Origin of the sequence: Streptomyces smyrnaeus (genome assembly GCF_017676345.1) — a bacterium.
In the GTDB taxonomy this organism is placed as follows: Bacteria; Actinomycetota; Actinomycetes; order Streptomycetales; family Streptomycetaceae; genus Streptomyces; species Streptomyces smyrnaeus.
In genome coordinates this window covers 1-57,187 of sequence record NZ_JAFFZM010000034.1, presented here as the reverse complement: position 1 = coordinate 57,187, position 57,187 = coordinate 1, and the positions used below count along the sequence as shown (strand labels likewise).

Below are 57,187 nucleotides of genomic sequence, written 5' to 3'. Positions count from 1 at the left end.
CCCGAGGTACCGCTGGTCGTCTCCGAGGTGAACCCGGAAGCGGCCCGGCGCCGGCCCAAGGGCATCATCGCCAACCCGAACTGCACCACCATGGCCGCGATGCCGGTGCTGCGTCCGCTGCACGCGGAGGCGGAGCTGACCGCGCTGGTCGTCGCCACCTATCAGGCGGTCTCCGGCAGCGGTCTGGCGGGCGTCGCCGAGCTGGAGAGCCAGGCCCGCAAGGCGGTGGAGAACGACGCCGCGCAGCTGACCTTCGACGGTGAGGCGGTGGACTTCCCCGAGCCGGACAAGTTCAAGCGTCCGATCGCCTTCAACGTGCTGCCGCTGGCCGGCTCGATCGTCGACGACGGTCTGGCGGAGACGGACGAGGAGCACAAGCTCCGCAACGAGAGCCGCAAGATCCTGGACATCCCCGAGCTGAAGGTCTCCGGCACCTGTGTGCGGGTCCCCGTCTTCACCGGCCACTCGCTCCAGGTCAACGCCCGCTTCGCGCGCCCCCTCAGCCCCGAGCGCGCCGCCGAGCTGCTGGCCGGCGCGCCGGGCGTGGAGCTGTCGCCGATCCCCACTCCGCTGCAGGCGGCGGGCAAGGACGTCAGCTATGTGGGCCGGATCCGCGCCGACGAGACGGTCGAGCACGGTCTGTCGCTCTTCTTGTCCAACGACAATCTGCGCAAGGGCGCCGCGCTCAACGCCGTTCAGATCGCGGAGCTGGTCGCGGCCGAGCTGAGCTGACGTCCGGCAGGCGGCAGGCGAGTACGCGGCACGGCAGCCGCGCGGAAGCACGGAACCCCCCGGACCTGGTCCGGGGGGTTCCGCTGTGGGGGGTGTCGAGCCCCTCCGCGACAGGGGCTCGCCAGGATCCCGTGTGGTGACCGGGTGCTGGATCAGCCGGTGGGGGTCAGCCGATCTTGGCGCCCAGCGCGTCGAGCGCGGCGGGCACCGGCTGGAAGTAGGTCTCGCCGCCGGAGGAGCAGTCACCGCTGCCGCCGGAGGTCAGACCCAGTGCCTTGTCGCCCGCGAAGAGCGAGCCGCCGCTGTCGCCGGGCTCGGCGCACACGTCGGTCTGGATCAGTCCGTCGACGGTGCCCTCCGGGTAGGAGACGGAGGCGTCCAGCGCCTTGACCGTGCCGTCGTGCACCTGGGTGGTGCTGCCGCTGCGGGTGACCTTCTGGCCGACCTGTGCCTCACCGGCGCCGGAGATGGCCTGGGTGCCGCCGTCGTAGAGGTTGACCTCGCTCGGGTGGTCGGTGTCACCGGTGTAAGTGGCGATGCCGTAGTCGGCGCCCGGGAACTTGCCGTCGCCGCTCTCGGCGATGGGCTGGCCGCCCTGGCTGTCGGACCAGGAGGAGATGGCCGTGGTGCAGTGGCCCGCGGTCAGGAAGCCGGGCTTGCCGTCCGCCGTGGTGACGTTGAAGCCGAGCGAGCAGCGGCCGTTGCCGCCCCAGATGGCGTCGCCACCGGCGATCTTGGTGGTGAACTTGCCGTTGGTGCGCTTCAGTTCGGCCTTGCCGTCCTGGGCCTTGATCTGCTTCTTCAGCTCGGCGAGCTCGGCGCCCTTGACCGTGCTGTCGGCGGTGACGACGACCTTGTTGCTCTTGACATCGACGGCGCGGGCCGTGCCCGTGACGTCGTTGCGGGTGAGGGCGTCCTTGGCGGACGTGAGCTGGGAGAGGGTGTGCTCGACGACCCGGGCCTTGGCGCCCGCCGCCTCGACCTTCTCCTTGGCCGCGTCATCGGTGACGTTGACGACCAGTTGCTCGGCCTTGGCGTCGTAGTAGGAGCCCGCGTCACCCTTGATGTCCGAGGTGAGCTTCGAGGCCAGTTCGGCCGCCGAGGCGGAGGAGAAGGTCTTGGCCGTGGGGGCTTCGGGTGCGGCGTTCGCGGTCGTGACCGTGAGCGCGCCGGCCGCGAGGGCCGCGGCGCCCGCGCCGGCGAGCAGCATCCGCCGCTTGGGTACGCGTCGGTGGTTGGACAACGTGATACCTCCAGTGGGGGGTTGGGCCCGCCCGAGGCGTGGGCGGTCCCGGAGGATGTATGAACACGACCCTCTTACCCAAGAGGAAGTCGCGTCCATGCCAACTTGTGGGCCGAGTATTGCGATCCCCCGATCCCCGCACAAGGTTCAGATCACGTCAGCCGACCGGAAGTTCGGTCCGCCTGTCAAGGTGCCGAACGTCCCTTTCTGCCCCTGACGTCCGGTAGAACGAACACGCGGGGCGATGCCGCGTGTTCACGAGGTAAGGCATGGACCTGTCCGATACTCGTCCCCCCGGCGGCCGGAATCCGGCACCGGATCGAAGCACCCCGAAGCCGGCCGCGCCCGCGTGCACGACGCCTCGATCCCGCCCGTGCGAACACACCCGCGCACCGGCACACAAAGACGCGCTCACCCACGCGAGGGCGCCGCACACCAAAGGCGCGCACCGAAGCGCCGCACACAAAACCGCCGCACACGGAAGTGCCCGTGCACGCACCCAGGGGGCGTGCACGGGCACAAGGCCGAGCTGTGTCAGTGCGTGTACCGGTGGCGATACGTCAGTAGACGTTCACACCGTATGCGCTGAGTGCTTCGGTCACCGGCTGGAAGAAGGTCGTCCCGCCGGTACGGCAGTTGCCACTGCCGCCGGAGGTCAGACCGAGCGCGGTGCTGCCCCGGTAGAGGGGGCCGCCGCTGTCGCCGGGTTCCGCGCACACACTGGTGCGGATCATCCCGTAGACCACGTCACCGCCGCCGTAGTTGACCGTGGCGTTGAGCCCGGTCACCTGACCGCTGTGGGTGCCGGTGGTGCTGCCGCGCCGGGTCACCGTCTGACCGACGGAGGGCGTGCCGGCGCTGGTGATGTCCTGGTTGCCGACGGTCCCGGGGTGCGAGACGGACGAGTTGCTGTAGCGCACGATCCCGTAGTCGTTGCCGGGGAAGCTCGATCCGGCGGTGGGGCCGATCAGGGTGGTGCGGCTGGAGTTGGTGTACCAGTTGCCGCCGAGATCGGTGCAGTGCCCGGCGGTCAGCAGGTAGTAGGTGCTGCCGCTGCGGACGTTGAAGCCTGCCGAGCAGCGGGCGGACCCGTTGTAGATGGCGTCCCCGCCCGACAGGTACTTCTTGAACGTGCCCTTGACGCGCTCGATCTCCAGGGCGCCCGCGTTCTTGCCCGCGGTGCGCTGGATGCGCGCGATCTCGGCACCTGAGACGCGGCTGTCGACCGCGACGACGAGTTTGTTGCTCTCCTTGTCGACGTGCCACGCCGTGCCCGCGACATCGGCGTCCAGCACGGCGTCACTTGCCGAGCTGAGCTGACTCGCGGTGAAGGTGTGGGGGGACGGAGCTTCCGCGGAGGCCGTGGCGGGCGCGATGAGCGCCCCTGCCGCTGCCATGCCCGACGCGACGGCGATCATCCCGTTGCGTCTGCGGCGTGCCAAGCCTGCGTTGGCTTTTGTGCGTTTGATCCTCACTTTTCCTCCCGATCAGGGAAACCAAGCGTGCTCCTGACAAACGCTGCATGGAGTATTCGCAGCGGTTTTCCGGCCCCGCAAGGGCATCTTTCGGACTCCCTGAGTCCAGTTCGCGTGCCGTCCACGCCGTTTGGCACCGGAAGGAGTGGGGGAGGAGACGATTCTGGCCTATCCCTGGCCAGCCCCTGGTCAACCTGGGAGCACGACAGGGCAGTCGCTCACTCGGATGGCATCAGCGGCCACTCGTCCGGCCGGAACGGGACAAGGCGGAACATCCTGCCCCCCGTCACCTGCCGCTCGGTACAACAACCTTGATCGAGCGCCACCCGTTGTGCACCAGAACCGTCACGAATGCCGTGCCGGACGGGTAACCGCTTGGCGCATCATCAGCATCATGGACGACCATAGGGGTTGCGGACCCGCGGCGGAGCGCTGAGAACGGTGGGACACCGCGCAAGGAGAGGAGGCGTCCATGGGATCGGTGCGCAAGGCGAGTGCCTGGCTGGGCCTCGTCGACGACAGCGAGATGCGGTACTACGACTATGCCGACGGGGCGGACGGCCCCGCGGAGGGTCCGGAGCCCGCGGACGCCGCACGCGAGCCGTGGGTCACCGACCCCAGAGTGCGCGTCACGGCCGAGACGGCGCAGGACCAGGGCACCAAGATCGCGACGGTCAGTCCGGACTGCTTCCGGGACGCCCGCGGTATCGGGGAACTCTTCCGGGAGGGGGTCCCGGTCATCGTCAACCTCACCGCGATGGAGCCCGCTGACGCCAAGCGGGTCGTCGACTTCGCGGCGGGGCTGACCTTCGGACTGCGCGGCTCCATCGAGCGGGTCGCCAACCGTGTCTTCCTGTTGACGCCGCCCGACTACAGCGTCGTCACCAACGAGGACCGCCGCGACCCGGGCGGCTTCTTCAACCAGAGCTGACCGCCGGAGGGGCTGCGCCGTAGGCAGCCCCTCCGGGGCCGGCGGCCCTAGCCTCGAAACGCGTCGAACCCCGTCAACGCCTTGCCCAGCACCAACTGGTGCATCTCCACGGTCCCCTCGTACGTCAGCACCGACTCCAGGTTCGTGCTGTGCCGCATCACGGGGTACTCCAGCGAGATCCCGTTCGCCCCCAGCACGGTCCGTGCGGCGCGGCAGATCCGGATGGCTTCCCGGGTGTTGTTCAGCTTTCCGAAGCTGATCTGCTCGGGCCGCAGCCGTCCCGCGTCCATCCGCGTCCCCAGATGGTGCGCGAGCAGTACCCCCTTGTGCAGTTCGACCGCCATGTCGGCCAGCTTCGCCTGGGTGAGCTGGAAGGCGGCCAGCGGCTTGCCGAACTGCTCCCGCTGCTTCGCATAGGCCAGCGCCGCCTCGAAGCAGGACCGCGCCGCTCCCATCGAGCCCCACACGATCCCGTACCGGGCGTGGCTCAGACAGCTGAGCGGTCCACGCAGCCCTTCGGCGCCGGGCAGCACCGCGTCCGCGGGCAGCCGCACCTCGTCCAGCACCAGTTCGCTGGTGACCGAGGCACGCAGCGACAACTTGTGCTTGATCTCGGGTGCCGAGAACCCCGGGGCGTCGGTGGGCACGACGAATCCGCGGATGCCCTCGTCGGTACGGGCCCAGACCACGGCGACCCCGGCCACCGAGCCGTTGGTGATCCACATCTTGCGGCCGGTGAGCACCCAGTCCGAGCCGTCGCGCTTGGCGAAGGTCCGCATGCCGCCGGGGTCGGAGCCGTGGTCGGGCTCGGTCAGCCCGAAGCAGCCGATCACCTCGCCGGCGGCCATCGACGGCAGCCAGCGCTGCTTGTGCTCCTCGCTGCCGAACCGGTGGATGGCGTACATCGCCAGCGAGCCCTGGACGGAGACCAGGGAGCGGATGCCCGAGTCGGCGGCCTCCAGCTCCAGGCAGGCCAGGCCGTACTGGACGGCACTGGCGCCCGCGCAGCCGTAGCCGGTCAGCGACATCCCCAGGGCGCCGAGGGAGCCGAGTCCGCGGGCCAGTTCACGGATGCCGGGCAGCTCGCCGCGCTCGTACCAGTCGGCGACCTGTGGCAGTACGCGATCGCCGACCCAGGAGCGCACGGTGTCGCGTACGGCGCGGTCCTCGTCGCTGAGCAGGTCGTCGATCCCCAGCGGATCGTGCGCGTCGAACGCGGGCAGCGAGCTCATGGTGGCGCCTTTCACAGGAGGACGATCGCGGCTACCGAGCTGACGCTACGACTGGGTAACGCCCCGCGACAAGGGGTGCCCGGAGCGTTGCTGCTGCTCCTCGGGGGTGTCGTCCCGTTCCCAGGAGGAGCCCCGCCGGGCGCCGCGGGCGGCTTCGCGCTCCGCCGCTTCGCGCTCCGCGGCTTCGCACCCGGCGCCGCCGGCACTGGTTTCCATCCGGCGTGGCAGCCGCAGCGCCGCCAGAGCGCCGAGCAGCAGCAGACAGGCGCTGACCAGCAGCGTCACATGCAGCCCGGTGACGAAGGAGGAGCGTGCGGCCGACCGCAGTGCCTCTCCCGGTCCGGCACCGAGGTGGCCGGCGACCTCGTACGCCTCCCCCAGCGAGTGGCTGGCGTCGGCGCCGGCACCGCCGGGCAGGCCCAGTCGCTGTGCGGCGTCGCGCACGCCCGGCCCGTAGGCGGCGTTCATCACGCTGCCCAGCAGGGCGATGCCGATACCGGCGCCGAGCTGGTAGGCGGTCTCGCCGACGGCAGCCGCACCGCCGGACCGGCCGGCCGGCGCCTCGCTCAGCATCGACTCGTAGCAGCCGAACAGGGTCGTCTCCAGGCCGAAGCCCAGCAGCACGAAACAGCCGATCAGCAGGCCCGGCCTGTCGTGCTGGTCCACGCCGGTCAGGCACAGCACCGCGACGGCCGTGACGACGAAGCCGAGGGCGACCATGGTGCGCGGCCCCAGCAGCGCCAGCAGCCGGGAGCCCAGCAGCCCGGCGGCGATGGCGGCGAGGGAGAGCGGCAGCAGCCGCAGCCCGGTCTCCAGCGGGGAGAGGCCGAGGACGAGCTGGAGGTACTGGGCCGCGATCAGCGCGAGCCCGACCAGCGCCAGCACGGTCAGCACGATGCAGCCCACCGAGGTGCCGAAGGCGGCGCGGGTGAGAGTGCCGAAGTCGATCAGCGGGTGGGGGCGGCGGCGCTGGCGGCGGACGAACAGCGTGATCAGTACGGCACCGGCCAGCAGCGGGAGCCAGCACAGCGGAGTGAGCACCTCGCCGCCGCCCGCCTGTTTGACGCCGAGTATCACCCCGAAGAGGCCGAGCGCCCCCATCACGGCGCCCAGCACGTCCCAGGGGCCTTCGCTGCCGGTGGCGGACTCCGGCAGCAGCCACCGCCCCACCGGGAGACCGGCGGCCATCAGCGGGATGTTGATCAAAAAGACCGAGCCCCACCAGAAGTGCTCCAGCAGCGCTCCTCCCACCAGCGGCCCGACGGCCGCGCCCACCGCGGCGACGGCGCTCCAGATGCCGACGGCCAGGGCGCGTTCCCGCCGGTCGGGGAAGACCTGGCGGAGGATGGAGAGCGTCGCGGGCATGATCATGGCGCCGCCGACACCGAGCAGTCCCCGGGCGGCGATCAGCACGGCCGGGGTGTCCGCGTACGCGGCGACGGCGGAGGCGGCGGCGAACAGCCCGTAGCCGAACAGCAGCACCCGGCGGGTGCCGATCTTGTCGCCGAGTGTGCCGAAGAGGATGAGCAGCGAGGCACACACCAGCGGGTAGGTGTCCACGATCCACAGCAGCTCGATCGAGCCGGGCCGCAGATCCTCGGAGACGGCGGGCACCGCGACGTGCAGCACCGTGGCGTCGACGGCCACCAGGAGCAGGCTGGCGCACAGCACGACCAGGACGACCCACCGGTTCACTTCCCGGCCGGGCCGCAAGGCTCCCGCTCCGTTCTCGGGGACGTCCGCCGCCTTCCGCGATATGGCCGTGGTCGTCCCGGACATGTACGCACCTCCTGTTGCTCTCGCACCCGCGGGGCGGACCGTGGGGGTGGGGACGGTTGCCCGGGTCGCGACACCTGCCCGCGCGGCCCGTTCGGCGTCGGCGTCCGGCCCCGGTGAAGAGGGGCGAGTGCCGGTTAGCGTACGCGAACCGGCGCGGGCGTCTAGCGCTCCCCCATTCAACCGATGGACCACCGCCGGTGCATCTGCCCGAGGCACGGCTCTCCATGACCGCGATTTTCCAGCGCTTTTCCGGCAGGGGGCGCACAAGCGGCGGTTCCCGTCCCGCTGCCCGGTGCTCCCGCACGGTGGCCAATAATCGTCCGAATGACTGACCTCGCCGATCCCGGCACGCCCTCGACGCCGACCGGGCCCGCCGCCGCCGACCGTACGAAGGCCTGGCGCCGGCCCGCCGCCGCGCTGCTGGCGTACGCGGGGGTGCGCGCGCTGGGGCTGGCCGTACTGGCGATCTGGAGCGCCGCCCGCGGTACGAGCGCCCACACGCTGCTCACGGCCCGCTGGGACTCCCTGTGGTACACCCGGGTCGCCGAGGGCTGGTACGGCTACCGGGTGCGGCTGCCGGACGGCGGGGTCCACTCCGATCTGGCGTTCTTCCCGCTGCTGCCGGCGCTGGAGCGGGGACTGGCCGAGATCTCGCCGCTCGCCGCACCGGACGCCGGGATGGTGGTGAGCTGGCTCTCCTCGCTGGCGGCGGCCTGGGCGCTCTATCTGACCGGCGCCCGGCTGCACGGGCACCGCGCGGGCCTGTGTCTGGCGGTGCTGTGGGCGGCGGTCCCGGTCGGTGTGGTGCAGTCGATGGCCTACAGCGAGTCGCTGTTCACCGCGTTGGCCGCGTGGGCGCTGTGGTCGGTGCTGACCGGCCGCTGGGTGTGGGCGGGCACCCTGGCGGCGCTGGCCGGGCTGACGCGCCCGGTGGGGGCCGCGGTGGTGGCAGCGGTGTGGATCGCGGCCCTGCTGGAGCTGCGGCGGGAGCGGCGCGGACCCGGTGCGCGGATGGCGCTGGGGCTGCTGCTGGCGCCCGCGGGGTGGTTCGGGTACGTCGGGTGGGTGGGCTTCCGCACCGGAAGTGTCACTGGATATCTGGACATTCAAGGCCAGTGGGGCAACGGCTTCGACGGTGGTCTGGCGTTCGCCGGGTTCATCGGGGAACACCTGAGGGGGTCGGTCGTCGGCGGCCTCGGGCTGCTCGCCGGCGTCGCGCTGGTGATCTGGCTGTACGTGCTGTGCGTACGGCAGCGGCAGCCCCCGGCACTGCTGGTGTACGCGGGCGTGGTGGTGGGGCTCGCGCTGTGCGCCAAGGGGTACTTCGGCTCCAAGCCGCGACTGCTGCTGCCCGCCTTTCCGCTGCTGCTTCCGGCGGCGGCCGGGCTGGCGCGGTGGACGCCGGCACGCGCGGCGGCGGCGCTGTGCACGCTGGCGGTGGTGTCGGCCGGTTACGGCGCCTGGTGGCTCAACGGCTCGGGCCCGCCGTGAGGGCAGGGCAGCGCGCGGGTGCATAGCGGGCAGGTGCGTACGGGTCGGGTGCGCCGGGAGGGCGCAGTGAGGCGGGTGCGCACGTGTGCGTCGGGGGCAGCGCGGCGGGTCCGCGGGAAAACGGAGGCCGGGAGTGGGGAATGAAGAGAATTCGCGCCAACCCACCTGTGAGCGAAGTCGCTTCACGGTCCGGTCGGACAATCAATCGGCGCCGGAAACGCGGGAGATAAACAGAACCTAAGCCCGCGCGGGGCGCTTTTGCACATCACATCGGCATCACGAAGGGGCCGCCATCGCCGAAGCGGCTCTTCACGCCCGGTAATCTCGATTAGGTGCGTACCGACCGAATCTTCTCCCGGCTGGAGCAGGAGCCTCATCGCCCCCGCGGGCCCTTCCCGCGGATGAGCCCTGTCCGGCTGGGCCTGTTCAGCGCCACGGTCGCCTTCTATCTGGCGATCGTGGTTGCCGTGCTGGGCACGACGTGGCTGGTGCAGCTCGACTGGCAGGTCATGCTCTTCCGCCCGTACAAGCAGTGGCCCGCCATCCACGGCTTCCTGGACGCCTTCGTGGTGCTGGGCCAACGCGGACCCACGGCGGTGCTGGTCGCCGCCTGGCTGGGCTGGCGCTCCTGGCGGCAGCGCACGCTGCGGCCGCTGCTGGCGCTGGGGTTCGCGCTGCTGCTGCTCAACGCCTCGGTCGGTGCGGTCAAGATCGGTCTGGGCCGGCTGGGGCCGCACTACGCGACCGAGGTCGGTTCGGCCGAACTGTGGGCCGGCGGCGATATATTTCCTTCGGGCCACACCGCCAACGCCGTGGTGACCTGGGGCATTCTCGCCTATCTGGCCACCACCCCGCGGGCTCGCCGATGGCTGTCCGTCGTCGCCGCCGTCTTCGCGCTCGGTGTGGGCGCGACCACCGTCTACCTCGGTACGCACTGGGTGAGCGACGTACTCCTCGGCTGGGCGGCCGGACTGCTGATCCTCCTCGGACTGCCCTGGTGCGAACCGGCCATCGCGCGGGTGGAGGCACTGGTCTTCGCGCTGCGTGAACGGTTCAGCACGGCGGGGTCATGGCTGGCGCCGAACCCGGCCCCGCCCGCCGCACAGCCGGTGCCCGCGCGGCAGTCCCTGGTCGGCGCGCGGGTGCCGACGCAGGACTCCGGGAACGGCACCCGCGCGGCGATGCCGCGCGCCGCCGACGAGGCGCGCGCCCCGGCCTCCTCCCGTTACTGAGACCTGCCCGGCCGGGGTGACCTGCCCGGTCCTCCCACGCCGACGCCGGTCGGCGACGGCGACGAGCGTCAGCCCGGCCAGCAGCGCACCACCTGGCCGTCCTTGACCGCCAGGTTCAGCCGGCCCGTGACGTACTCCATGGTGATGATCGCGTCCGGCGCCAATTGCCGCACAGTGGTCCAGCCGCGCTCCCGGGCGCGCCGTTCAGCCTCCTGGGCGGCGAGGCCGACATACCCGGCCGGGTCGTCGTCGGGGGGTCGGGGTGCGGGGGATTCCGGTGCCATACGACCACCGTATGCGCACCGGCCAGGCAGCCGGAAGTCCCGCCTTCGCAGCGGCGGCGTCACGCTTGCGTCACAACGCTCGGTGCACGCCGACCCGTTGCCCGCTTCACTCGTACGGGGCTTGTGAGCGCCCGCCCCGCCCGCAATTCGAGATTCTCCGTATTCCGTTTGCGGGGCCGTGGACAACGGTGCTGACGACAGTCTTATGAATTTCTGAACTGCCCGCGAAGTACTTCTTAAAACTCTCGGAATTTTTCCGCCGACGAGCGCATTACCGCCCCTCCCGCCCCGTGGCTTCCGGGGCCAGCGAGCGCGACAGCCGGTCCCGCAGCAGCCCGACGTACTCCACCAGTTCCACGGGCTCGCGCACCTGGAAGTCGAAGCCGAGCATGAGCACATGGACGAGCAGCGCATCCGGCGAGACCGCTCCCGTCCGCAGCAGACAGCTGTGCTCGTCCACCGGCTCCAGCGTCCCGGAGGACATCGATATCCGCTCCGCCACCTGTTCCATGGGCGCCAGCAGCAGCACCGTGGCCCGCGCGGGGTAGACCCGGGTGGAGACCCCCTCGGACACCCAGGCGGCCAGGTCCTCGGCCGGCGGTGTACGCGGCTCGAAGCGCGGCCCGTGCGGCGGGGTGAGCGTGATGCGGTCGGCCCGGTAGGTACGCCAGTCGGCCCGGTCCAGGTCCCAGCCGACCAGATACCAGCGGCGGTGGGTGGTCACCAGCCGGTGCGGCTCCACCACACGGCGGGAGGAGGAGCCGTCGTGCGTCTCGTACCGGAAGCGCAGCCGCTCGTGGTCGCGGCAGGCGTGGGCCAGCTCGGCCAGGGTGCCCGCGTCGACCGCGGGGCCGCGACGGGCGGCGACCATCGGCACGGTGAACTCGCTCAGCGCGCTCACCCTGCGGCGCAGCCGGTGCGGAAGGACCTGTTCCAGTTTGACCAGGGCCTGCGCGGAGGCGTCCCGGATGCCGTCGACGCCGCCGTCGGCCGCGCCGCGCAGCCCCACGGCGACGGCGACCGCCTCCTCGTCGTCCAGCAGCAGCGGCGGCAGTTGGGCCCCGGCACCGAGCTGGTAGCCGCCCGCCGTGCCGCTGGTGGAGTGGACGGGGTAGCCCAGTTCGCGCAGCCGGTCGACGTCCCTGCGGACGGTCCGTGGGCTGACGTCGAGCCGCTGGGCGAGGTCGCTGCCCGACCAGTCACGGTGGGTCTGCAGCAGTGAGAGCAGCCGTAGCAGGCGTGCCGAGGTATCCAGCATGGCAGGAGTCTGACACCGCTCGCGGACAGTTCCTGTCCGCGAGGGGCGTGCCGGGTGCCACCGCCGTGCTACTCGGTGCGGTCCACCCGTACGGCCAGGTCGTTGTTGAGCGTGTAGTAGGGCCTCGCGGTGGCGTAGGGCGGCTCGGTGGCCGCCTCCGGGCCGGTGCGGGGCTCGACGGCGTGCTCGGGGTAGGTGAAGATCCGTTTCTTGTCGGGAACGTCGTCGAGGATGCGCGCGACCCGCACCGCCTCGGCGTCCTTCTCGGGGCGCAGCCACAGGTCCCACAGCCGGCAGCCGGTCAGCGGCGGATACGGCAGTTCGGCGGTGAACTCGCGCTGGTCGGGGCCTTCCGCCGCCGCCTCCACGACGACCGGCTCCTGTTCGCCGCGCCGTGGCCACGCCTCCAGCCGCGCTCTGGGGGACACTTCGGCCCCGTACAGCCGTCCGCTCAGCCGCAGCCCGCCGTCGTGCACCCGCAGCGCGCCGGCCTCCGCGTGCGGCCAGCGCATCCAGGCCCGGACGCTGAGGTTGCCGTGCTTGGTGGCGTAGGGGATGCGGACGCCCATCCAGCTGCGGCTCTCGTGCGGGACCCGGTCGACCAGCGAGCGCAGGTCGTTGACGCCGGGGGCCAGTCTGCGCGGGGGGCGGCCGGCGAGCACGAGGAAGACGTTCCAGCGGCCCTCGGTCAGCCGCACGGTGCTGGGCAGCGCGGCGCGCAGCGTGCCGGGTTCCGCCTCCTGCACCGGGGTCAGCGGCAGCCGGACCTCCTCCGTCTCGGCCGAGGGGCCCGGGCGACGGCGCAGCAGCAGACCCACGTCCCCGCCCTGTGCTTCGGCTGCGGAGAGTCTCAGATCGAACGTCAGGCCCCCCGCGCTGTCGGCGGTGCAGTCGACGGCCGGGCCGCGCTGGGCGGACTGTGGGGGCACGGATTCTCCAGCGTTGTGGCGGTTCTTCTCCCCCGCGGCGGTGGGGAGCGGGGCGTGGGCGGTGTCCGTGGCCCCGGGCGTGACGGTCTCGGCGGTGCTGCCGCTCATGCGGTGCGTCCTCCCTGGAACGTTTCCGGTCCGGCGCCGGTGAGCGCGTCCTTGACGGCGTAGGCCCCGCTCAGCAGCGAGGCGCGGGTACGGTGCAGCCCCCGGCTGCCCTTGCCGACCAGGTCGCGGAGCAGCGACTCGTAGCGGGCCCCGATGTGGGCGGGGTCGAAGCGCGCCGAGTCGGCGAGCGCCGCCCGGCCCATGCGGTGGCGCAGTTCGTCGTCGTTGATCAGGCCGAGGAGCGCCCCGGCGACGGCGTCCTCGTCGCCCATCGGCACGAGGCGTCCGTCGACGCCGGGGCGGACTATCTCGGCGGGCCCGTGCGGGCAGTCGGTGGCGACGACGGGCAGTCCGCAGCGCATGGCCTCCACGATGGTCATGCCGAAGGACTCCAGGCTGGAGGTGACGGCTGCTATCGACCCCTTGGCCCACTCCGGCTCGATGGGGTGGATGGGCCCCATGAGGAAGACGTGGTTGTAGAGGCCGAGTTCATCGATGAGGGCGCGAAGTCCCGGTCGCTCCTGCCCCGCACCGTAGATGCGCAGTCGCCAGTCGGGGCGTTCGGCCACCACCTTGGCGAAGGCGCGGATCAGCAGGTCGTACCGTTTGGCCGGGGCGAGCCTGCCCGCCGCGACCACCCATTTGCTGTTGCCGTCGGCGGGGGTGACACCGGGGTCGGGCACACTGTTGGGCACGGCGTCGATCCGGACCCCGGGCAGCCGCAGCAGACGGCGGTAGTCGGCGGCGTCGGCCTCGGTGACGGTGGTCAGCGCGTCGAGCCGGGGATAGACGCTGCGCAGTACGAGCTTCAGGCGGCGGGAGTGTGTCGCGAGGGTGAGGTGCTCCTGGCCCAGCCGTACGGGGCCGCGTCTGGTCTGGCGCGCGATGTGGGTGTTGAGTCCCGGCCTGGTGCCGATGACCACGTCCGCCTCGATGCCGGCCAGATGGTCCCCGATGAGGCGGTCGGTCAGCGCGCTGTACATCGGGTACTTGCCGTCGGCCTCCGGGAAGACCCGGGCGGGCAGGGTGTGTTCGGTGCCCAGGGCCTCGGCGGAGCGCACCCCGCGGGTGTCGACGAGATGGCGTAGTTTCACCCCCGGCCCCGGGTCGAAGACGGGTCGGTCCCGCGTCCGGAAGACCGAGACGACTTCGACGTCGTGGTGTTCGGCCAGGGAGCGTGCCAGGTTGTAGGTGGTACGGACGGTTCCCCCGATGGCGTACCCGTTGTGAAGCAAGAAAGAAATGTGCATTTTACCCGAGTCCCACGCATCCTCGCGGTTCAGTCCCCCTCTGTCCGCCTGCCACCGAGCTAGACCGTTAAGTACCGGGAAGGGTTGGGCGCATTGAGCAGGTTGTTTCAGAAGAGTTCTGAATGGTTTTACTTTTGTGACCCTGTGCTGGGAACTTCTTCTGTGCTTCGGACGTTCAGTCGGCGCCTCGGGCGCCCGGGGACCGAACCGCGAGGATGCGAGGGAGCCGCACCGAACAACCGCGATCCGAACGCACGGCGGCCCCGCCAGGCACCGTGCCTGGCGGGGCCGCCGTGTCCCATGGCCGTGGGCCGGCCGGCAGGGCTCAGACGTCGAGCTTCTGACCGGCGAGGATGAGGTCGGGGTCGTTCCCGATGACGTCCTTGTTGGCGCTGTAGACGTCCTTCCAGCTCTTCCCGTGCGCTGCGGCGATCGAGCCGAGGGTGTCACCGGCCTTGACGGTGTAGTTGCCGGAGCCCTCGCGTGCGGAACCGCGGTCGGCGCGCGGGGCAGGGCGGTCGTCCGACGGGGATCCGGCCTGCGGCGCGGACTCCTGCCCGGACTGCTGCGACCCGCCGGCCGGCTGCGACGCCTGCGGCGGCGTACCGGAGGCTCCCGCCTTGACCGAGCAGTTGGGCCAGGCGCCCCAGCCCTGAGCCTGCTGCACCTTGGTGGCCACAGCGATCTGCTGCGCCTTGCTGGCCTTGTCGGCGGTGGGCGCGTAGGCACCGCCGCCGAACGCCTTCCAGGTGCCGGCCGAGAACTGCAGACCGCCGTAGTAGCCGTTGCCGGTGTTGGTCTGCCAGTTCCCTCCGCTCTCGCACTGGGCGATGCGGTCCCACACTCCGTCGTTCGACGCCGCCGAGGCCGTCGGAGCCGTGGCGGCGAGCAGGGCGAGCGGGGCGGCGAGACCGGCACCCGTGAGCACTGCTGTACGACGCTTGGACAAATCAAACCCTCTCGACGAACCCGGGAAACCCCGTGTCTCCCCCGTGTGGCCGAGTGCCGTTGGACGCATCCGGCGCCCGCACTCGGCTCCACCTGTCCCGGGTGATGCTCGTTGCACCGCCGAGGAATGTAGGGACCGTCTCGCCCGACTTTCAACCAGAACCATGTCTTTGCAGGCCATGCGCCGGTTACCAGCTATAACAGCGGTTTTAGGACACCCCCCAAACACCAGCAATTCGGGCAGTAGTTGACAGCGCGACCCCCTCGCTGTGAGTCACTTCACCGGCCGAAGTCTCGTGGCCCCCACACATGTTGACGGCGTGTGAGCTCTTCCCCCTGCTATGTGACCGCTTGCGTACGAACAGGGGACACGCGCAGGCGCACGCGCGTGACCGCGACCACAGATCACCCGTTGTCCAGGCGAACAGGAACCCAAAGCCAGGAGCTCCCGTGTCCCCCATGCTCGATGTCAGCGACGCCGTACGCGCCGAGATCGGCGAAGCAGAAGCCGACAGGCTGCTCGCCGGAGAGAACGACCCAGGAGACTACGACTGCACCTCGTGCCGCGCCCGGGGCAACACCCACCAGGAGCGCACCAGCACCGTGCTGTTCGTCGGCGAGGAGACCGCCGTCCTCGCCTTCGCACACGCGGCCTGCATCCCCTCCCAGGTGGTGACTGTCACCGAGGACCAGCTCCAGGGCGCCGTCCGCTCCCTCGCCGCGGACGAACCCTCCCCCGCCACCGGTCGGACCGAGCCGCCTGCCGCGCCCGCCGCCCCCGCTCCGGCCGTCCCACCGCCCACCGCCCCCTCCCGCGCGGCGGCTCCTGAGGGCGGGGCGCGCCAGGCGGTGCTGGGAGTCACCTGCGGGCAGGTCCTCATCGACGACGCCGCCCATCCCGCCCTCGTCGTCGAGCCCACCGGCCCCATCGCGCGCCCCGGATCGGACGGTCCGGGCGACGAGTTCCTGCCGCTGCTGATCGAGCAGGGCTTCATGCCCGTCACCGAGGTCGGACGGCTGCCCGCGCCGGTCGTCGGCTGGTCGGTGCTGGTGGCCATGGGGCAGCTGCACGCCGTCTTCCAGCCCCCCGCCACCCCCGGTGGGCAACCGGTCGCCTGGTGGCAGGCCCATCAGCCGCTCGCCGTCACCGAGGGCTGGCGCACGGCGGCGGCAAAGAGCCACACCGTGGTGGTCTACGCGGCGCCCGCCGGCTCCATCGGCCAGCAGCCCCGCGAGGACCTGCTGCGGGAAGCGCTGGAGAAGGCGGCGGCCGGCGGCGTCCTGGTCGCCGGCACGATGCCGCTGACGGGGACATGAGCCGCCCGCAGCCGCCGCGCGCGAACCGCTCCCGGCCGCAGGGGGCGACCGGGAGCGACAGCGCGAACAGACAGGGGCAACCCGTGCGATCCGGTCATTCGTCACACGGGACCGCATCCGGGACGCCGCACGGTCGTTGGGCAGACGTGCAGCAATACGAGCCTCTCCGAGCCCACCAACCTCATCTCGGCCACGGGCGCGCGGTGTCCGCATCCGGGGCCCCGGCGGTCCCCCGGATGCGGACACCGCACAGCTCGTCCCCGGAAGGGTCCACCCCCATCTACGACTCGCTGTACGCGGAGTACCGCAGACTCTTCCGGGCACTGCCCGGGGACCGTACGGGCGAGGAGGAGCTGCGCTTCGAGGGGTTCGGCACGGTGCACGGCACGGGGACGGGACCGTGGGGCGACCAGGAGGCGTCGGCCGGCTCCTGGCACACCCCCCAATGGCACCTGCCCGCACTGCCCCCGGCCCCCCGCCACGGCCACCAGCACTGAGACCGGCCCGGCACGGGGCGGGAAGCCCCGGGCCGGGCCGCAGACGGCGCCGGGGCCCTCCGCTACTTCTTGCGGCCGCGCTTCTCGCGCACCCGTACCGAGATCTGCACCGGCGTCCCCTCGAAGCCGAACTCCTCACGCAGCCGCCGCTCCACGAAGCGGCGGTAGCCGGCCTCCAGGAAGCCGGAGGCGAACAGCACGAAACGCGGCGGCCTGGTCCCGGCCTGGGTGCCGAAGAGGATCCGCGGCTGCTTCCCGCCGCGCACCGGGTGGGGGTGTGCCGCGACGATCTCACCGAGAAAGGCGTTCAGCTTTCCCGTCGGAACCCGGGTCTCCCAGCTCTCCAGCGCCGTCTCGATGGCCGGCACCAGCTTCTCCATGTGCCGGCCGGTGCGCGCCGAGACGTTGACCCGCGGCGCCCAGCGCACCTGTACGAGGTCCCGCTCGATCTCCCGCTCCAGGTAGAAGCGGCGTTCCTCGTCCAGGGTGTCCCACTTGTTGTACGCCAGCACCACGGCCCGGCCGGACTCCACGGCCATGGTGACGATGCGCAGGTCCTGCACGCTGATCGACTCGCTGACGTCGATCAGCACGACCGCGACCTCGGCCTTCTCCAGCGCCGCCGCCGTGCGCAGCGAGGCGTAGTAGTCGGCGCCCTCGGTCATATGGACGCGCCGCCTGATGCCCGCCGTGTCGACGAACTTCCAGGTCTTGCCGCCCAGTTCGATCAGCTCGTCCACCGGGTCGCGGGTGGTACCGGCCTGCTCGTTGACGACGACGCGCTCCTCGCCGGCCACCTTGTTCAGCAGCGAGGACTTGCCGACGTTGGGACGGCCGATCAGCGCGACCCGGCGCGGCCCGCCCAGCGGGGCGCCGCCGAAGGTCTGCTGCGGCGCGTCCGGCAGCACCTTGAGCACCTCGTCCAGCATGTCGCCCGTACCGCGCCCGTGCAGCGCCGAGACCGGGTACGGCTCGCCCAGGCCCAGCGACCACAGATAGGCGGCGTCCGCCTCGCCGGAGGGGCCGTCGACCTTGTTGGCGCACAGCACCACGGGCTTGCCCGCGCGGCGCAGCAGCTTGACGACGGCCTCGTCGGTGTCGGTGGCGCCCACCATGGCGTCCACCACGAACACCACGGCGTCGGCGGCCTCGACGGCGAACTCGGCCTGCGCCGCGACGGAGGCGTCGATGCCCAGGACGTCCTGCTCCCAGCCGCCGGTGTCCACCACCTTGAAGCGGCGGCCCGCCCACTCGGCCTCGTAGGTCACCCGGTCCCTGGTGACGCCCGGGCGGTCCTCCACCACGGCCTCGCGGCGGCCGATGATGCGGTTCACCAGCGTCGACTTGCCGACATTGGGGCGGCCGACGACGGCGAGCACGGGCAGCGGTCCGTGCCCCGCCTCACCGAGCGCGCCCTCGACCTCCTCCTGGTCGAAGCCCTCCTCCGCGGCGAGCTCCATGAACTCGGCGAACTCGGCGTCACCCAGCTCACCGTGGACGTGCTCGGGGCCGTCTTCGGCGGGGTGCATCTGGTCGTTCATGACGTCTCGTCCTCGTCGTTCATCGGGTCTGGACAGCTGCTGCCGGTGCCGCGGCTGCTGGAGCGGTGTTATGGGTGGGGTCACCGCCCGGCCGGAGGCCGGCAAAGGCCGGTGAGCCGCCTGGCGTCGGTCAGATGCCCGGCGAGCCGCTCCTGGAGCCGCACGGTGGCCTCGTCCAGCGCCGTCCTGGTCCGCCGTCCGGAGCCGTCGCCCACGGTGAACGGGTCACCGAAGACCACATCGATCCGGCTGCGCAGCGGCGGCAGCGCCCGTATCAGCCGGCCCGCACGGTCCGCGCTGCCGAGCACCGCGACCGGAACGACGGGTGCCCCGGAGCGCAGCGCGAAGTAGGCCAGCCCACCGCGCAGCGCGGCGAAGTCGCCCTGGCCCCGGGTGCCCTCCGGGAAGATGCCCAGCACCCCGCCGGCCTCCAGCACCGCCAGCGCGTCGGTGACGGCGCTGCGGTCGGCGGCGCTGCGGTCGACCTTGAGCTGGCCGATGCCGCGCAGAAAGGGGTCGAGCGGGCCGATGAACGCCTCCTTCTTGATCAGGAAGTGCACCGGCCGGGGTGCCGTGCCCATCAGCATGGGTCCGTCGACGTTGTGCGCGTGGTTGCCCGCCAGGATCACCGGACCCGTCGCCGGTACCCGCCAGGCACCCAGCACCCGGGGCCGCCACAGCGAGTTCATCAGCCCTATGCCGATCCGGCGGCCGACAGCGGCGCCCCGCTCGCTCGGGGCCCCGCCCGGCGCGGAGTCGCTTCCCGTCACCTGGCCGCCTTCTCCCTGCTCCCGGCGGGACCCGTCTTGCCTGCCGCCGCCTTCTCCACCAGGGTGACGACGCACTCGACGACCTGCTCCAACGACAGCTCGGTGGTGTCCACCTCGACGGCGTCGTCGGCCTTCTTCAGCGGGGAGGTCTTACGGCTGGAGTCCGCCTTGTCCCGCGCGGCCAGCGCCTGCTGGGTGGCGGCCAGGTCGCTGACGGGCTTGCCGTCGGCGGCCTTCAGCTCCCCGTTGCGGCGGGCGGCCCGGGCCTCGGCCGAGGCGGTGAGGAAGACCTTCAGGTCCGCGTCGGGCAGCACGGTGGTGCCGATGTCCCGGCCCTCGACGACGATGCCGCCGCCCGCCTTCGCCGCGATGGTCCGCTGCAGCTCGGTGATGCGCTCCCGGACCTCGGGCACCGCACTGACCGCGCTGACCGCGGCGGTGACCTCGGGGGTGCGGATCGGACCCGAGGCGTCCACGCCGTCGGCGGAGATCGCCGGGGCGAGCGGGTCGGTGCCCGAGACGATGCTGGGCTTGCCGGCGGCCGCCGCGATCGCGTCGGGGTCGGCCACGTCCACACCGTTGTTCAGCATCCACCAGGTGATCGCCCGGTACTGCGCGCCGGTGTCGAGGTAGCTCAGCCCCAGCTGGGCCGCGACGGCCTTGGAGGTGCTCGACTTGCCCGTGCCGGAGGGGCCGTCGATGGCGACAATCACTGCCGGGGTTGCAGACACGGTTGTGGGCACCTTTCGTGGGTCTGAGGCTCTCGGCGCGCGGCAGCGCACGGGGGCGGGCGGGACCGGCCGGGTCCCCGCACAAGGCTACCGGCTGCCACGGACACGCCAGGCCGCGCGTCCGGGCGGCGGCCGGTAGCCGTCGTCACTGCCGCAGCGACCAGCCGCGCTCCCGCAGCTCCTGCTCCAGCACCGGTACCGCGCCCGGCTCCACCATGAGCTGCATGTAGCCGGCCTGCTGACCGGTCGCGTGCTCGATGCGGACGTCCTCGATGTTGACGCCCACCGACCCCGCGTCCGCGAAGATCCTGGCCAGCTGTCCGGGGCGGTCGCTGATCAGCACCGTCACCGTCTCGTAGGCGGTCGGCGCCTGGCCGTGCTTGCCCGGGACCCGGGCCCGCCCCGCGTTGCCGCGGCGCAGCAGCGCCTCCACGCCCGCCGCACCGCTGACCCGCTTGGCCTCGTCGGCCGAGTCCAGCTCGCGCAGCGCCCGCACCGCCGCATCCAGGTCGGTCGCCACCTCGGCGAGGATGTCGGCCACCGGGCCCGGGTTGGCGGCCAGGATGTCCACCCACATCCCCGGATCGGAACCCGCGATCCTCGTCACGTCCCGGATGCCCTGGCCGCACAGCCTCACATCCGTCTCCGCGGCCTCCTCCAGCCGCGCGGCCACCAGGGTGGACAGCAGCTGCGGGGTGTGCGAGACGAGGGCGACCGCGCGGTCGTGCGCGTCCGCGTCCATCACCACCGGCACGGCCCCGCACAGCGCGATCAGCTCCAGCGCGAGGTTGAGCACCTCGGTGTCGGTGCCCCGGGCGGTGTCGGTGCCCTGGGTGGGGGTGAGCACCCAGGGCCGCCCCTCGAACAGGTCGGCGGTCGCGGCCAGCGGCCCCGACTGCTCCCGGCCCGACATCGGGTGGCTGCCCAGGTACGTCGTCAGATCGCCGCCGAGTGCGATCAGCTCCCGGCGCGGTCCGCCCTTGACGCTGCCCACGTCGATGACCCCGCGGGCGAGGCCCCGGCGCTGGACATCGGCCACGGTCGCCGCCAGATGCGCGGGCGGGACGGCCACGATCGCCAGGTCCACGGGGGACCCCGGGGCCGGCTCCCCCTCGATCCCGGCCCCCAGTGCGGCGGCCGTACGGACCCGCTCCGGGTCGCGGTCGCTGAGGTGCACCTTCACTCCCCGCGCGGACAGGGCCAGCGCGGCCGAGGTGCCGATGAGTCCCGTGCCGAGCACGAGGGCGGTGCGCATTGCGAGCGGTGTCCTTCTGCTGCGGATCTCCGCCGAGGCGGATCCTTACTGGGCGATGTCCTTGCGAAGTGCGGCAGCCGCGCCCAGATAGACGTGGTTGATGCCGGACCTGGGCAGTTCGGTCTCCGTGTGGGCCAGGATACGGACGACCCGGGGCATCGCGCCCGCCACCTCCAGTTCCTGCGCGCAGATGAGCGGCACGTCCACGATGCCCAGCTTGCGGGCCGCGGCTGCCGGGAAGTCGCTGTGCAGGTCCGGGGTGGCCGTGAACCAGATGCTGATCAGGTCCTCGGTGGCGAGGTTGTTGCGCTCCAGCACCGTGGTCAGCAACTGGCCGACCCGCTCGTTCATGTGCTCGGCCTCGTCCCGGTCCAGTTGCACCGCGCCGCGCACCGCGCGCACTGCTCGCTCCGCCACCGCCGCTCCTCGTCCTCGCCTGTGCCTGTGCCTGTGCCTGGCCGGGTCAGGGTAGGTACGGCCACGCGCGGATGTCCGGGCCGCCCGCCCAGTGAGACGGTACAAGTAGGACATGCTCTTCCACGTGGTCCCGCTCGACGACTGGTTGCACGCCCCGGACCGCCCGTACGCGCCGCGTGCGCTGGCCGAGGAGGGGTTCATCCCGTGTACGGCCGACGAGGAGCTGGCACTCGCCGTCGCCGACGCGCACTTCCGTGACGCCGTCGGTCCTGTGATGGCCCTGATGATCGACGAGCGGCGGCTGGACGCCCGCGTGTGCTGGGAGCCCGCTCCGCGCATCCATGGGCGGGTCAACAGGTCCGCGGTGGCCGGCATGCTGGAGGTGCGCCGCGATGCCGACGGCCGCGCCGTGGAGTTCGCGCTGTGGTCGTGAGGCCGCAGGGCGCGGGGCCGGCCCGGCCCCGGCCCACCCCGCCGGGCCCCCGCTAGAGGCCGACCTCCCGCATGAGCATGCCGACCTCGGTGTTGGTGAGGCGCCGGAGCCAACCGGACTTCTGGTCACCGAGGGCGATGGGCCCGAAGCGGGTCCGTACGAGCTTGTCCACCGGGAACCCGGCCTCGGCGAGCATCCGGCGCACGATGTGCTTGCGCCCCTCGTGCAGCGAGACCTCGACCAGGTAGTTCTTCCCGGTGTTCTCCACCACCTTGAAGTGGTCGGCGCGGGCGTATCCGTCGTCGAGCCGGATGCCGGACTTCAGCTGCTTGCCGAGGTCCCGCGGCAGCGGCCCCTGGATGGCGGCCAGATAGGTCTTGGTGACGCCGTACCGCGGATGCGTGAGGCGGTGGGCCAGCTCACCGTGGTTGGTGAGCAGGATGAGCCCCTCCGTCTCGGTGTCGAGACGGCCCACGTGGAAGAGCCGGGTCTCCCGGTTCTGCACGTAGTCGCCCAGGCACTGGCGGCCGTCCGGGTCCTCCATGGAGGCGACGACTCCGGCGGGCTTGTTGAGGGCGAAGAAGACGTGCGACTGGGTCGCGATCGTCAGCCCGTCGACCTTGATCTCGTCCTTGTCCGGGTCGACACGCAGCCCCTGCTCGCGGACGATCTCGCCGTTGACCTCGACCCTGGCCTGGTCCACGAGCTCCTCGCAGGCACGCCGGGAGCCCATGCCCGCGCGGGCCAGCACCTTCTGCAGGCGCTCGCCCTCCTGCTCCCCGAAGGTCTTGGGGAGCTTGACCGGCGGCTTGGTGTGCCGGGCCCGGTTGCGCTCCTCGATCTGCGCCTCGTACTCGCGGGGGCGCGCGGGCGCCGAGGCCTTGCGGGCGCGCGCCTTGGGGGCGCCGCTCTTGGTCACGTCCTTGCGCACGTTGCTCTTGGCGCCGCCGGGCTTGCCGCCGGTGCCCTTCGGAGCACCGCTGCGGGGGCCGCCCGCCTTGGGACCGCCCCCCGCCTTGGGACCGCCGCCCGGCTTGGCACCGGGCCCGCCGCCGGGCTTGGCGCCGCCCTGGGTGTAGCGGCGCTCCTCGGGGCGGAGCGGCCGGGCGTCGGAGGAGGACTGCCGCCCTCGCTGCCCGCCCTGGCTCCGCTGGCCTCGTGGGGCGCCCTGCCCGCGCTGGCCGTCCTGCCCGCGCCGGCCCCCCTGGCCGGCGCGGCCCGCGCCGCCCTGCTTGCCGCCTCGGTTACCGCCGGTGTTCCTGCCACTGCTTCGCATCAATGTTCCGTCTGGGAGTCGGGGGAAGGATCGTCTACGTCGAACGACGGCATGCCTTCCTGGGTCTCCCCCTCCACGGCTTCCGCTTCCGGAAGGAAGGGCGCCAGCTCCGGAAGCTCGTCCAGGCCGCGCAGGCCCATCCGCTCCAGAAAGTAATGCGTCGTCCTGTAAAGGATCGCACCTGTTTCGGGTTCCGCGCCCACCTCCTCCACCAGACCCCGCTGCAGGAGGGTGCGCATCACGCCGTCGCAGTTCACTCCGCGTACGGCCGAGACCCTGGAGCGGCTGACCGGCTGCCGGTAGGCGACCACCGCCAGGGTCTCCAGGGCCGCCTGGGTCAGCCGCGCCTGCTGCCCGTCCAGGACAAAGCGTTCGACCGCGTCCGCGTAGTCACCGCGTGTGTAGAAGCGCCAACCCCCCGCGACCAGCCGCAGTTCGAAGCCGCGGCCCTGGGTCGTGTACTCGTCCGCCAGCTCGCGCAGCGCGTCGGAGACCTCGCGGGGGCGCCGCTCCAGCACCTTGGCCAGATGTTCGGGGGTGGCGGGCTCGTCCACGACCATCAGGACGGCCTCCAGCGCGGGCTTCAGCGGCAGCTGTGCGACCTCGGAGCCTCCGGCGGGGTCCGCGGGCGTCCCGCCCGTCTCCGCGGCCGCCTCCTGCACCTCGTAGCCCGCTGCGGCCCCTTCGCTCCCGGGCGCCTCGCCGGGCTCGGTGATCTCAGTCATCCTTGCGCTCCCCTGGCTCCTGGTCGAACTCGTCGGTCACCAGCGGTTCGGTGTCCGCCGTGCCGCTCCATCTGACGAGGAGCGCCCCCAGCGCCTCGTCCTGCTCCAGCGCGACGGCCCGCTCGCGATACAGCTCCAGCAGCGCGAGGAAGCGGGCGACGACCGTGAGGGTGTCGGGCGCGTCCTCGGTGAGCTCCTGGAAGCTGGCCTCGCCCCGCTCCCGCAGCCGCGCCACGACCACTTCCGCCTGTTCGCGGACGCTGACGAGCGGGGCGTGGATGTGCTCGACGTAGACCTGAGGCTTGGGTTTGGGCCGCATCGCCTTGACGGCCAGTTCGGCGAAACCCTCCGGGCCGACGCTGAGCGCCACTTCGGGCAGCAGCTCGGCGTGCTGCTCCTCCAGGCCGACGGTGCGGGGAAAGCGCCGGGCCTCCTCGTCCAGCCGGGCCGCGAAGATACCGGCGATCTCCTTGTAGGCGCGGTATTGGAGCAGCCGCGCGAAGAGCAGGTCCCGGGCCTCCAGCAGTGCCAGATCGGCCTCGTCCTCCACCTCGGCCTGCGGCAGCAGCCGGGCGGCCTTCAGGTCGAGCAGGGTGGCGGCGACGACGAGGAACTCGGTGGCCTGGTCGAGGTCCCACTCCGGGCCCATGGCGCGGATATGGGCCATGAACTCGTCGGTGACCTTGGAGAGCGCGACTTCGGTGACGTCCAGCTTGTGCTTGGAGATCAGCTGGAGCAACAGGTCGAAGGGTCCTTCGAAGTTGTCCAGGACGACTCTGAACCGGCCGTCGTCGGCCTCCTCCTCGGCCTCCGGCTCGGACCCGGGCGCCGCCTCCGGCTGCGGCTCGGGCCCGGCCTCGGGCTCGGGCTCGGGCTCGGGCTCGGGCTCGGGCTCGGGCTCGGGCTCGGGCTCGGGCTCGGGCTCGGGCTCGGCAACAGGCTGCTGCGGTACGGGCGCTGGAGCGGCCGGGGCGGGCACCTTCGGTGCCGCCGGGGGCGCCGATTCCGCCCCGACGACGGGCTCCGGTGGGTCCGCGGTCGCCCGCTCCGACTCGTACGCCGCTCCGGGCCCCCGCCCCAGCGGTCGGCGGGAGCCCCGGCTGCGGAGTGCGTCGTCAGGAGTGGGCATCGCAGGCAGCGTACTGGCAAGCAGGTCAGCGCCCGCGCAACCGCCGTACGAGAATGCTCGCGTCTCCCCGGGATTCGAGATCGGCCAGCACCACGGCGACGGCCTCGCGCACGATCCGCCCGCGGTCGACGGCGAGTCCGTGCTCGCCGCGCAGCACCAGCCGGGCGTGCTCGAGGTCCATCAGTTCCTCGGCCGAGACATAGACGGTGATCTTCTCGTCGTGCCGTTCGCGTCCGCTGGGACGGCGGGCGGCCCGGCCGCGGCGGGAGGCCGCGGGCGCCGCGGAGCCGGTGGAGGACGCGGCAGGAGCGGAAGAGCCCGTCGCCTGGCGGCCCTTGGCCGCGCTGCCACGGCGGCCGGTCCGCTCGGCGGGTGCGGGAACGGCCTGTTGGGGCGAGCCGGCCGGACGCTGCTCGTCCGTCCTGGTGCCGCCCCGCGCCCCGCGGGCCGTGCGCCGGCCGCCGTTGGCCGACTCGTTCCCCGCGTAGCCCCCGAAGTCGCCGCCGGCCTCGGCCGTCGGCTGCTGTTCGGCGGCGCCGGCCTCCGGGTCGGGCTCGGAGGCGGGTGCGGGCACCTTGGGGCCACGGGACGAGGCGGCTGCCGAGGGACCCGCCGACGGCTGGGCCGACGGCGTCTCCCCGTTCGCCTGCCCGACCTGCGCGGGCTCCTCCTGCTGCGGCGCCGAGGGCTGTACGGCGGCACCGCCGGTCGTACGGAACAGTTCGTCGGCTGCCGGGAGACTCACTCGGCGTGGCACCGGGCGAGCACCTCCCTGGCGAGCTGGCGATAGGCGGCGGCACCGACGGAGTTGGAGGCGTACGTCGTGATCGGCTCGCCCGCGACGGTGGTCTCGGGGAAGCGGACGGTGCGCCCGATGACGGTGTGGTAGACGTTGTCGTCGAACGCCTCCACGACCCGCGCAAGCACTTCACGGCTGTGCACCGTCCGCGAGTCGTACATCGTCGCCAGGATGCCGTCCAGTTCGAGCTGTGGGTTGAGCCGCTCCTGGACCTTCTCGATCGTCTCGGTCAGCAGCGCGACACCGCGCAGTGCGAAGAACTCGCACTCCAGCGGAACGATCACCTTGTGCGCCGCGGTGAGGGCGTTGACGGTGAGCAGGCCGAGCGAGGGCTGGCAGTCGATGACGATGAAGTCGTAGTCGTTGAGCAGCGGGCCCAGGGCACGCTGGAGCGTCGACTCGCGGGCCACTTCGCTGACGAGCTGCACCTCGGCCGCCGACAGGTCGATGTTGCTCGGCAGCAGGTCCATCCCGGCGACCGCGGTCTTGAGCAGCACCTCGTCCGGGGCCAGGCCGCGCTCCATCAGGAGGTTGTAGACCGTCAGGTCCAGCTCCATCGGGTTGACGCCGAGGCCGACGGAGAGGGCGCCCTGCGGGTCGAAGTCGACGAGCAGCACCCGCCGTCCGTACTCGGCCAGCGCCGCGCCCAGGTTGATGGTCGAGGTCGTCTTGCCGACCCCGCCCTTCTGGTTGCACATCGCGATGATCTTGGCCGGGCCGTGCTCGTTCACCGGGCCCGGGATCGGGAAGTACGGCAGCGGGCGCCCGGTCGGACCGATGCGCTCACGCCGCTGGCGCGCGGCGTCGGGCGCGAGCGTGGCCGCGTACTCCGGATCGGGTTCGTACTCCGCGTCCGGATCGTAGAAGTGACCCTCGGGCAGTTCGCCGTAGGCGGGGTCGTAGTGCGGGTCACTGTAGTCGGCGAAACGCTCGGCGGACTGACCGTTCGCAGCGTCGCCGGCCGTGGCGTTCACGTGTTGGCCGTCCGTGCTCTGGTTGGCTGTCATGGGCGTCGGGTTCTGGTGGGCTGCGAAGGTGCGGACAGCGACGGAGCCGACACCCTCGGGTCCTGTGGGACCTGAGGACCCCTGGCCTCGTACAGGCGCTCCTGGTTGACCACCCCCGGGAGAAAATGTCGACTCGTTCACAAGTCGTCGTACCTCCAATGGTGACCAGGAAATTTCTCGACTAGTCAGCGTGACACCATGCCGACGGTTGGCGACTCTATGGCGTGTCGGCGGTCCGCAGCAACACAATCCGCCTCAGACGGCCCGATGTGTCGGTATGCGGGCCCCCTGATGTCAAGAGGCTCCCGGGTGACGTCCGGGTGGTTTCCCGGGTGAGCAAAAAGGTCGGACAGTTACGTTACGGGCAAGTCGGGTCGCCGTCTCGCGGACACGACGACGTCACCGTCCGGACCTTCCCTCCAAGGTCCGGACGGTGACGTGAGGTTGCCGACGTTGACGCCGGGGGTTGACCCCGGCCGGGCCCTGTCCCGGCCCTCGCGCCGGCCAGCCGGTCGGCCGGGGCTCAGCCCAGCAGCGTCGCGATGTCGCGCACCGGCATCTCGTGCGCCTCGCCGACCGGGCCGTAAGTGAGCTCCCCGTCATGCGCGTTGAGGCCCTTGGCCAGCGCCGGGTCGCGGCGCAGCGCCTCCCGCCAGCCGCGGTTGGCCAGCTCCACGATGTAGGGCAGCGTGGCGTTGGTCAGCGCGTGGGTGGAGGTGTTGGGCACGGCGCCGGGCATGTTGGCGACGCAGTAGAAGACCGAGTCGTGGACGCGGAAGGTCGGCTCGGCGTGGGTGGTCGGCCGCGAGTCCTCGAAGCAGCCGCCCTGGTCGATCGCGATGTCGACAAGAACACTTCCCGGCTTCATCCGCGAGACGAGGTCGTTGCTGATCAGCTTCGGCGCCTTGGCACCCGGGATCAGCACGGCGCCCACGACCAGGTCGGCCTCCAGCACCGCTCGCTCCAGCTCGAAGGCGTTGGAGGTGATGGTGCGCACCCGGTTGCCGAAGATCTTGTCGGCCTCGCGGAGCTTGTTGACGTCCTTGTCGAGCAGCGTGACGTGGAAGCCGAGACCGACGGCGATCTGGGTGGCGTTCCAGCCGGAGACGCCGCCGCCGATGACCACCGCGCGGCCCGGGTTCACTCCGGGCACACCGCCGGGCAGCACTCCGCGGCCGCCGGCGGAGGCCATCAGGTGGTAGGCGCCGACCTGCGGGGCGATCCGGCCCGCGACCTCGGACATCGGGGCCAGCAGCGGCAGCGTCCGGTTGGCCGGCTCGACCGTCTCGTAGGCGATGGCCGTGGTGCCCGACTCCAGCAGTGCGTCGGTGCACTCGCGGGAGGCGGCGAGGTGGAGGTAGGTGAAGAGCGTCTGGTCCTTGCGGAGCCTGTGGTACTCCTCGGCCACCGGCTCCTTGACCTTCAGCAGCAGGTCGGCGGTGGCCCACACCTCGTCGGCCGTCCCCAGGATGGTGGCGCCGGCGGCGGTGTACTCCGCGTCGGGGATGGAGGAGCCGGCTCCGGCCTCCTGCTCCACGAACACCTCGTGACCGTTCCGCACCAGCTCGTTGACCCCGGCCGGGGTGATGGCGACACGGAACTCGTTGTTCTTGACCTCGCGGGGGATACCGACCTTCACGTCGATCACGGTCCTTCACTCAGGGTGCAGAAGGCAGAGAAAGCCGGGTCGCGCATGCTCGAAAACACCGGGGGGACCGCGGCTCGACCAGTCTAATGAAGGAAGCTGAGCTGTCCAGCCTTACAAACGGTCGATCTTTTTCGAGATTGCTATACGTTTCGCAGGTTGCTGATGGGGGGGGCGCGACGCAGCCGTTGTCAGCGCCGCGGGCGGTCGCTCAGTGATCCTCGCCACTGCCGTGAGCCGGGTACCCACCACGCGGTTCCGCCTCTCCCGCTGGGGACCCGCGCTCCCCCGCCCGCACCGGCTCCGACGTCCCCGCACGGGCCGGCTCGGCCGCCGCCCTCCCCGGTTCCGCGTCCGGCCCCACGCCCTGCGCCTCGGCCCGCGCCGCCGCCGGACCGAGCAGCCGGGCGGCCGCCGCACGGTGCCGCTGGGCCGCCCGCAGACTCCCGGCCCGGCCGCAGGCGTCGGCGGCCCGCAGCTGGAGCGCCGCCTCCAGCCGGACGTCCCCCGCGCCCCGCGACACCTCCAGCGCCTGGCCGAACGTACGCTGCGCGTCCTGCGGCCGGCCCGCGAACTCCTGTACCCGGGCCGCCTCCGCCAGCGCCCGGGCCTGGGCACCCTGGTCCTGGAGCCTGCGGAACGCCGCCGCCGAGGCCCGCCAGGCCCGCAGCGCCTCCTCCCAGCGCTCCGCCCGGGCATGGACGGCACCGATCCGGCCGTGCAGCCGCGCCGTCGCCTCCCGGTCGGCACGCTCGTCACGGGTCAGCCGCAGGGCCAGCGCCCTGCCGTACCAGTCGGCGGCCCGGTCCCAGTCGCCCAGCTCCGCGTAGCCGCCGCCCAGCGACTCCAGCGCCCGGCCCGCGACCCGCTCGTCGCCGCCCTGGCGGGCCGCGTCCAGCGCGGTGCGGTAGCGGACGAGGGCGTCCTCCAGGCGGTCGGTCTGCGCGTCGAGATCGCCGAGGTTGAGCAGCGCGGCGGCGCGCTCCCGGTGCATCCGGTTGCGCTCGGCGACCCGCAGCACCAGCTCGTGCAGCCGGTACAGCTCCGGCTCGGCCTCCTCGGGCGCGCAGTGCGCGTCCAGCGCGCGGGCCAGCGCCGAGACCAGGCGGCGGGCCAGGGTGTCGAGCTCCCCACCGCCCTCCGCGACGGCCATCCGGGCCGCCGACAGCAGCGCCGGACGGCGCGCTGCCAGCCAGTTCCGCGCCTCCAGCGGGTGCAGGAAGCGCAGCGCCCGCGGCATCCCCGCCAGCTGCCTGCGCGCCTCGGACCCGGCCGGTTCGCACACCGCGCTGCACGCCTGGAGCCGGCGCACCAGCCGCTCCAGCATCCGGGCCCGGGCCAGCAGCACCTCTTCCGGCCGCTCGTGCGCCGCCAGCCGGGCCCGCAGCAGCGGATCCAGACACCCGGGCACCTGGTAGCGGTCGCCGTCGAGCGGACGCAGCAGACCCAGCCGTACGTACTCCTGCAGGGCGGAGTGCGCGGTGCTCATCGAGCAGCCGCCGAGCGCCGAGGCCAGCTGGGGTTCGACGATCCCGGCCGGTGCGAGGGCGAGCAACCGCAGCAGCCGCGCGAGCGGCTGCGAGAGGGAGTCGTGGACGAGCCGGAAGGCCCGCGCCAGCGGTGCGGGAGGCCGCGGCGCGACGGGCTTGGCGAACTCCTCGTCGTCCGGCCCCACCGGCTCACCCGGCACGCCCGGCCCGACCGGCACGCCCGGCACGCCCGGCTCGCCGGAACCGTCGGGATCGCCGGAACCGCCGGGATCGCTCCGGGCCAGCATCCTCGTGGCTTCGAGCACCGAGAGCTTGGGGTGCGCACCCAGCCAGCCGCCCAGCAGGGTGAGCGCCGCCGGGAGACCGCCGCACTGCTCGGCCAGCACCTCGGCGCTGCGCGGGTCGACGGTGATCCGGGGCGAGGAGCCCGCACGCCGGGCCAGCAGGCTGACGGCCGCGGACCGGTCGAGACCGCCGAGGGTGCAGGGGCGCACATCGGGCACGTCGGTGAGCGGCCCGGAGGAGACGGCGACGACGAGACAGTCCCGGTTCTCCGGCGCCAGGTCGAGCACCTGGTCGGAGTGGGCCACGTCGTCGAGCAGCAGGATCGTACGGCCGCGACGGGTGAGGGCGGCGCGGAAGGCCTCCGCGACAACGGCTTCGTCGGCGCCGGGCGGTGGCACCGCGACGGGGAGGGCTTCCGCCGGGTCCTTGCCGGTCTTCCCGGCCTCCGCGGCGATTGCAGCGTTTCCGGGGTTTCCGGTGTTTCCGGCGTAGGGCGTGCCCAGCCGGGAGAGGGCCACCAGCAGGTCGCGTGCCGCGCGCTCGACGGGCACCGGGGTACCGCCCGGCTCGGTGAGGCGCGCCCGCAGCACTCCGCCCGGATAGCGGTCGGCGATCCGCCGGACGAATTCCTCGGCCAGCGCGGTGCGGCCGGAGCCGGGAGCCCCGGCGATCAGCAGCACCCGGCTCTGCGCGGGAGGGTGACCGGAGAGCGTGTGCAGCCCGGCGCGTTCGATGTCCTCGCGCAGTGCGCGAAGTTCGCGGTCGCGGCCGGTGAACGGGCGGGGGCCCGGCCCCGCGGTCGTGGGCTGCACCGCCTGATCTGTCACGGGCTACGCTCCCGTTCGCTGTTCACCTGGTGTGTGCGCGGACGAATGCTGCGAGCGTAGTTCACCGCGTGGTGCGCACCGGCGCCCATGGCGGCCGCGCCCGTCCCGAAAATCACCACATCGGCTCAGGTGACCTTCCCCCCGCCCCGCCCCTGACCGGGACGGGGCCGGGGAGGGAGGGTCACATCGGGTCGAAGGGCCGCGCGGGCCACGGAGCTTGAGCGGGCCGCAGCGCGCCCAGGCCACCGCCGCTGCTCAGCGCGGCGCTCAGCGCCAGGCACCCGACCACCAGGCAGTTGTTGTGCAGCTGCCCGGCGAGCGCGCCCCGCACCAACTCCTCCAGCGGCACCCTGGCCAGCTCCATCTCGGCCTCCTCCTCGGAGACCTCGAAGCGCTCGCCCTCCACCTCGGACAGCTGGCGGGCCAGGAAGATCCGTACGGCCTCGTCGGTGCCGCCGGGCGAGGTGTAGACGTCGACGAGGACGCGCCAGTCCTCCGCCTTGACGTGGGCCTCCTCGTACAGCTCCCGCTCCGCCGCCGCCAGCGGATTCTCGCCGGGCACGTCGAGCAGCCCGGCCGGAATCTCCCACAGCTTCTCGCGGACGGGGTGCCGGTACTGGCTGAGGACCAGTACGTGGTCCTGGTCGTCGAGGGCCAGGATGGCGACCGACCCGGGGTGGGTCTGGTAGTCACGGCTGACGACGGAGCCGTCGGGCATGACGACCCGGTCGGTGCGGACCCCGGTCTTGTTGCCCTGGAACGGGGTGGAGGTCGCGGTGACCTCCCACTCCTGGGGAGTGTCGGCGATACGGCTGGCCATGGCGCTCACTCTCCCTGCTGGCGTTCGACGGCGGCCTTGACCAGGCCGGCGAAGAGCGGGTGCGGGCGGGTCGGGCGGGAGCGCAGCTCCGGGTGGGCCTGGGTGGCCACCAGATAGGGGTGGACCTCGCGCGGGTACTCGACGTACTCGACCAGCTTGTTGTCGGGCGAGGTGCCGGAGAAGACCAGCCCGGCCTTCTTCTCCAGCTCGGTGCGGTAGTGGTTGTTGACCTCGTACCGGTGGCGGTGGCGCTCCTCGACGTAGGGCTCGCCGCCGTAGGTCTCGCGCACGATGGAGCCCTCGGCGAGCTTGGCCGGGTACATGCCCAGCCGCATGGTGCCGCCCATGTCGCCCTCACCGGCGACGATGTCGAGCTGCTCCTCCATGGTGGAGACCACCGGGTGCGCGGTGGACTGGTCGAACTCGGTGGAGTTGGCGTCCTTGATACCGGCCAGGTTGCGGGCGCCCTCGATCACGATGCACTGCAGGCCCAGGCAGAGGCCGAGCAGCGGGACGCGGTTCTCACGGGCGTAGGTGATGGCGCCGACCTTGCCGTCCACGCCACGTTCGCCGAAGCCGCCGGGGATGCAGACGGCGTCGCAGTCCCCGAGCTCCCGCTTGGCGCCCTCGGGAGTGCGGCAGTCGTCGGAGGTGACCCACTTGATCTTGACGCGGGCCCGGTTGGCGAAGCCGCCCGCGCGCAGCGCCTCGGTGACCGACAGATAGGCGTCGGGCAGGTCGATGTACTTGCCGACCAGCGCGACCGTCACCTCGTGGTCGGGCTGGTGGACGCGGCGCAGCAGGTCGTCCCACTGGGTCCAGTCCACGTCGCGGAAGGGCAGGTCCAGCTTGCGCACGACGTAGGCGTCCAGGCCCTCGGTGTGCAGGACCTTGGGGATGTCGTAGATGGAGCGGGCGTCCTTGCAGGCGACCACGGCGGCGTCGTCCACGTCGCACATCAGCCCGATCTTCCGCTTGATGGAGACGGGCACGTCGCGGTCGGCCCGCAGCACGATGGCGTCCGGCTGGATGCCGATGTTGCGCAGCGCGGCGACCGAGTGCTGGGTGGGCTTGGTCTTCAGCTCGCCGGAGGGCCCGATGTAGGGAAGCAGCGAGATGTGCACGACGAAGACGTTGTCGCGCCCGACCTCGTGCCGCACCTGGCGGACGGCCTCCAGGAAGGGCAGCGACTCGATGTCGCCGACGGTGCCGCCGACCTCGGTGATCACGACATCCACGTCGTCGGTGGCCATCCGGCGGATGCGGTGCTTGATCTCGTTGGTGATGTGCGGGATGACCTGCACGGTGTCGCCCAGGTACTCGCCGCGCCGCTCCTTGGCGATGACCGTGGAGTAGACCTGGCCCGTGGTCACGTTGGCGCTGCCGTCGAGGTCGACGTCGAGGAAGCGCTCGTAGTGGCCGATGTCCAGATCGGTCTCGGCGCCGTCGTTGGTGACGAACACCTCACCGTGCTGGAAGGGGTTCATCGTGCCCGGGTCGACGTTCAGATAGGGGTCGAGCTTCTGCATGGTGACCCGCAGGCCGCGCGCCTTCAGGAGCGCGCCCAGGCTGGAGGCGGTGAGCCCCTTGCCGAGCGAGGAGGCGACACCCCCGGTGACGAAGAGGTGCTTGGTCGTCATGGACGTAGGCGGCATGGCCAAGAGGGGGCTCCCGTGGTCGCTTGGTGGGGTGCGGAGGCTGGCATCCTGGGAGTGTCCTGAAGGGCTTCCCGAGGTGGCCTCGCTGCGGTTCGGGGGGCTGTCGTCTCGAACACAACGCGTTCGCTCGCCCACCGCTCCACGGGCTACCAGCGTAACAGTGCCGCCGGACCGGTGCGCTTGCCGCCACTCGCGCCCGGGTCCGCCAAGGGCTGGGCGCGGCCCAGGGTGACAAGGGAGTCGCAGCAGGTGAACGCGGTAGCGAAGGTCACCTAATCGGCGCAGTCGGACTCAGCCGACCGTCGAGCGGAAGGGTTCGCTGCGTCGTATCCTTCACGGACACTTGCCTGGGAACAGGCAGAAACGCACAGGTCATCCAGCACGTCCCGCGGGGGCGTCGCAGTTCGTTGTTCGTTCGACTGGAGATGCACGTGGCTGGGCGCATCGAGGATTACGCACTCATCGGGGATATGCAGACAGCGGCCCTTGTCGGCAGAGACGGCTCGGTCGACTGGCTCTGTCTCCCCCGCTTCGACTCCCATGCGGTGTTCGCCGGCTTGCTCGGCACCGAGGAGCACGGCTTTTGGCGGGTGGGCCCCGCCCACCCGGCCGGCGGGGACCCGCCACGGGCCGACCGCCGCCGCTACCGGGGGGACTCCCTGGTGCTGGAATCGGAGTGGGACACCCCGCGGGGTACCGTCCGGATCATCGACTTCATGCCTCCGCGCGAGAACCACGCACCGCAGCTGGTGCGGATCGTGGAGGGCGTCAGCGGGCGGGTGCGGATGCGCTCGGCGCTGCGGATGCGGTTCTCCTACGGCTGGGTCGTGCCGTGGGTGCACAAGGCGGGAAACCGCACGGTGGCCGTGGCCGGGCCGGACTCGGTCTGGCTGGACACCGAGGCCGACACCTACGGCAAGGACCTGACGACCTACTCCGACTTCACCGTCGGCCCGGGCGACCGGGTGGCGTTCACCATCAGCTGGGAGGCCTCCCACCGGGCCGCGCCGGAGCTTCCGGAGCCGGAGGAGGCGCTGCGCACCACCGAGGACTTCTGGCGCGAGTGGGTGGAGACCTGCACGTACCACGGGCCCTACCGGGAGGCCGTGGTCCGCTCGCTGATCACGCTCAAGGCGCTGACCTACGCGCCCACCGGCGGGATCGTGGCCGCGCCGACCACCTCGCTGCCCGAGGAGATCGGGGGGATGCGCAACTGGGACTACCGCTTCACCTGGCTCAGGGACGCGGCCATCACCCTCTCCTCCCTCCTGCGCACCGGCTACCGTGAGGAGGCGCGCGCCTGGCGCGAATGGCTGCTGCGCGCGGTGGCGGGCGACCCGGAGAACCTCCAGATCATGTACGGCATCGCGGGCGAACGTGAGCTGTCCGAGGCCGAGTTGAGCTGGCTGCCGGGGTACGAGGGCTCCAAGCCGGTGCGGGTGGGCAACGGCGCCGCCGGCCAGCTCCAGCTCGATGTGTACGGCGAGATGGTCGAGGCGCTGCACCTGGGCCATATGACGGGCCTGGCGCGCAACGACTACGCCCAGCTCCTCCAGCTCAAGCTGATCGGCTATCTGGAGAACCACTGGGAGGAGAAGGACGAGGGCATCTGGGAGGTGCGCGGCCCGCGCCGGCACTTCGTGCACTCGAAGGTGATGGCGTGGGTGGCCGTCGACCGTACGGTCAAGCTCATCGAGTCCGGTGACGTGGACGGGCCGCTGGAGCGCTGGCGCGCCCTGCGGGACGAGATCCACCGCCAGGTCTGCGAGAAGGGCTACGACAAGGAGCGCAACACCTTCACCCAGTCCTACGGCTCCAAGGAGCTGGACGCCTCCTTGCTGCTGATCCCGCAGATGGGCTTTCTGCCGCCGGACGACAAGCGGGTCATCGGCACCATCGAGGCCATCCAGCGGGAGCTGACGACCGAGGACGGCTTCGTGCTGCGCTACCCCACCAGCAGCGAGGGGGGCGCCGACGGCGCGGCGGAGAACGTGGACGGGCTGGAGGGTGAGGAAGGTGCCTTCCTGGCCTGCTCGTTCTGGCTCGCCGACGACCTGGCGATGATCGGGCGGGTGGACGAGGCCCGGAAGCTGTTCGAGAAGCTGCTGGCCCTGCGCAACGACGTGGGCCTGCTCGCCGAGGAGTGGGACTCGGCCCGCCAGCGGCAGGTCGGCAACTTCCCGCAGGCGTTCAGCCATGTGCCGCTGATCGACACGGCCCTGCGGCTGACGGCGTCGGGCGCGTACGGAGTCTGATTTCGAGGGTCCCCTTTCTGCGTGTTGCAGACTGCCCCCCAGACTCCGTCCGGGGGCACTCCCAGGGAGCAGGGTGGGAAAGCGCAGCCCACCCTGCGGGGCGACGCATCGTGCGACGGTCAGCCCAGAAGCTCGTCGTAGACGGTCAGCACCTGCGCGGCCACCTGGTCCTCGGTGGGCCAGGTCCGCGCCTGGGCGCGACCCGCCGCGGCGAGCTCGGCGCGCCGACCGGGATCGGCGAGCAGACCGAGCACGGCCGAGGACAGCGAGTCGGCGTCCCCGCAGGGCACCAGCACGGCGGCGGAGCCGACGAGCTCCGGTACCCCGCCGCCGTCGGCGGCGACCAGCGGCACCCCCGCCCGCAGGGCCTCCTGCGCCACGAGCGAGTGGCCCCAGCAGCGGGCAGGCAACAGGGCGATGTCGGCGCCCGCCAGCAGTCGCAGCGCGTCGCTGCGCCTCCCCAGCAACCGTACGGGCAGCTTCTCCTCGTCGATACGGCGCTGCAGCGCGGCCCTCTCGGGGCCTTCTCCCGCGATGGCGAGCAGCGGCGCGGGGGTCAGTCCGCGCCAGGCCCGTGAGGCCGTCAGCGCGGTGTCGTGGCCCAGCTGCCGGTCCAGCCTGCCGACGGCGACGACCAAGGGGCGATCCAGGGCGCCCATGCCCGCGCGTGTCTTGTGCCGCAGCATCTGCCCGTCGTCCGCGCTCTCCTCCTCCGGCTGCTGCGCGGCCCCGGTCAGCGGGATGGGGGCCTGGGCGAGCCGCGCGTCGCGGGCACCGCTGCGGCGCGCCATGTCGACCAGTTCGGTGGTGGCGCCGAGGACGACGGTGGCGGCGCGGGCCAACCGCCGTACGAGCAGCCGGGTCACCAGTTCGCGGGCGGCGTCCGCACGGGAGGTGTGCTCGGGCCGGGCCCGCCACGGCAGGGCGTGCCAGGTGACGACGAGCGGCAGCTCGCCGCGCCGGCCGCCGAGCGCGAGGGCCGCCAGCAGTCCGGCCCGCAGGCCGTGCGCATGGACCAGGTCGGCGTCGGCGCAGACGGTGCGCAGCCGGGCCGCCGCGTCCGCCTCCGTACGGCCCGGCAGGGCGGCGAACGCCGCTCCGGTCTCCGTGAAGGCGTGCCGCAGCGCGCCGTCGTGGCGGGTGCACACGGTCACCCGCACCCCGCGTGCGATCAGTCCCTGGGCGAGGGAGCGCATGTGCGCCGCCGTACGCGCCGAGGGTGCCTCGGCCCCGTCGGTCACCGGGCCGCCGCCGAGCACGTGCACGGCGTGCGGCGGGCGCGCGCCGACCGCAGGCCGACGCGGCGCGTGGGGACGGCTCGGGCTCACGGCAGGCGGACTCCCTGGGTCGGTCGGGGCGGGGCCTGCCCAGGATGCCAGGCGAGGGCGACCCAGCGCGCCGCCGTACGGCCCGACGAGCCGCCACAGCAGGGCGCGGACCTGACGGTCTCACTCACACGAGTGACGGCGCTCGTAAATCAGCCACGCGCCCCTCAAGAAGTGCACACGCTCCTTTGTGCGACAAGGCGCCCCGCTGCCGGTACGGGGTCCATGCTCGGCCGTCGGTCGTCACATACCGGTGCGAGCCGCTTCCAGGAGTTCCTCGGCGTGCGCGCGGGCGAGTTCGGAGTCCTCCTGACCGGCGAGCATCCGGGACAGCTCGCGCACCCGGTCCTCGCCCTCCATGGCCTGTACACCGCTGCGGGTCACCGAGCCGTCGTCGGTCTTCTGCACCACCAGATGGCGGTCGGCGAACGCGGCCACCTGCGGCAGATGCGTGACCACCACCACCTGCGCCGACTTGGCCAGCCGCGCCAGCCTGCGGCCGACCTCGACCGCCGCCTTGCCACCGACGCCGGCGTCCACCTCGTCGAAGAGATAGGTCGGCACCGGATCGGAGTCGGCGAAGACGACCTCCACGGCGAGCATCACCCGGGACAGCTCGCCACCGGAGGCGCCCTTGGCGATGGGCCTGGGCGGGGCGCCCGGGTGCGGGGCGAGCAGCAGCTCGACCTCGTCGGTGCCGTGCGGCCCGAAGGCCAGGATGCGCCCGTCGACGTCGAGCCCTTCCGGGTCCTCGGTGTGCTTGAGTTCGAAGGTGACGCGGGCGTGCGGCATGGCCAGCTCGGTCAACTCCTCGGTGACCGCGTCCGCGAACCGCTTGGCGGCGTCCGCGCGCGCCTCGGTGAGCGTACGGGCGAGCGAGGCGAGTTCGGCCCGGAGCGCGTCCCGCTCGGCACCCAGTTCGCCGATCCGGTCGTCGTCGCCCTCCAGCTCCGCCAGCCGCTCGGCACTGTGCTCGGCCCAGACCAGCACGGCGGTGATGTCCTCGCCGTACTTGCGGGTCAGCTGCCCGAGCGCGGCCCGGCGCTCCTCGACGGCGGCGAGGCGGAGCGGGTCGGCGTCCAGGTTGTCGGCGTATCCGGCGAGTTCGCCCGCGATGTCGGAGAGCAGGATGTGCACCTCGCCCAGCCGCTCGGCCAGCGCGGCCAGCGCCGGGTCGTGCGAGCGGACCGCCTCCAGGGCGCGGTGGGCACCGCCGACGAGGGTGGCGGCGTCGACGCCCTCCGGGTCGGCGGGGTCGCCGGCCAGCGCGCCGTGCGCGGTGGTGGCGGCCGAGGCCAGTGCCTCGGCGTGGCCCAGCCGTTCGGCCTCGGCCGCGAGTTCGACGTCCTCACCGGGCCGGGGGTCGGCGGCCTCCACCTCCTGGATACCGAAGCGGAGCATGTCCGCTTCCTGTGCGCGCTCGCGGGCACGCGTCGTCAGCTCGGTCAGCTCGGCCGTGACGGTACGCAGCCTGCGGTAGGCCTCCTGGTAGGCGGCCAGCGGCCGGGCCACGGCGCGACCCGCGTAGCGGTCCAGCGCCTCGCGCTGCCGCGCAGCCCGCAGCAGGCCCTGCTGGTCGGTCTGGCCGTGCACGGCCACCAGATCGTCACTCAGCTCCGCCAGCAGCCCGACCGGCACCGAACGGCCGCCCACGTGCGCCCGCGAGCGGCCTTCGGCCGAGACCGTCCGGCTGACCAGCAGGGCGCCCTCGTCGAGCTCGGCGCCCGCCTCCTCGGCGCGACGCGCGGCCGCAGCGCCCGGCGCGAGAGCGATCCGGCCCTCCACGAGGGCCGATTTGGCACCGACCCGGACGAGCCCGGCATCGGCACGCCCTCCGAGCAGCAGCCCGAGGCTCGTGACGACCATGGTCTTACCGGCTCCGGTCTCGCCGGTCACCGCGGTGAAGCCGGGCGACAGCTCGACAACGGCGTCGTCGATCACGCCCAGGGCTTTGATCCGCATCTCCTCCAACACGGATACGACCATACGAGGTCTCCTCCCCGCCGCCACACCAGTACCCCGACAGGGAGGCTGCGGGCACCTCCCGACCGAAGGCTGGGGGCAGGGTGCCCAAGCTTCGCCGGGAAAGCAATTCAGCGGCGAAAGCTACCGGGGCGCCCCTCGCCAGCCCGTAACCGGAAGAGCGAACTTGGCCACCAAGCGATCTGTGAAAGACGCGTGGTGCAGCCGCGCCAGCCGCACCGGCACCGCGCCGCGCCGCACCTCCACCCGGGCACCGGCCGGCAGCTCGACACTGCGCCGCCCGTCGGCCCACAGCACCCCGTGCGGCGTCTGCGGCTGCACCTCGACGGCCAGCACCGAATCGGGCGCGGTCACCAGGGGCTTGGCGAACAGCGCGTGGGCGCTGATCGGCACCATCAACAGCGCCTCCACCTCGGGCCACACCACGGGCCCACCGGCGGAGAAGGCGTACGCCGTGGATCCGGTGGGGCTGGCGCACACCACGCCGTCGCCGCCGAAGCTGGAGACGGGACGGCCGTCGACCTCGATGACGACCTCCAGCATCCGCTCGCGGGCCGCCTTCTCGACGGAGATCTCGTTGAGCGCCCAGTCGGCGTGCACGATGTGGCCGCCGCCCGGGCTGTGCGTGCCGTGGCCGCCGTTGCGCACCAGCACATCGAGGGTCATCCGCTCCTCGACCTCGTAGGCGCGGGAGACGACCCGGTCCACGACCTTGTCCAGATCGTCCCGCTCGGCCTCCGCGAGGAAGCCGACCCGGCCGAGGTTGACGCCGAGCATCGGCACCCCCGAGGCCCGGGCGAACTCGGCACCGCGCAGCAGTGTCCCGTCACCGCCGAGTACCACCAGCAGCTCGCAGCCCTCGGCGGCGTCCGGCTTGGCCGTCACCGTCTGCACCCGGTCGGGCAGCGGCAGATCGACTGCCTCGTCGACGAGCACCCGCACCCCGATCCCGCAGCGCAGCAGCCCCTGGACGACCAGTTCGGCGCTGCGCACGGCGGCGGGTCTGCCCGTGTGCGCGAGGAGGAAGACCGTGCGGTCCCCGTCCTCGGCGGCGGCGTCCCGGGCGCTCCCCCGACCGGACACCGGGGGCTGTGCTGGCTGGGTAGCTCGGCTGTCCTCGGTCACTTGGGCCCCTCCGCCACCGCTCGCTCGACTTCGGCCGGGTCGAGGTCGTCGGCCCCGGCGCGCAGCCACAGAAAGTATTCGACGTTTCCCGAAGGCCCGGGCAGTGGGCTCGAGGTGACGCCCAGCGCGCCCAGACCCAGGGCCGCCGCGTGTCCGGCGACCGTACGCACGGCCTCGGCACGCAGCTGGGGGCTGCGCACGACACCGCCGCTGCCCAGCCGTTCCCTGCCCACTTCGAACTGTGGTTTCACCATCAGAACCAGATCCGCCTCGGGTACGGCGCAGCGGACCAGCGCGGGCAGCACGAGCCCCAGGGGGATGAACGACAGATCACCGACGACGAGTTCCACCGGCTCGCCGCCGATGTCCTCCAACGTCAGTTCCCGGACATTGGTGCGGTCCTTGACGGTGACCCGGGAGTCGCTCCGCAGGGACCAGGCGAGCTGCCCGTAGCCCACGTCCACGGCGACGACGTGGCCCGCACCGGCGCGCAGCAGCACGTCGGTGAAGCCGCCCGTGGAGGCCCCCGCGTCCAGCGCGCGCCGATCCGCCACCCGCAGCCCGCGCGGCATGAAGGCCTCCAGCGCCCCGGCGAGCTTGTGGCCGCCACGGGAGACATAGTCCGGATCGCTCTCGTCGGTCTTGACGACCAGGGCGGCGCTGGTCTCGACCTGGGTGGCCGGTTTGGCGGCCACATTGCCCCCGACCGTGACCCGCCCCGCGGCGATCAACTGGCCGGCGTGCTCCCGTGAACGGGCGAGATTGCGGCGCACCAGCTCCGCGTCGAGTCGGCGTCGTGCCACGGCTCAGCTCCGGGGTGTGTGAGGACGGTCCAGCGCGGCCAGGCTCTCGCGCAGGCCGCGGTGGACATCTTCGTACACCTCCGGATGGCCGGAGACGGCGAGGTGGTCGGCGTCCTCCAGCCGCTTGAGCTGGGCGTCGACGGCGCCGTACCCGGTGGGGCGCACACCCACACCGAGGGGTCGCGGGCCGTCGTCGACTTCGGCTTCCTCGGCTTCGCCAGCTTCGTCGGCCTGGCCGGCCGGCTCCTGGTCGCCGCCGGCGCCCTCGGCACCTTCGGCGGGCGCCGGCGGGGCCTGCCCGACCTCGGCTGCCGGGGCCTGCTCGCCCCGCCCGTGCGGCTGCTGGTGCTGCGCCGTCTCGTCGTACCGCTCGGTGCCGCCTGCCGAGAGGTGCTGCTCGGGGGTGGGGGCGTGCCCGTGCCCGGGTCCCTGCGCGAACTCGCTCATGCCCCGACGCTACCTCCCGGGTGTGACAGACCCCCGGGTCCGACGGCTCAACGCCGCGCCGCGGGCACCACCAGCGGAGTGCCGGTCTCCGGGTCGTCGATGACGCGGCAGGGCATCCCGAAGACCTCCTCGACCAGCTTCGAGGTGACCACCTCACCGGGCTCCCCCTGCGCGACGATGCGGCCGTCCCGCATGGCGATCAGATGGGTGGCGTAGCGGGCGGCGTGGTTGAGGTCGTGCAGCACGGCGACGAGCGTGCGGCCCTCCTCCTCGTGCAACCGCGCGCACAGATCGAGAATCTCGATCTGGTGCGCGATGTCGAGATAGGTGGTGGGCTCGTCCAGCAGCAGCAACGGCGTCTGCTGGGCCAGCGCCATCGCGATCCATACACGCTGCCGCTGGCCGCCGGAGAGTTCGTCCACGAAGCGGTCACCGAGGCCGTCGACGCCGGTCGCCGCCATGGAGGCGGCCACCACCCGCTCGTCGTCCCGCGACCACTGGCGCAACAGCCCCTGGTGCGGGTAGCGACCCCGGGCCACCAGGTCGGCGACGGTGATCCCGTCGGGCGCGGTGGACGACTGGGGCAGCAGGCCCAGGGTGCGGGCCAGCGCCTTGGCGGGCATGCCCGCGATGTCGTTGCCGTCCAGGAGCACCCGCCCCTCGGTGGGCTTGAGCATCCGCGAGAGGGCGCGCAGCAGCGTCGACTTGCCGCAGGCGTTGGGGCCCACGACGACCGTGAACGACTGGTCGGGCACGGCGACGTCGAGCGCGCGGGCGATGGTGCGCTGGTCGTAGGCGAGGGTGAGTCCGTTCCCGGTCAGCCGGGGCTCGCCGCTCGCCGTGGCAGCGCCGTCGGAGGCCGGCTCCTTGTTCTCCGTCGCGGTCTTCATCGTTTCCCCGCCTCCGTTGTGTGCGTGCTTTCCTCAGTGGGTCCGGGCCGGACGTGGTCATTGCGGCCCAAACGATTCCGCCCCGACGGCGCCGCGCCATGACGGCGAGGGTCCGGCGGTGGGCCGGCGACCGCGACCGGAACGTTCGACTCCCTCATATCCGCCCCGCCCTGCGCTCGGTGGCCAGCAGCCACACCAGGTATCCGCCGCCCAGCACTCCGGTGATCACGCCGACGGGGAGCTGGTGCTCTCCGAAGGCCCGCTGGGCCACCAGGTCGGCGCAGATCAGCAGTGCGGCGCCCATGCACAGGGAGGGCAGCAGATTGGGGCCCGGCGCCTTCGTCAGCCGCCGGGCGAGCTGGGGCGCGGTCAGCGCGACGAAGGAGACGGGTCCCGCCGCGGCGGCCGACAGCGCCACCAACAGCACCCCGGCCGCCAACAGCGTGAGCCGGACGCGTTCGACGCGGACGCCGAGCGCGTAGGCGGCGTCGTCGCCCATCTCCATCATCCGCAGGGCGCGTCCGCAGCCGAGCAGCACCAGCGGGACGAGCACCACCATGCCGCAGATCAGCGGCATGACGTCGTTCCATCCGCGCCCGTCCAGGCTTCCGGTCATCCACAGCACGGCCCGGGAGGCCTCGGTGATGCCCGCGCGGGTGATGAGATAGCTGTTGACACCGGTCAGGATGGCGGTGGCGCCGACCCCGACGAGCACCAGCCGGTAGCCGTGCATGCCGCGCTTCCAGGCGAGGGCGTAGATCAGCGTGCCGGTGACGACGGCACCGGCGACGGCGCCGCCCGCCAGCAGTGCGCTGCTGCCGCCGGCGAGGAAGATGACCAACAGCGCTCCGGCCGCGGCCCCGTTGGTGAAGCCGAGGATGTCGGGGCTGCCGAGCGGGTTGCGGACGACGGCCTGGAAGACGGCGCCGCACAGTCCCAGGCCGGCTCCGACGAGCAGCGCGGTCACGGTACGGGGCAGCCGTAGTTCGTTGACGATGAAGGCGTCGGCCGGGTCGCCCCCTCCGAGCAGGGTGCGCACGACGTCGCCGGGCGCCATCGGGTATTCGCCGCTGCCGATCGCGAACACGGCGGCGACGAGCGCGAGCGCCAGGCAGCCGACGCCGACGAGCAGGGCGCGCGGCCGGTAGTTGACGGAGAGGCCGCCGGGGGTGCGGATGACGCTTTCCCGGGTCGGGGTGAGGCTCATGCGTGGGCCACCCTCCGCCTGCGTACGAAGTAGAGGAAGAACGGGCCGCCCACCACGACGGTCACGATGCCGACCTGGAGTTCGCTGGGCCGGCCCAGGACGCGGCCGAGGATGTCGGCGCCGAGCAGCAGCACGGGCGCCAGGACCGCGCAGTACGGCAGCATCCAGCGCTGGTCGGGGCCGGTGAGCGCACGCACCATGTGCGGCACCATCAGCCCGACGAAGACGATGGGGCCGCAGGCGGCGGTGGCGGCGCCGCACAGCAGGGTGATGGACACGATGGCGGCGGCGCGGGTCCGGGCGGGCCGGGAGCCGAGGGCGCGTGCCGCGTCGTCGCCGAGGGCGAGGGCGTTGAGCGGCCGGGCCAGGATCAGCGCGATCAGGGCGCCGACGGCGATGAAGGGCAGCGCCGAGACGACCGTCGCGTCCTGGGCGCGGGCGAGCGAGCCGACCATCCAGAACCGCATCCGGTCCAGCGAGGCGGTGTCCAGGAGCTGAACGGCGCTCACGTACGAGATCAGCGCGGCGTTCAAAGCCGTGCCCGCGAGGGCGAGCCGGGCCGGGGTGGCGCCGCGCCCGCCGCCGACGGCGTAGACGAGGACGGAGACGGCGGCGGCGCCGAGGAAGGCGAAGCCGATGTAGCCGGTGTATCCGGCGACACCGAAGAAGGAGATGGCGGTGACGACGGCGGCCGCGGCGCCCGCGTTGATGCCCAGCAGGCCGGGGTCGGCCAGCGGGTTGCGGGTGAGCGCCTGCATGACGCCGCCCGCCAGTCCGAGCGCGGCACCGGCGAGCAGGCCGAGGAGGGTGCGCGGCAGTCGCATCTCGTGGACGACGGTGTAGCTCGCCGAGCCGCTGTCGACGAGCCCCGACCACGCCTCGCCCAGCGAGAGCGGACGGGCGCCGAAGGCGAGGCTGAGGAAGACGACGAGCAGCAGGACGAGTGCGGCGGCCAGCAGCCCGGCGGCCCGCGCGAGCGGGGCCCGGGCGCGGACGGGCTGTTCCTGGCCGGCCGCCGACTGCTCCTGCCCGGCCGCTGAACCCCCTTGGACCTGCGGGGACTTGGTGAGAGTCACGTACGCGCTCCGGTCGGGGCCGGGGAAATCGGGGTGCCCGGCCACTGGACAACAACAACTTTGGTTAGGTTAGCCTAACTGCGAACTCGGCCCCACGGCCGCCCCGCTTGTACGTCCGCGGCTGCCCGCGGCTCGTCCCCCGTACGTCGAGAGAAGGCCAGAAAAAATGCCCAGCTCCTCCCCTGTGTCCCACCTTTCACGCCGCGGTCTGCTGGCCGCGGGCGGCGCCGCCGGTCTCGGCGCACTGCTCGCCGCCTGCGGAAGTGACTCCGGCTCCGGTTCGGGTGATGACTCGAAGGGCAAGGGCTGGTCCTTCACCGACGGCCGCGAGAAGAAGGTCACCCTGGACGCCGTTCCCGAGCGGATCGTCGCCTACACGGCCACCGCCGCCGCGCTGTGGGACTTCGGCGTGCGCGACAAGGTCGTCGGCGTCTTCGGCCCGACCAAGAAGAAGAACGGCGAGCCCGATGTGCTCGCCGGCGAGATGAACATCTCCAAGGTGAAGATCATCGGCAACGCGTTCGGCGAGTTCGACCTGGAGAAGTACGCCAAGCTCCGTCCCCAGCTGCTGATCAGCAACATGTACCTCAAGGACGCGCTCTTCTACGTCCCGGACGAGAGCAAGGACAAGATCTACAAGCTCGCGCCCCAGGTGGCCATGAAGGCGGCGGGCATCCCGATGGACGAGGTCATCCGGCAGTACGCGAAGCTCGCCGAGTCCCTGGGCGCGGATGTGAAGGCCAAGTCCGTCACGGACGCCAAGGCCCGCTTCGAGAAGGCGGCCGAACGGGTGCGCAAGGCCGCCAAGAGCGGCATCCGCGTCATGGCCGCCGCCGGGGCGCCCGACCTGTTCTACGTATCCGACCCCGACGCCAGCACCGACCTGCAGTACTTCAAGCAGCTCGGCGTCGACCTCGTGAAGCCCGAGAAGCTCAGCAAGCAGGGCTTCTTCGAGGAACTGAGCTGGGAGAACGCCGACAAGTACAAGGCCGACCTGATCATTCTGGACAACCGCACCCAGTCCCTGCAGCCCAAGGCCCTCAAGTCGAAGCCGTCCTGGAACGATCTGCCGGCCGTCAAGGCGGGCCAGGTCGCCGGATGGGCAGCCGAACCGCGCTTCTCCTACGCGGGCGCCGCACCGCTGCTGGAGGACCTCGCGGAGGCGATCGAGAAGGCCAAGAAGGTCCGCTGAGGCACCGCCCCGTCCGCTGACGGTCCCGGCCCACCCCGCGCACGCACCCGCGCACCGCCGAATCCATCCACTTCGTCAGGAGCAGACACGATGAGCACGGTCAGCACGGCGCAGTCCGCGCCCTCCACCGTTCCGTTCGAGTTCTTCGAACTGCACGTCGTACGCACCCGCAGGCTGGGTCCGACCATGCTGCGCGTCACCTTCGGGGGCGAGAAGCTGGATCGTTTCGCCTCCGGCGGCCGGGACCAGCGCTTCAAACTGTTCCTGCCGCAGCCCGGGCAGACCGCGCCCGTGGTGCCGGTGGACGCCGGTGAGAACTGGTTCACCGAGTGGCGCGCCATGGACGAGAGCATCCGCGGAATCATGCGCAGCTACACCGTGCGGGCGCTGCGCAGGGGCAGCGAGTACGCCCTGGGGGCACCCTCCGGCGGGAGGCCGGGGGCGGACGAGCTGGACGTCGACTTCGCGCTGCACGGCGAGACCGGCCCGGCCTCCCGCTGGGCGCTGCGGGCCATGCCCGGGGACCGGGTGACACTGCTCGGGCCGGTCGTCGAGGACAACGCCGGCGTCGACTTCCGGCCGCCCGAGGGCACCGACTGGGTGCTGCTGAGCGGCGACGAGACGGCGCTGCCCGCCATCGGCGCCATCCTGGAGTGGCTGCCGGCCGGAATGCCGGTCCAGGTCTTCGCGGAAGTTCCGCACCGCGAGGACGTCCAGGACCTGCCGACCCTCTCGGACGCGCGGATCACCTGGCTGGTACGGGACGAAGCGGCCACCGCTTCCCGGTCGGAGCGGATGGTCGAGTCCGTACGCGGCGCTCAGCTGCCGTCGGGCACGCCGTACGCCTGGCTCGCGGGGGAGGCAGGCACCGTCAAGGCGCTGCGGCGGCACCTGGTGGGCGAGCGCGGATTCGACCGCCGCGCTGTGAAGTTCACCGGCTACTGGCGACTGGGCGCGACGGAGGAGCAGCTGGTGGCGGAGGCCCTCGCGGGCTCCGCCGGTTGAGGCACCGGCCCGGCTCGGGCCTCACAACCCGAGCCGGGCCAGAGCCTTGTCCGGATCCAGGCGGCACTCCCCGGCCCCCGCCGCCGTCCAGGCCGCCCCGCACAGGGCGCGCAGCCCGTCCATCGGATCGCCGTCGCCCCGCAGTGTCAGCTGCTCCGCGTCCACGTGCGCCGTCCAGCCACCGCAGCTGAACCCCGCATCGGCGTCCCCCGTCACCTGCGGCTGGGGCTCCAGCAGGCCCCGCAGGTCGCGGGCCACGTAGGTGGGCCGGTGCACCGGCCGGGCGGCGAGCAGTTGGGCGGCGTCGGTCACTCCGGTCAGTACGAGAAGCGAGTCCACGCGCCCCGCGTGCGCCCCCTCGATGTCGGTGTCGAGCCGGTCGCCGACCACCAACGGCCGCCGCGCGCCGGTGCGCAGGATGGACTCCCGGTGCATGGGCGGCAGCGGCTTGCCCGCGACGATGGGCTCGGGCGGCGTCCGCATCCACCGGGTGGCGATGCGGACGACTTCCACCGCCGAGCCGTTGCCCGGCGCGATGCCCCGCCCGCTGGGGATCGTCAGATCGGCGTTGGAAGCGAACCAGGGCACTTGGCGCTGCACGGCGAGCGCCGCCTCGATCAGCCGCCCCCACTCCATGGTGGGCCCGCCGTATCCCTGCACCACGGCCGCGGGTTCCTCGTCGGCCGTCTCGACGACCGTCAGCCCCCGCTCCTTCAGCGCGACCCGCAACCCGTCGGCGCCGACAGCCAGTACGCGCGCGCCCCGCGGCACCCGCTCGGCGATCAGGCGGGCGACGGCCTGCGCGGAAGTGACGACCTCGTCCGCCTTCGCGGGCACCCCCAACTCCGTCAGATGCGCCGCGACGGTCTGCGGGGTGCGGGCGGCGTTGTTCGTCACATACGCCAGCCGCAGACCGCTCTCGCGCGCCGCCGCCAGCGAGTCGACCGCGTGCGGCACGGCCTCTCCCCCGGCGTACACGACCCCGTCCAGGTCCAGCAGTGCCGTGTCGTAGGCGGTGTGCAGCGCGCTCCCACCGGCCCCCGGGCCCGCCGACGGTGCTGTCGCGGGGGTGTCGGCCACGGGGGCGTCGGCAGCGGGGCTGTCGCCGGCGGGGCTGTGGTGCATGAGGGGTCGCTCCTTGTGCTCTCTCCCGGGGTACGCGCAGGCCGTGACCGGCCTGGCGCCGTGGACGATCCTCTCGTACACCCCCGCCCGCTCCGCACCCCTGCGCCCCCTGTGCCCCGCTCCACCGGGTGACGGGCACGGGCATACCATGCACAGATGACCGTCCGAGGACTGAGACTCGCCCCGTTCCGGGGGCTGCGCTATGCGCCGGAGAGGGTCAGCAGCCTCGCTGCCGTCACCTCGCCGCCGTACGACGTGGTGGTCAGGCCGGATGGGCTGCGGCATCTGGAGACGGCGGACCCGTACAACATCGTGCGGCTCATCCTCCCGCAGACCGAGGACCCGGCGGCCCGGCACCGCCAGGCGGCCGAGACACTGCGCCGCTGGCAGGCCGACGGGGTGCTGGCCCGCGATCCGCACCCTGCGCTGTACGTCTACGAGCAGCGCAAGGGCGATCTGCTGCAGCGCGGTCTCATCGGCGCCCTGCGGCTGTCGGCACCCGAGGAGGGCGTCGTCCTTCCGCACGAGGGAGTGATAGACGAGGTCGTCGCCGACCGTGCCGATCTGATGCGCGAGATGGCCGCCAACCCCGAGCCGCTGCTGCTGTCCTACCGCGGCGACGGCACCCGCACCGGTGCGACCGCGGTCATCGAGCACGCGACGCGCGACGCGCCGCTGATGGCGACGACCACCGAGGACGGCTTCGCACACCGGCTGTGGGCCGTCACGGACCCGGCCGAACTCGCCGAGGTGGACGCCGAACTCTCCCGGCACAGCGCCCTGATCGCCGACGGCCACCACCGCTGGGCGACCTATCTGCGGCTGCGTGCCGAGCAGGGCGGCTCTGCCGGGGAATCGCCGTGGGACTACGGCCTGGTCCTGCTGGTCGACACGGCGCGGTACCCCCTCCAGGTGCGGGCCATCCACCGGGTGCTGCCCAGACTTCCGCTCAAGCGCGCCCTCGACCTCCTCGACCGGGCGGGCGCCGCGTACGGACAGGACGGCGCCTTCCGCGTCCGTACGCTGGAGGCGCCGCTGGACGAGGCGCTGGAGGAGTTGGAGGACACGGCGGGGAACGCGTTCCTGCTGACCGAGGGCGAGGGCGTCTTCCACCTGCTCGACCGGCCCTCCCCCGCGCTGCTGGCCCGTACGGTCGATGCGCGGCAGCCGGTGGCCTGGCGGCAGTTGGACGCCACGGTGCTGCACTCGACCCTGCTGGACACCATCTGGCAGGTACCCGACCGCCCCGAGGACATCGGTTATCTGCACCACGTCGAGGCGGCCGTGGAGCAGGCGGCGGCGCACGGCGGTACGGCCGTACTGCTGCGGTCCGTTCCGGAGTCGACGGTGCGGGGGCTGGCCGAACAGGGCATCACGATGCCCCGCAAGTCCACCTCCTTCGGCCCCAAGCCCGCGACCGGTCTGGTGCTCCGCACCCTCTCCTGACCTACCTGGCCATCCTGGCTCCTGGCCTTCTTGACCGCCGCCTCCGTCCGACTCTCTGTCCAGGCCCGCATGTCTCGGAGGCCCTCCTGTCCCGGGCCCCGGTTTTCGGCCCACGGTCCCGCCTCCGGGCCCCTCGATGCGGCCGCCGGGGCCCCCTTGCATGCCGACGAGTGGAACTGGTTAGGCTAGCCTTACCTGACCGCGCGAGTCGCGCGGTGTGCCACGTCCGTGTCAGGAGGACACTTCATGAGCAGCAGGTCCCACCTGCTCAACGACAGGACAGCGGAGCACTACAGGCGCTCCCTCACGCACGGCGTCGAGCGGGTCGCCGCCAAACTCGCCGACGCCGAACAGCCGTTCACCGGCGTCACGCCGGCCGAGCTCGCCCCCACCGTCTCCGCTGTGGATCTGGAGAAACCCCTGGGCACAGCGAGCGAGGCGCTGGACGAACTGGAGCGCGTATACCTCCGCGACGCCGTCTACTTCCACCACCCGCGCTATCTCGCGCACCTCAACTGCCCCGTGGTCATACCGGCCGTGCTCGGCGAGGCCGTCATCGCGGCCGTCAACTCCTCGCTGGACACCTGGGACCAGAGCGCGGGCGGCACCCTGATCGAGCGCCGCCTGGTCGAATGGACCGCGCAGCGCATCGGCTTCGGCCCCTCGGCCGACGGTATCTTCACCAGCGGAGGCTCCCAGTCCAACCTTCAGGCCCTGCTGCTCGCCCGCGAGGAGACCTGCCGTCTGGTACGCAAGAACTCCGAGACGGCGCTGAGCACTCCGCAGATCCTGCCGAAGCTGCGCATTCTGACCTCCGAGTGCAGCCACTTCAGCATCGAGAAGTCAGCCGTTCTGCTGGGCCTGGGCCCCGAGGCCGTCGTCCCGGTGCCCTGCGACGAGCAGCGCCGGATGCGCGTCGACGCGCTGGCCGACCTGATGGAGCGCTGCGAGCGCGCGGGAGAGACGGTGATGGCCGTCGTCGCCACCGCGGGCACCACCGACTTCGGCAGCATCGACCCGCTGCCCGCCCTCGCCGAGCTGTGTGAGCAGGCGGGCGTGTGGCTGCACGTGGACGCCGCCTACGGTTGCGGCCTGCTCACCTCGCAGCGCCGCCGCGCGCTGCTGGACGGTGTCGAGCGCGCCGACTCGGTGACGGTCGACTACCACAAGTCCTTCTTCCAGCCGGTCAGCTCCAGCGCCGTACTGGTACGCGACCGGGACACGCTGCGCCATGTCACCTACTACGCCGACTACCTCAACCCGGCGCGCAGCGTGGAGAAGGAGATACCCAATCAGGTCGACAAGTCGATCCAGACCACGCGCCGGTTCGACGCGCTCAAGCTCTGGATGACGCTGCGTGTGATGGGCGCCGACGCGCTCGGTGAGCTCTTCGACGAGGTCGTCGACCGCGCCGCCGACGCCTGGCGACTGCTGGCGGGCGACGAGCGGTTCGAGGTCGTCGTCGAGCCTCAGCTCTCCACCCTCGTCTTCCGCTATCTGCCGCCGGAACGGCAGCGGTCCCAGGGCGGGGACGAGGAGACGCTGACCGACCGGGCCAATCTGTACGCCCGCGACGCGCTGTTCGCCTCCGGCGAGGCCATCGTCGCCGGAACCGTGGTCGACGGCCGCCACTACCTCAAGTTCACCCTGCTCAACCCGGAGACCTCGCTGGCCGACATCGCCACGGTCCTCGATCTGATCGCCGCACACGCCGACCAGTACGCCGAGCAGCAGACCGCCCAGCGGACCGCTGCCCCCTCACCCGCCCTCAGCGCCGCCCAGGCATGCTGACCGACCCCCCACGGAGCCCCCACGTGACTCCCTCCAGCGCCCGCCCGGCCGATGCGCCCGTACACGATTTCGTCGCCATCGGCCTGGGCCCCTTCAACCTGGGCCTCGCCTGTCTGACCGCGCCGATACCGGAGCTCGACGGCGTCTTTCTGGACGACAAGCCGGAGTTCAACTGGCACCCCGGCATGATGCTGGACGACAGCACGCTGCAGACCCCGTTCCTGTCGGACCTGGTCACGCTCGCCGACCCCACCTCGCCGTTCTCCTTCCTCAACTACCTCAAGGAGTCCGGCCGACTGTACTCGTTCTACATACGCGAGAGCTTCTATCCGCTCCGCGCCGAGTTCAGCGACTACTGCGCCTGGGCCGCGGACCGCCTCGGCGAGACCGTACGCTTCGGCCACCGCGTCACCACCGTGGAGTACGACGAGAGCGACGGCCTCTACACCGTCCACGCCGAGCAGCTGCCCGGCGGCGAGCACCGCACCTTCCGCACCCGGAAACTCGTCCTGGGCACCGGCACCCCGCCCTACCTCCCCGAGCCCTGCCAGAACCTGGGCGGCGACCTGATCCACAACTCCCGCTATCTGGAGCACAAGGAAGCCCTCCAGCGGAAGAAGAGCATCACCCTCGTCGGCAGCGGCCAGAGCGCGGCGGAGATCTACTACGACCTCCTCCAGGACATCGACAGGTACGACTACTCCCTCACCTGGCTCACCCGCTCCCCCCGGTTCTTCCCCCTCGAATACACCAAGCTGACGCTGGAGATGACCTCGCCGGAGTACGTGGACTACTTCCACTCCCTCCCGCCCGACACCCGCGACAGCCTGGTCGCCTCGCAGAAGAACCTCTACAAGGGCATCAACTCCGAGCTGATCGACGCCATCTTCGACCTGCTCTACCAGAAGAACCGCCGCTCGCCCTGCCCGACCCGGCTGATGACCAACACCGCGCTCACCGACGCCTCGTACGACGAGTCGAGCGGCACCTACACCCTCGGGCTGCGCCAGGAGGAGCAGAAGCGCGACTTCGGCCTCACCACGGAGGGGCTGGTCCTGGCCACCGGCTACCGCTACCAGCGGCCCGCCTTCCTCGACCCGATCGCCGACCGCATCGAGTGGGACGCCCGCGGCCGCTTCGACGTACGCCGCGACTACAGCGTCGACACCACCGGCCGGCAGATCTACGTCCAGAACGCGGAGCTGCACACCCACGGCTTCGTCGCCCCCGACCTGGGCATGGCCGCCTACCGCAACTCCTGCATCATCCGCGAGCTGCTCGGCCGCGAGGTCTACCCGATCGAGAAGTCCATCGCCTTCCAGGAGTTCAGCGCACCCACCGACGAGACCTCGGGAAGCCACCGCGCCCCGGCGGCGACGGACCCGTCCGATCTGGAGGCAGCGCTGTGACCACCGCGGACACCACCCTCTTCACCCGCGTCGACGACGCGCTGGGCACCTTCTCCCTCCGCCCCGTCGACGCGCTCACCGACGCCGAGCTGCTGCACCGCTGGGTGACCCACCCCAAATCCGCCTTCTACCTGCTCCAGGACGCCACCCTGCCGCAGGTGGAGCGCGAGTTCATGAGCATCGCGGCCTCGGCGCACCACGACGCCTTCCTCGGCTTTCACAACGGCGAGCCGGCCTTCCTCATGGAACGCTACGACCCCCGCCATGTGGAGCTGGCCGGGCTCTACCCGCACCAGCCCGGCGACGTCGGCATGCACTTTCTGTGCGCACCCACCGAGCAGCCCGTCCACGGCTTCACCCGCGCCGTCATCACCACCGTCATGGCGATGCTCTTCTCCGACCCGGACACCCACCGCGTCGTCGTCGAGCCCGACGTCCGCAACACCGCCGTGCACGCACTCAACGAAGCGGTCGGCTTCCAGGTCGATTCCACCCTCACCAAGCCGGAGAAGGAAGCACTGCTCAGCTTCTGCACCCGCGAGCAGTTCCGGACCGCCACAGGAGTGACTTCCGCATGACCCTCCCCAGCACACCCCTGCCGACCCAGCAGACCCAGCAGAGCCAGCAGAGCCAGCAGAGCCAGCAGAGCCAGCTGAACGACGCCGTCAGCCATCTCACCCCCGAACGGTGGGCCCGGGCCACCCGGCTCCTCGTCCGCAAGGCACTGGCCGAGTTCAGCCACGAGCGACTGCTGAGACCGACACCGCTGGACGACGGCGAGAACCGCTACGCGGTCCGCTCCGACGACGGCGCCACCGAGTACCGCTTCACCGCCCGCCGCTTCGCCCTCGACCACTGGCAGGTCGACGCCGACAGCGTCACCCGGCACCGCGACGGCGCCGAACTCCCGCTGGACGCCCTCGCCTTCATCACCGAGCTGCGCACCACGCTGGGACTCGGCGAGGAGATCCTCCCCGTCTATCTGGAGGAGATCAGCTCCACCCTGGCCAGCACCGCCTTCAAACTGGCGGCCCCCGAGGTCGCCGCGGCGCAGCTGGCCGCGGCCGGCTTCCAGGACATCGAGTCCGGCATGACCGAGGGCCACCCCTGCTTCGTCGCCAACAACGGCCGCCTCGGCTTCGACATCGCCGAGTACCGCGCCTACGCCCCCGAGGCCGCCGCGCCGGTACGGCTGGTCTGGGTCGCCGCGCGCCGTGACCGCGCCACCTTCACCGCCTGTTCGGACCTCGGCTACGACAAACTGCTCCTCACCGAGCTGTCCGCCGCCACCCTGCGCCGCTTCTCCGCCGCCATGACCGAGCAGGGCCTGGAGTTGGACGACTACTACCTCCTGCCGGTCCACCCCTGGCAATGGTGGAACAAGCTGTCGGTGACCTTCGCCGCCGAGATCGCCCAGCGCAATCTGGTCTGCCTCGGCCACGGCGACGACGAACACCTGGCCCAGCAGTCCATCCGCACCTTCTTCAACGCCACCAACCCGGCCAAGCACTATGTGAAGACCGCCCTGTCGGTCCTCAACATGGGCTTCGTCCGGGGGCTGTCCGCCGCCTACATGGAAGCCACCCCCGCCATCAACGACTGGCTGGCCGAACTGGTGGCCGACGACGAGATCCTGCGCGACACCGGGCTGGGGGTGCTGCGCGAACGCGCCGCCGTCGGCTACCACCCCGCCCCCTACGAGGCAGCCGCCCCCAAGGGCTCCCCCTACCTCAAAATGCTGGCCGCCCTGTGGCGTGAGAGCCCGATACCGTTCCTGAACGAGGGCGAGAAGCCCGCCACCATGGCGTCGCTCCTGCACATCGACCGCGACGGCAACTCACTCGCCGCCGCGCTCATCGAAGGCTCGGGCCTGGAGCCCACCGAGTGGCTCCGCTCCTATCTGCACGCCTATCTGACGCCGCTCCTGCACTCGTTCTACGCCTATGACCTGGTCTTCATGCCGCACGGCGAGAACGTGATCCTGGTCCTGGACGAGCACGGCGTCCCGCGCCGCGCGCTCTTCAAGGACCTGGCCGAGGAGATCGCCGTCATGAGCCAGGACGCCGAACTGCCGCCCGAGGTGGAACGCATCCGCGCCGACGTCCCCGAGGACATGAAGATCCTCTCCCTGTTCACCGACGTCTTCGACTGCTTCTTCCGCTTCCTCGCCCCCACCCTCGACGCCGCCGGCGTACTGGACGAGGCGACCTTCTGGTCGACGGTGGCCGACGTGGTGAAGAGCTACCAGAAGTCGACCCCGCACCTGGCGGCCCGCCACGCCCGGTACGACCTGTTCGCCGACGAGTTCGCCCTCTCCTGCCTCAACCGCCTCCAGCTGCGCAACAACCAGCAGATGGTCGACCTCCAGGACCCGGCCGGCGCCCTCCAGCTGACCGGCACGCTGAAGAACCCGCTCGCCCCGCACAGGTAGGCCGCACCACCGGCAGTAGGCCGTCGACGAAAGCCAAGAGCTGAAGGGCGGACCCCGCGCGGGGTCCGCCCTTCAGCTCTTCGTTGCGGCGCTTCGCTTCAGCTCTTCGTTTCAGCGCTTCGTTGCGGCGCGCTGCTCAGGACTCAGTCCTTGGACTCCGTCTCACCGGCGGCCGCCTCGTCCACCTCGCCCGCCTCGAAGTCCTCGGCCTCCTCGTCAAGGGCGTCGATGAACTCCACACCATCCAGCTCAGCGAGCCGGTCGGAGGCGTCGGTCAACCCGCCCTGATCCGCCTCCAGCGCCTTGGCGAACCACTCGCGTGCCTCGTCCTGCCGACCGACCTCCAGCAGAGCGTCCGCGTACGCGTAGCGCAGCCGAGCCGTCCACGGCTGTATGGAGTTGGAGGCCAGCTCCGGGCTCTGCAGCGTCACCACCGCGGCGTCCGGCTGCCCCATGTCACGGCGGGCCCCGGCGGCAACCAGCCGCATCTCGACCTGCCCCGCCTTGTCGAGCTTGTGCACCTCCGGCTCGCCCGCCATCGCCAGCGCCTTCTCCGGACGTCCCAGCCCACGCTCGCAGTCGGCCATCACCGGCCACAGGTGCTGGAGTCCGGTCATCCGCCGGGCGGCCCGGAACTCGGCCAGCGCCTCGGAGTACTTCTGCACCCCGTACGCCGCGAACCCGGCGGCCTCCCGCACGGACGGCACCCGCGACGCGAGCCGCAGCGCCACCTTCGCGTACGCGTACGCCTGCTCGGGCTCCTCGTCCAGCAACCGCGCCACCATCACCAGGTTGCGCGCGACATCCTCCGCCAACGTCTTCGGCAGGCTCATCAGCTCCTGCTTGACGTCCTTGTCCAGCTCCTCGCCGGTGACGTCCTCGTCGATCGGAAGCCGCCGCAGCGGCTCGCGGTCCGGGCGCTCCCGGCCACCCCGGTCACGGTCCCGGTCCCCGCGCCCGTACGGCGGCCGGTCCCGGTCCCCGCCACGCCGGAAGCCGCCACCGCCGCCACGGTTGTCCTCCCGCCGGAAGCCGCCACCGCGGCGCTCGTCGCGCCGGTCGTCCCTTCCACGTCCGCCACCCTGGCCGTACGGCCGCCGACCCGCGCGGTCGTCCTCACGACGCGGCCCCCGGCCGCCCTGCGGCCTCCCCCCGTCCCGGTCGTCCCGGCGATACGGCGCACGTTCGCGATCGCGGTCGTCCCGCTGCGGCCGGTCCCCCCGGTAGCCCCCGCGCCGGTCGTCCCGCCGCTCGGGGCGGCCCCGGTCGTCACGACCCCGGTCGTCCCGGGCCCTGTCATCACGCCGGAAATCCGAACGTCCCCGGTTGTCACCGCGGTCGCGGTTGTCCCGGTCCCGGCTACGGTCGCCGTCTCGGCCGCGGGGGTCTCCCCCGCGCTGGGACGGGCCGCGCTCGTCACGACGGTCGTCCCGCCTGTCGTCCCGGCGGTCGTCGCGACGGAAGCCGGGGCCGCCCTGGCCACCGGCACGTCCACGGCGGTCGTCACGCCCGCGGTTGTCGAACCCCCGCTCACCGCGCGGCCGGTCGTCCCGACGGCGGTCGTCCCCCCGTCGCTCGTCACCCCGGCGGTCATCCCTGCGGAAGCCACCGGAGGAGCCGCCTCGCTCATCGCGCCGGAAGCCTCCACCGGCACGGCCACCGTCCTCCCGCCTGGGCCCGCGAGCACGCTCGCGGCCGTCGCTGCTGCGCGGGGCGGACTGTCGGGGCCGGCGTTCGGCACGGCCGCGGTCACGGTCGTCGGAGGAGCTGGGGGACATGAGGACTCCTGTCTGCGTGCCTGCACATCGATTCTCGCGCAGGCGGTGGAACAGCGCTCTTCGAAAAGCGGAAGGAAAAAGAGAGGGACAGTGGAGGACAAAGGGACAAGGAACAAAGGACGAGGGAAAAACAAAAGGCCCTTGGCCTCCAGCGCATGCACGCTGAAGGCCAAGGGCCTCAAAGATTGTTCGGCGGCGTCCTACTCTCCCACACACTCCCGCATGCAGTACCATCGGCGCTGTAAGGCTTAGCTTCCGGGTTCGGAATGTAACCGGGCGTTTCCCTCACGCTATGACCACCGAAACTCTGTTCAGGACAACCAGATCAAATGAATCCAGGTCCCAGAGTCTCCAAGCGAACAAGCACACTCTTCAATTGAAGTGC

The 57,187-nt window shown here is 72.0% G+C and carries 48 protein-coding genes and 1 rRNA gene (1 of these 49 cut by a window edge); 15 read left to right on the top strand and 34 right to left on the bottom strand.

What is annotated here, in order from left to right; all coding sequences use genetic code 11:
- On the top strand, positions 1 to 732 hold the 3' portion of the coding sequence (locus JW613_RS33370) for an aspartate-semialdehyde dehydrogenase (RefSeq protein WP_209214606.1). The gene continues 297 nt to the left of window position 1, outside the view; 732 of the gene's 1,029 nt are visible here — the last part of the coding sequence; its start codon lies beyond the left edge, outside the window; its stop codon occupies positions 730 to 732.
- Positions 733 to 898: 166 nt separating this feature from the next.
- Here the strand turns inward: JW613_RS33370 and JW613_RS33365 are convergent, their stop codons facing one another.
- Complete coding sequence (locus JW613_RS33365; protein ID WP_209214636.1) at positions 899 to 1,942, bottom strand: S1 family peptidase; 1,044 nt, start codon at positions 1,940 to 1,942, stop codon at positions 899 to 901.
- 593 nt (positions 1,943 to 2,535) lie between these two features.
- Positions 2,536 to 3,450, bottom strand: a complete 915-nt coding sequence (locus tag JW613_RS33360; RefSeq protein ID WP_099879216.1) for a S1 family peptidase — start codon at positions 3,448 to 3,450, stop codon at positions 2,536 to 2,538.
- 472 nt (positions 3,451 to 3,922) lie between these two features.
- On the opposite strand from JW613_RS33360, the gene JW613_RS33355 reads away from it, so the two are divergent.
- On the top strand, positions 3,923 to 4,381 hold the full coding sequence (locus JW613_RS33355) for a cell division protein SepF (RefSeq protein ID WP_209214600.1): 459 nt from the start codon (positions 3,923 to 3,925) through the stop codon (positions 4,379 to 4,381).
- 47 nt (positions 4,382 to 4,428) lie between these two features.
- On the opposite strand, the gene JW613_RS33350 is transcribed toward JW613_RS33355, so the two are convergent.
- Positions 4,429 to 5,613, bottom strand: a complete 1,185-nt coding sequence (locus JW613_RS33350; protein ID WP_209214599.1) for an acyl-CoA dehydrogenase family protein — start codon at positions 5,611 to 5,613, stop codon at positions 4,429 to 4,431.
- A 45-nt stretch (positions 5,614 to 5,658) separates the two neighbouring features.
- On the bottom strand, positions 5,659 to 7,392 hold the full coding sequence (locus JW613_RS33345) for an MFS transporter (RefSeq protein WP_209214598.1): 1,734 nt from the start codon (positions 7,390 to 7,392) through the stop codon (positions 5,659 to 5,661).
- Positions 7,393 to 7,716: 324 nt separating this feature from the next.
- Between JW613_RS33345 and JW613_RS33340 the strand changes: the two genes are divergently transcribed.
- Positions 7,717 to 8,883: a glycosyltransferase family 39 protein gene (locus JW613_RS33340; protein ID WP_209214597.1), complete on the top strand. Its 1,167-nt coding sequence runs from the start codon at positions 7,717 to 7,719 to the stop codon at positions 8,881 to 8,883.
- Between the two features lie 332 nt (positions 8,884 to 9,215).
- Positions 9,216 to 10,115 carry a phosphatase PAP2 family protein gene (locus JW613_RS33335; protein ID WP_307866140.1) on the top strand — a complete coding sequence of 300 codons (900 nt, stop codon included), beginning with the start codon at positions 9,216 to 9,218 and terminating at the stop codon, positions 10,113 to 10,115.
- 68 nt (positions 10,116 to 10,183) lie between these two features.
- On the opposite strand, the gene JW613_RS33330 is transcribed toward JW613_RS33335, so the two are convergent.
- The 5 genes from JW613_RS33330 to JW613_RS33310 form a co-directional block, all read right to left on the bottom strand.
- Positions 10,184 to 10,399, bottom strand: coding sequence for an I78 family peptidase inhibitor (locus JW613_RS33330; protein ID WP_209214596.1), 216 nt, complete (start codon positions 10,397 to 10,399; stop codon positions 10,184 to 10,186).
- A gap of 271 nt (positions 10,400 to 10,670) precedes the next feature.
- Entirely contained in the window at positions 10,671 to 11,657 is a 987-nt protein-coding gene (locus JW613_RS33325; RefSeq protein ID WP_209214595.1) for a helix-turn-helix transcriptional regulator, read from the bottom strand.
- A 68-nt stretch (positions 11,658 to 11,725) separates the two neighbouring features.
- Positions 11,726 to 12,694 carry a hypothetical protein gene (locus JW613_RS33320; RefSeq protein ID WP_209214594.1) on the bottom strand — a complete coding sequence of 323 codons (969 nt, stop codon included), beginning with the start codon at positions 12,692 to 12,694 and terminating at the stop codon, positions 11,726 to 11,728.
- Positions 12,691 to 13,944, bottom strand: a complete 1,254-nt coding sequence (locus tag JW613_RS33315; RefSeq protein WP_209214593.1) for a glycosyltransferase family 4 protein — start codon at positions 13,942 to 13,944, stop codon at positions 12,691 to 12,693. Before JW613_RS33315 ends, JW613_RS33320 begins: the two co-directional genes overlap by 4 nt.
- 325 nt (positions 13,945 to 14,269) lie before the next feature.
- Positions 14,270 to 14,893, bottom strand: a complete 624-nt coding sequence (locus tag JW613_RS33310) for a transglycosylase family protein (protein ID WP_245226737.1) — start codon at positions 14,891 to 14,893, stop codon at positions 14,270 to 14,272.
- 458 nt (positions 14,894 to 15,351) lie between these two features.
- Here JW613_RS33310 and JW613_RS33305 point away from each other — a divergent pair, with 458 nt between their 5' ends.
- Together JW613_RS33305 and JW613_RS33300 are read left to right on the top strand one after the other, a co-directional pair.
- Positions 15,352 to 16,209, top strand: a complete 858-nt coding sequence (locus tag JW613_RS33305; protein ID WP_209214622.1) for a DUF8842 C-terminal domain-containing protein — start codon at positions 15,352 to 15,354, stop codon at positions 16,207 to 16,209.
- 236 nt (positions 16,210 to 16,445) lie between these two features.
- Positions 16,446 to 16,706, top strand: a complete 261-nt coding sequence (locus tag JW613_RS33300) for a hypothetical protein (protein ID WP_209214591.1) — start codon at positions 16,446 to 16,448, stop codon at positions 16,704 to 16,706.
- Positions 16,707 to 16,768: 62 nt separating this feature from the next.
- On the opposite strand, the gene der is transcribed toward JW613_RS33300, so the two are convergent.
- From der to aroH, 5 genes are all read right to left on the bottom strand, one after another.
- Positions 16,769 to 18,247, bottom strand: coding sequence for a ribosome biogenesis GTPase Der (der, locus tag JW613_RS33295; RefSeq protein ID WP_209214590.1), 1,479 nt, complete (start codon positions 18,245 to 18,247; stop codon positions 16,769 to 16,771).
- A gap of 80 nt (positions 18,248 to 18,327) precedes the next feature.
- Positions 18,328 to 19,017 carry a lysophospholipid acyltransferase family protein gene (locus tag JW613_RS33290; RefSeq protein WP_307866139.1) on the bottom strand — a complete coding sequence of 230 codons (690 nt, stop codon included), beginning with the start codon at positions 19,015 to 19,017 and terminating at the stop codon, positions 18,328 to 18,330.
- Entirely contained in the window at positions 19,014 to 19,730 is a 717-nt protein-coding gene (cmk, locus tag JW613_RS33285) for a (d)CMP kinase (RefSeq protein WP_209214618.1), read from the bottom strand. The genes JW613_RS33290 and cmk overlap by 4 nt, the downstream gene beginning before the upstream one ends.
- Positions 19,731 to 19,893: 163 nt before the next feature.
- Complete coding sequence (locus tag JW613_RS33280; protein ID WP_209214589.1) at positions 19,894 to 21,003, bottom strand: prephenate dehydrogenase; 1,110 nt, start codon at positions 21,001 to 21,003, stop codon at positions 19,894 to 19,896.
- Positions 21,004 to 21,048: 45 nt separating this feature from the next.
- Positions 21,049 to 21,420, bottom strand: a complete 372-nt coding sequence (gene aroH / locus JW613_RS33275) for a chorismate mutase (RefSeq protein WP_209214588.1) — start codon at positions 21,418 to 21,420, stop codon at positions 21,049 to 21,051.
- A 112-nt stretch (positions 21,421 to 21,532) separates the two neighbouring features.
- Here aroH and JW613_RS33270 point away from each other — a divergent pair, with 112 nt between their 5' ends.
- Entirely contained in the window at positions 21,533 to 21,853 is a 321-nt protein-coding gene (locus JW613_RS33270) for a DUF952 domain-containing protein (RefSeq protein ID WP_099879250.1), read from the top strand.
- Positions 21,854 to 21,905: 52 nt separating this feature from the next.
- Here JW613_RS33270 and JW613_RS33265 read toward each other — a convergent pair whose 3' ends face one another.
- The 9 genes from JW613_RS33265 to pyrG form a co-directional block, all read right to left on the bottom strand.
- A complete protein-coding gene (locus JW613_RS33265) occupies positions 21,906 to 23,129 on the bottom strand; it encodes a pseudouridine synthase (protein WP_209214587.1) in 1,224 nt (407 codons plus the stop codon).
- Positions 23,129 to 23,854, bottom strand: coding sequence for an SMC-Scp complex subunit ScpB (gene scpB, locus JW613_RS33260; protein ID WP_245226735.1), 726 nt, complete (start codon positions 23,852 to 23,854; stop codon positions 23,129 to 23,131). The genes JW613_RS33265 and scpB overlap by 1 nt, the downstream gene beginning before the upstream one ends.
- Positions 23,847 to 24,983: a segregation and condensation protein A gene (locus JW613_RS33255; protein WP_209214586.1), complete on the bottom strand. Its 1,137-nt coding sequence runs from the start codon at positions 24,981 to 24,983 to the stop codon at positions 23,847 to 23,849. Before JW613_RS33255 ends, scpB begins: the two co-directional genes overlap by 8 nt.
- 25 nt (positions 24,984 to 25,008) lie before the next feature.
- The gene (locus tag JW613_RS33250; RefSeq protein ID WP_209214585.1) at positions 25,009 to 25,728 is read right to left on the bottom strand and encodes a hypothetical protein; all 720 of its coding nucleotides are present in this window, start codon (positions 25,726 to 25,728) and stop codon (positions 25,009 to 25,011) included.
- Complete coding sequence (locus tag JW613_RS33245; RefSeq protein ID WP_221505939.1) at positions 25,725 to 26,789, bottom strand: ParA family protein; 1,065 nt, start codon at positions 26,787 to 26,789, stop codon at positions 25,725 to 25,727. The genes JW613_RS33250 and JW613_RS33245 overlap by 4 nt, the downstream gene beginning before the upstream one ends.
- A gap of 523 nt (positions 26,790 to 27,312) precedes the next feature.
- Positions 27,313 to 28,428 carry an alanine dehydrogenase gene (gene ald / locus JW613_RS33240; protein WP_209214614.1) on the bottom strand — a complete coding sequence of 372 codons (1,116 nt, stop codon included), beginning with the start codon at positions 28,426 to 28,428 and terminating at the stop codon, positions 27,313 to 27,315.
- Between the two features lie 217 nt (positions 28,429 to 28,645).
- Positions 28,646 to 31,036: a tetratricopeptide repeat protein gene (locus JW613_RS33235; RefSeq protein ID WP_209214584.1), complete on the bottom strand. Its 2,391-nt coding sequence runs from the start codon at positions 31,034 to 31,036 to the stop codon at positions 28,646 to 28,648.
- Positions 31,037 to 31,217: 181 nt separating this feature from the next.
- Entirely contained in the window at positions 31,218 to 31,856 is a 639-nt protein-coding gene (locus tag JW613_RS33230) for an NUDIX domain-containing protein (RefSeq protein ID WP_209214583.1), read from the bottom strand.
- A gap of 5 nt (positions 31,857 to 31,861) precedes the next feature.
- Complete coding sequence (pyrG, locus tag JW613_RS33225) at positions 31,862 to 33,511, bottom strand: CTP synthase (protein ID WP_099879264.1); 1,650 nt, start codon at positions 33,509 to 33,511, stop codon at positions 31,862 to 31,864.
- Positions 33,512 to 33,939: 428 nt separating this feature from the next.
- Here pyrG and JW613_RS33220 point away from each other — a divergent pair, with 428 nt between their 5' ends.
- Complete coding sequence (locus JW613_RS33220; RefSeq protein ID WP_099879266.1) at positions 33,940 to 35,769, top strand: glycoside hydrolase family 15 protein; 1,830 nt, start codon at positions 33,940 to 33,942, stop codon at positions 35,767 to 35,769.
- A gap of 119 nt (positions 35,770 to 35,888) precedes the next feature.
- Here the strand turns inward: JW613_RS33220 and JW613_RS33215 are convergent, their stop codons facing one another.
- From JW613_RS33215 to JW613_RS33180, 8 genes are all read right to left on the bottom strand, one after another.
- On the bottom strand, positions 35,889 to 37,097 hold the full coding sequence (locus JW613_RS33215) for a glycosyltransferase family 4 protein (protein ID WP_209214582.1): 1,209 nt from the start codon (positions 37,095 to 37,097) through the stop codon (positions 35,889 to 35,891).
- Positions 37,098 to 37,337: 240 nt separating this feature from the next.
- Entirely contained in the window at positions 37,338 to 39,080 is a 1,743-nt protein-coding gene (recN, locus tag JW613_RS33210) for a DNA repair protein RecN (protein ID WP_209214581.1), read from the bottom strand.
- A gap of 120 nt (positions 39,081 to 39,200) precedes the next feature.
- The gene (locus JW613_RS33205; protein ID WP_209214612.1) at positions 39,201 to 40,160 is read right to left on the bottom strand and encodes an NAD kinase; all 960 of its coding nucleotides are present in this window, start codon (positions 40,158 to 40,160) and stop codon (positions 39,201 to 39,203) included.
- A 38-nt stretch (positions 40,161 to 40,198) separates the two neighbouring features.
- The gene (locus JW613_RS33200; RefSeq protein ID WP_209214580.1) at positions 40,199 to 41,005 is read right to left on the bottom strand and encodes a TlyA family RNA methyltransferase; all 807 of its coding nucleotides are present in this window, start codon (positions 41,003 to 41,005) and stop codon (positions 40,199 to 40,201) included.
- 3 nt (positions 41,006 to 41,008) lie between these two features.
- Positions 41,009 to 41,452 carry a hypothetical protein gene (locus JW613_RS36200; protein ID WP_245226734.1) on the bottom strand — a complete coding sequence of 148 codons (444 nt, stop codon included), beginning with the start codon at positions 41,450 to 41,452 and terminating at the stop codon, positions 41,009 to 41,011.
- A 47-nt stretch (positions 41,453 to 41,499) separates the two neighbouring features.
- Positions 41,500 to 42,342 (bottom strand): ABC transporter ATP-binding protein, encoded by an 843-nt coding sequence (locus JW613_RS33190; protein WP_209214579.1) that lies wholly within the window; start codon positions 42,340 to 42,342, stop codon positions 41,500 to 41,502.
- Between the two features lie 154 nt (positions 42,343 to 42,496).
- Entirely contained in the window at positions 42,497 to 43,549 is a 1,053-nt protein-coding gene (locus JW613_RS33185) for a FecCD family ABC transporter permease (RefSeq protein WP_209214578.1), read from the bottom strand.
- Positions 43,546 to 44,625: a FecCD family ABC transporter permease gene (locus JW613_RS33180; protein WP_209214577.1), complete on the bottom strand. Its 1,080-nt coding sequence runs from the start codon at positions 44,623 to 44,625 to the stop codon at positions 43,546 to 43,548. Before JW613_RS33180 ends, JW613_RS33185 begins: the two co-directional genes overlap by 4 nt.
- Positions 44,626 to 44,791: 166 nt before the next feature.
- Between JW613_RS33180 and JW613_RS33175 the strand changes: the two genes are divergently transcribed.
- Complete coding sequence (locus JW613_RS33175; protein ID WP_209214576.1) at positions 44,792 to 45,817, top strand: ABC transporter substrate-binding protein; 1,026 nt, start codon at positions 44,792 to 44,794, stop codon at positions 45,815 to 45,817.
- Between the two features lie 90 nt (positions 45,818 to 45,907).
- Complete coding sequence (locus tag JW613_RS33170; protein WP_209214575.1) at positions 45,908 to 46,822, top strand: siderophore-interacting protein; 915 nt, start codon at positions 45,908 to 45,910, stop codon at positions 46,820 to 46,822.
- Positions 46,823 to 46,843: 21 nt separating this feature from the next.
- Here JW613_RS33170 and JW613_RS33165 read toward each other — a convergent pair whose 3' ends face one another.
- The gene (locus tag JW613_RS33165) at positions 46,844 to 47,947 is read right to left on the bottom strand and encodes an HAD hydrolase-like protein (RefSeq protein ID WP_209214574.1); all 1,104 of its coding nucleotides are present in this window, start codon (positions 47,945 to 47,947) and stop codon (positions 46,844 to 46,846) included.
- Between the two features lie 156 nt (positions 47,948 to 48,103).
- Here JW613_RS33165 and JW613_RS33160 point away from each other — a divergent pair, with 156 nt between their 5' ends.
- The 5 genes from JW613_RS33160 (at position 48,104) to JW613_RS33140 (ending at position 55,024) form a co-directional block, all read left to right on the top strand.
- Positions 48,104 to 49,393 (top strand): DUF1015 family protein, encoded by a 1,290-nt coding sequence (locus JW613_RS33160; RefSeq protein WP_209214573.1) that lies wholly within the window; start codon positions 48,104 to 48,106, stop codon positions 49,391 to 49,393.
- 246 nt (positions 49,394 to 49,639) lie between these two features.
- Entirely contained in the window at positions 49,640 to 51,184 is a 1,545-nt protein-coding gene (locus tag JW613_RS33155; protein WP_209214572.1) for a pyridoxal phosphate-dependent decarboxylase family protein, read from the top strand.
- The gene (locus JW613_RS33150; RefSeq protein WP_209214571.1) at positions 51,178 to 52,593 is read left to right on the top strand and encodes a lysine N(6)-hydroxylase/L-ornithine N(5)-oxygenase family protein; all 1,416 of its coding nucleotides are present in this window, start codon (positions 51,178 to 51,180) and stop codon (positions 52,591 to 52,593) included. Before JW613_RS33155 ends, JW613_RS33150 begins: the two co-directional genes overlap by 7 nt.
- Complete coding sequence (locus tag JW613_RS33145) at positions 52,590 to 53,171, top strand: GNAT family N-acetyltransferase (protein ID WP_209214570.1); 582 nt, start codon at positions 52,590 to 52,592, stop codon at positions 53,169 to 53,171. The genes JW613_RS33150 and JW613_RS33145 overlap by 4 nt, the downstream gene beginning before the upstream one ends.
- Positions 53,168 to 55,024 carry an IucA/IucC family protein gene (locus JW613_RS33140; RefSeq protein WP_209214569.1) on the top strand — a complete coding sequence of 619 codons (1,857 nt, stop codon included), beginning with the start codon at positions 53,168 to 53,170 and terminating at the stop codon, positions 55,022 to 55,024. The genes JW613_RS33145 and JW613_RS33140 overlap by 4 nt, the downstream gene beginning before the upstream one ends.
- A gap of 143 nt (positions 55,025 to 55,167) precedes the next feature.
- Here the strand turns inward: JW613_RS33140 and JW613_RS36995 are convergent, their stop codons facing one another.
- Positions 55,168 to 56,802 (bottom strand): tetratricopeptide repeat protein, encoded by a 1,635-nt coding sequence (locus JW613_RS36995; protein WP_280635264.1) that lies wholly within the window; start codon positions 56,800 to 56,802, stop codon positions 55,168 to 55,170.
- Positions 56,803 to 56,989: 187 nt separating this feature from the next.
- Positions 56,990 to 57,106: ribosomal RNA gene (rrf, locus tag JW613_RS33130) — 5S ribosomal RNA — on the bottom strand.
- Between the last annotated feature and the right edge of the window lie 81 nt (positions 57,107 to 57,187).

Bases quoted from the DNA above. Each gene is read 5' to 3' on its own strand.
- JW613_RS33365 (WP_209214636.1), bottom strand. From the start codon at position 1,942: ATGCTGCTCGCCGGCGCGGGCGCCGCGGCCCTCGCGGCCGGCGCGCTC.
- JW613_RS33355 (WP_209214600.1), top strand. From the start codon at position 3,923: ATGGGATCGGTGCGCAAGGCGAGTGCCTGGCTGGGCCTCGTCGACGAC.
- JW613_RS33350 (WP_209214599.1), bottom strand. From the start codon at position 5,613: ATGAGCTCGCTGCCCGCGTTCGACGCGCACGATCCGCTGGGGATCGAC.
- JW613_RS33345 (WP_209214598.1), bottom strand. From the start codon at position 7,392: ATGTCCGGGACGACCACGGCCATATCGCGGAAGGCGGCGGACGTCCCC.
- JW613_RS33340 (WP_209214597.1), top strand. From the start codon at position 7,717: ATGACTGACCTCGCCGATCCCGGCACGCCCTCGACGCCGACCGGGCCC.
- JW613_RS33330 (WP_209214596.1), bottom strand. From the start codon at position 10,399: ATGGCACCGGAATCCCCCGCACCCCGACCCCCCGACGACGACCCGGCC.
- JW613_RS33325 (WP_209214595.1), bottom strand. From the start codon at position 11,657: ATGCTGGATACCTCGGCACGCCTGCTACGGCTGCTCTCACTGCTGCAG.
- JW613_RS33320 (WP_209214594.1), bottom strand. From the start codon at position 12,694: ATGAGCGGCAGCACCGCCGAGACCGTCACGCCCGGGGCCACGGACACC.
- JW613_RS33315 (WP_209214593.1), bottom strand. From the start codon at position 13,944: ATGCACATTTCTTTCTTGCTTCACAACGGGTACGCCATCGGGGGAACC.
- JW613_RS33305 (WP_209214622.1), top strand. From the start codon at position 15,352: ATGCTCGATGTCAGCGACGCCGTACGCGCCGAGATCGGCGAAGCAGAA.
- JW613_RS33300 (WP_209214591.1), top strand. From the start codon at position 16,446: ATGCGGACACCGCACAGCTCGTCCCCGGAAGGGTCCACCCCCATCTAC.
- der (WP_209214590.1), bottom strand. From the start codon at position 18,247: ATGAACGACCAGATGCACCCCGCCGAAGACGGCCCCGAGCACGTCCAC.
- JW613_RS33280 (WP_209214589.1), bottom strand. From the start codon at position 21,003: ATGCGCACCGCCCTCGTGCTCGGCACGGGACTCATCGGCACCTCGGCC.
- JW613_RS33270 (WP_099879250.1), top strand. From the start codon at position 21,533: ATGCTCTTCCACGTGGTCCCGCTCGACGACTGGTTGCACGCCCCGGAC.
- JW613_RS33265 (WP_209214587.1), bottom strand. From the start codon at position 23,129: ATGCGAAGCAGTGGCAGGAACACCGGCGGTAACCGAGGCGGCAAGCAG.
- scpB (WP_245226735.1), bottom strand. From the start codon at position 23,854: ATGACTGAGATCACCGAGCCCGGCGAGGCGCCCGGGAGCGAAGGGGCC.
- JW613_RS33255 (WP_209214586.1), bottom strand. From the start codon at position 24,983: ATGCCCACTCCTGACGACGCACTCCGCAGCCGGGGCTCCCGCCGACCG.
- JW613_RS33245 (WP_221505939.1), bottom strand. From the start codon at position 26,789: ATGACAGCCAACCAGAGCACGGACGGCCAACACGTGAACGCCACGGCC.
- JW613_RS33230 (WP_209214583.1), bottom strand. From the start codon at position 31,856: ATGGCCAGCCGTATCGCCGACACTCCCCAGGAGTGGGAGGTCACCGCG.
- pyrG (WP_099879264.1), bottom strand. From the start codon at position 33,511: ATGCCGCCTACGTCCATGACGACCAAGCACCTCTTCGTCACCGGGGGT.
- JW613_RS33220 (WP_099879266.1), top strand. From the start codon at position 33,940: ATGCACGTGGCTGGGCGCATCGAGGATTACGCACTCATCGGGGATATG.
- recN (WP_209214581.1), bottom strand. From the start codon at position 39,080: ATGGTCGTATCCGTGTTGGAGGAGATGCGGATCAAAGCCCTGGGCGTG.
- JW613_RS36200 (WP_245226734.1), bottom strand. From the start codon at position 41,452: ATGAGCGAGTTCGCGCAGGGACCCGGGCACGGGCACGCCCCCACCCCC.
- JW613_RS33190 (WP_209214579.1), bottom strand. From the start codon at position 42,342: ATGAAGACCGCGACGGAGAACAAGGAGCCGGCCTCCGACGGCGCTGCC.
- JW613_RS33185 (WP_209214578.1), bottom strand. From the start codon at position 43,549: ATGAGCCTCACCCCGACCCGGGAAAGCGTCATCCGCACCCCCGGCGGC.
- JW613_RS33175 (WP_209214576.1), top strand. From the start codon at position 44,792: ATGCCCAGCTCCTCCCCTGTGTCCCACCTTTCACGCCGCGGTCTGCTG.
- JW613_RS33170 (WP_209214575.1), top strand. From the start codon at position 45,908: ATGAGCACGGTCAGCACGGCGCAGTCCGCGCCCTCCACCGTTCCGTTC.
- JW613_RS33165 (WP_209214574.1), bottom strand. From the start codon at position 47,947: ATGCACCACAGCCCCGCCGGCGACAGCCCCGCTGCCGACGCCCCCGTG.
- JW613_RS33160 (WP_209214573.1), top strand. From the start codon at position 48,104: ATGACCGTCCGAGGACTGAGACTCGCCCCGTTCCGGGGGCTGCGCTAT.
- JW613_RS33155 (WP_209214572.1), top strand. From the start codon at position 49,640: ATGAGCAGCAGGTCCCACCTGCTCAACGACAGGACAGCGGAGCACTAC.
- JW613_RS33150 (WP_209214571.1), top strand. From the start codon at position 51,178: ATGCTGACCGACCCCCCACGGAGCCCCCACGTGACTCCCTCCAGCGCC.
- JW613_RS33140 (WP_209214569.1), top strand. From the start codon at position 53,168: ATGACCCTCCCCAGCACACCCCTGCCGACCCAGCAGACCCAGCAGAGC.
- JW613_RS36995 (WP_280635264.1), bottom strand. From the start codon at position 56,802: ATGTCCCCCAGCTCCTCCGACGACCGTGACCGCGGCCGTGCCGAACGC.